Here is a 57,671-nt window from a genome sequence, read left to right on the forward strand (position 1 = left end):
CTTTGATTGGTGGTGTCGGCTGTGAAAGCAAAGTGCCAAAAGGAATGTCAGTTAATGATGTTATAAGTGTACCGCCATTACCGTCGAAGTCAACACTATATGTATTAATCGTCCATTTTGCATAAAGCGTAGTATCTGCAGTTACTTGATCAGCGGCAAAATCCCAAGACCTTGTTAGCTGTTTATCTATGTACCAACCGTTAAATGTATATCCTTCTTTGATTGGTGGTGTCGGCTGTGAAAGCAAAGTGCCAAAAGGAATGTCAGTTAACGATGTTATAAGTGTACCGCCATTGCTGTCAAAGTCAACACTATATGTATTAATTGTCCATTTTGCATAAAGCGTAGTATCTGCAGTTACTTGGTCAGCTGCAAAATCCCAAGGCTTAGTTAATTGCTCATCAATAAACCATCCACCAAACGTATATCCTTCTTTTAGTGGATCAGTGGGTTTACTTGCAAGATGATTATGAGTAATATGTTGGTTATCAATACTACTTCCGCCATTTGTTTCAAACTTTAAGGTGTGCTTTAGAATCGATAATTGTAGTATATTTGAATCTGCTCTGCCATCAAAGTCACCATCAATATAAGTGAATGGCTGTAGATGAATGTTTGATCCGTCATAATCATCCTTAACTTTTACTTTTAATCGCACTGTTACAAAATCTCCGGTATCTAATGGGAGCCAAGTATTGGAAGTTGTGAATAATGCATTGCGTATTGCAATATCTTGACGCCAAGGGGTTCCAGGATTAAAATCTGCTGATGTTGTAGCATCCTGAATATCAGCTAATTCTACGGCATCGTCTAAATCATGCACGCCAAAGTAAATGATATTATTTAAATAAGAACTGTTATTTTCAATAGTGAATAAAATTTCTAATTCATCTCCCGGCAAAATATCCTGTTTTTTAGCTGTATCTATTTGAATATTTGTCGTGTTGAAGCGAGCATATCCCTGAAATTTGTAATTGGTGATGCTCGGATCATAGTAGTTGTTTCCCCCAGGATCCATTGAGAGAATTGTACGTGTATAGGAATCTGTTGGGCGCATTAGTGACTTATCTGCCACTACTTTTGTTTTATACATAATATCGCTTACATCCAGTGCGCCCATCGTTTCGCCACCATCATTAATAGAATAGTTGATCGCTATATTGGAGATATTTTCAATTGTGTATCCATTATTTTCGGCGAATTGTTGCATTTCATTTTTACTGATTGTGATATTTTGATCTGTCTGTTCTGTGAATTGAGTACGCAAATAGACAATATCGATTGGTTTATCAAAGCTAACCCCTGGGTTAGGAATAAAACTAATCGTAATTTTTACATCTGTATCTCTAACATTTCCGCTAGCATCCTTTGCTAATGAGCGAGGAATAATGATGGTTTCAAATTCTTGTGATAAAGAGATCCATTCACGGTTGAAATATCCTGCTTGTCCATAGATATTTACTGTCAGCCATGACAGCTTTTCATACTGGTTTACTGAGGTAACTTTATCGAAAGATAATCCGGAAAAGGTATTAGTTAATATATCTCCTATCTTAACACTCTTTTTATCGATAGTTACGGTTGGATCAGCATAAATAAGATTGAACGTATCTGGTGAATTGTTACGTGCATTTACTGTTTTTAAATGAGGTAAAGCACTAAAAAGCAACATTCCCCAAATAACCACATACAAAACCGTTAATTTAATTTGCTTTTTCATTTGTATTCTCCCTTCTAAATAATTAAAGCTGTTGTGTAAATCTATTTTCTTTTTCAAGAGTATATAGCCAAAATATACAAGGTCTTCCTATAAATGCATAAAGAACTGTTTAGCTTCTTCTTCATCTTTGAATTGATAAGAGATTCTGCTGATATAACGAATCAATTCCTGCCATTCTTTTAAAGGATAGGCATAGCTGTCATAGCCAGCTGCGAGTCTTTGCAGGGATTCTAACAATTTCGGAGTGTGTAAATCAGAAACATATTCACACCCTAAATCATCAGCAATCACTTCAATTAAATGTTTTTTGATAGTCATTGTTTATATTCCCTCCCTAAATCAATATGTATATATAAGTCGTAATGTACACTTTATGAACGACATATTTTTTAGTGTGAGAATCCGTTTTTTCTATGAGAAATACAGTGCTTTATAGCGGTTAATAATCATTTGACTTTTCTTGTCGAATATGATTATATAATAATAGTGTGATCAATCTTTTAAACGGTCAGGTAGTGTACTACCTGATTTTCTTTTTTTGAAATTATTTATAATTGTTTATAAAAATAGATATTATGAATAAAACTAAAAAATGCTTCAGGATATAACTAAACAGAAAAAACAAATAGAGCTAAGGTCTCTATTTGTTTGATAGAAGAATCAAGGATTAATTTTTGGTTCGTTTTTTTATAAGGTATCGGATTTTTTTAACAAGCCTTTGATAATCTAAAATCCATACACCGGGATGAATTTTATTCATTGCGATCGATTGGTCAGACTTAGAATCATTAATTTTTTTGACTATATCCGGTGGTTTTTCTTCTAAGATCAAAAACCCATAGCATAAATTCCATGTCTTCTTTTTGTCTTTAGTAACATGTTGATTCATAATGAATCACTCCTTTCATCTATTATTCTAATGAAACGATGAGTGATACTATAAAAAGTCCGAGAATTCAGACCAATCTTTTATATTTAAGTTATAATAGATATAATGATATAAAGAGGTGGGTTATGGAAAAATATGGATGTACTGTAAGAAAAATACGGCTCAGCAAAGGCTTTAGTCAAAAAGAAATTTATACCGGCATTATAAGCAAATCCTATGCTATTGATTTTGAAAAGGGGCGCTATGATATAAAATTTTCACTAATGCTTCAAATCTTGCGGCGTTTAATGATATCCGTCGATGAACTGCTGCTGATGCATCGTGACTTTCAGGAAGCGACTAGCCACAAAGCATTAGGAGACATTGATGCGCAGAAGTTTCAATCGAATCAAAAATATGCCAAGGGTAGAGTGATGTTTCTGCAAAAATCATGGCAAGAAAAAAAGACATTGATGAGTAAAATCGAGTATGCTCAAATCATTACATTAAATGAATTGTATTTTAATACTGAATATGAACATTCGAAAGATTTTCAATGGGCAAAGCAGGTAATCCAACGTTATCTTTTTGATATTGAAACATGGACTTTTGAAGAATTTCGCCTTTTTTCGAATATGAGTTTTCTTTTTGGAAATTCTAAGATCCGAACAGATCTTTTCTTGCGGGCATGGAAATCTTTGGAAAAATATAAGCATCATCCTGATTTTTCTGTGTATCTCGCGCATTTATTAGCCAATAATCTGTTTCATCTTATCTATACTTCTCAGTTTACTTATGCGAAAAAAGCTCTGGATCGCTTGTCTGAACTAAGTCGGGAAGAAGAGATGCTGACATGGAGTGTTATAATACTGTTTTTAAATGGTTTCTATCTCTATGCGACAGGTAAGATACAGCAGGGAATAAAGGAAATAGAGAAAGCAAAACAGATTTATTCTCTTACTGACCGCATTTTGATGATTCAGCAGATCGATCAAGGGTTGTCGCTGCTGCAAAAAAAGCAGGATCATCCTGCTTCTTGATAAGCTGATTTAATTCTTAGTTCGTTTTCGTACAGGACGAATATACTTAAAGCATTGATTGGGATCATAATATAAATAAGTAATTCTGCCAATAGAAAGATCAAGACAATAGTCTGTACGATCATAATCAAAAGCTGTCATAGCTTTTTCGATCTGTTCTTCTATGCTGTGATTTTCCTGTTCATAATCGAAGGGTCCATGTTCAAAGACAATGTATTTAGCTTCGGGGATATCCACCATCAGCATTTGTGACGGTACTTCTCCTTGATAATCGATCGGTAGGCGTACACCGTAGCATTCTGTGCGTAAGAATCCCCAATCACAGAGTCTGCCTTCGGGATCATTCATATATGCCATGACCTGACCGCCGCCGCTGTTTGTCTCATTTCCACCTTCATCATCTAATTTTCCATTAATACTGTCAAGCAGTCCGCAAATTGTTTCCCTGTCCTGTCCGAGAATTTGATTTTGCTTTTCCCAAAAATCCCAATAACCATTGCTTTCATAGTTTTTAATGTGTAAAAACTTATGTGCTGAAATTGTGATAAAATAAATTTTAATATCCTCTTCAGATTTTACCATGCCAATCTCTCCTAGTCCTAAAAAGTAGAGGTCGAATGAAGTGATTTTCGTACGAAGAACGACGGGGCGGGGATTTTTTTGATAATCGCTTGGGGTCATGCCGTAAGCTTTTTTAAACGCTCTAGTAAAAGCTTCATGTGATGAAAAGTCATAGTTCAAAGCAATTTCTAAAAGTTTTTTTTCTTGATCTCGTACCTCTTTTAAGGCGAAAGCGAGTTTTCTAAGCCGCAGATATTCTCTAAATGGCATACCTGTTATTTCTTTAAATTTCCTTGTGGTGTAGAATTCAGAATAGCCTAATTTTTTAGAGAGTACATGGAGCGTCAGCGCTTCATTGTTATTTTTTTGAATACATATATCTATTTCATCAATAATCCACTGAATTTGTTTTTGCCATTCGTACATATTTTCACCTCGTTTCAACCACCCTACATTTATTATAATCAAGTAGGATCAGCGACACTTGATTTGACTTGCGTTTTATTTTTGTTAGTCAATATGATTTTATCCGAATAAAAATGCAATTGAAAGTCGGATCTATTCAATCGTGATGATACGTTAAGTTTTTCTTGGCTTTAACTTGAGACCCCTTTTGGATTCTCCAAGCTTTTTATATTCGGGTCCTTTTCTTGAATTAATCGTAGTCTTTTGGCGCGAAAATTGAAACCATCATGAGTGTCTGATAAGAAGAACTTTGTTTTATGGTGGACTCTATGGTGGGGGGCTATCATCGACTGCCGGATGTTTATCGATGATCCTTTGCAAAACTGAAAAATTAATCTCTCCGAGTTTTTATTAGTAAGTAAATTTTTAGATACGACAAATATCAAAGACTGTTTTTCTGCCACACTGGAACCGACTTCTAAAATAATGTTTAATCCCTCTTCTTCTATAGCTTTTGGCAGAAATTCACGTATTGTTCTTCTCTCTTTAATGACTGTTAATATTTCATTTTCTAACGTAAAATCATGCTCTTTCGATATTCTAACAGATTTTTCAAGCTTAAACAAAGGCAATTTTTGTAGTTTGCCCAGTATGTAAAGCTGGATATGCAGGGGATATGGTATATAATAAAAGAAAGCAAAAAGGAGGCTTAACACCATGGAGATACGTGAATTAAAATATTTTATTGCGATTGCCAGAGAGGGAAATATAACGAAAGCGGCAGAAGCTTTGTATATTACTCAGCCGACCTTGAGCCGTCAGTTAGGTATTCTTGAAAATGAGTTAGGTGTCCAGCTTTTTGAACGTGGTCATCGAAAGATGATCTTGACAGATAAAGGAAAGCTATTGTATCACTATGCTTTAGAAATCATGGAACTGCATCAAAAAGCGGAACGAGAACTGAAAGAGAAAGAACATATTGCCGGGGAGATCGTGATCGGCTGTGCGATTGCTTCTTCAATTGATTTATTTGCTCAGGTATTGCGTGATTTTAACCTATTGTACCCAGATGTTAAAATTAATCTTATCACAGGATCACGAGATCAGATCATAGAAAAAATGGAAATGGGAACGATCGATTTAGGGTTAGTGATCGGTTATGTAGGTAATGAACGCTATAAAAGTCTGAAACTAAGGGCGGTGGACCGCTTCGGATTGTTAATGAAGAAAGATTCTCCATTAGCGGCTCAATTATTTATTAAACCAAAGGATATTAAAGGAATCCCTTTAACCCTCCCCTTGTCAACGAACCATTTCAGCTTAGTCGATTGGTATGGTGGCGGAGTGGATTCGCTGAACTTGTATGGAACTCACGATATGCTGAATAATGCTGCCAGCTTGGTTAAAGTAGGAATCTGTTATGCATTGACGTTGGAAGCAGCAGCGAAGCAATATCATAATCCACACCTTTGTTTCAGACCTCTCGAACCTGAACTGCGCTGTGAATCTTTTGTCATTTGGAATGATGTACGAAGTTATTCACTGACTGTTTCTACGTTTATCGATTACTTAAATAAAAAGCTTCATGAATAGTGCTTTATGCACTGTTTTTTATTAAGTGGATACTTCTTGTGAGGACATTCTTTTACTTAGTGCTGTAAACAACGAACTCCGGGGATTATAAATCATTCTATTCATCCCTTCTTTACTATAGAGAATTTCTATATAAATATATCTAATATAGGTATTAGACATTTATTAATGAAAGACCTAGAATAGAGTTGTAAAGAGAAATGGAGGATATAAAAATGATGTTTACAAACAAGTCGTTAAAGAAATTGATTTGGCCTTTAATCATTGAACAAGTATTAATCATGGCGGTCGGTGTTGCAGATACAATGATGATCTCTTATGCCGGAGAGGCGGCTATTTCCGGTGTCGGGTTAGTCGATATGGTAAACAATTTAATTATCACGATATTGGCTGCAGTTGCTGCCGGTGGTGCCATTATTGTTTCACAGTATATTGGAAGTAAAGATAATAAAAATGCCAACTATGCTTCTAGTCAGCTATTAACCCTTACTTTTATTATTTCATTGGTTATCATGATCTTATGTTTAATCTTTCATCGGTCTCTGCTTAATATATTCTTTGGTTCAATAGATTCAGAGGTAATGAAAGCGAGTGTCATATATTTCTTAATTTCGGCGTTGTCATTTCCGTTCTTAGGAATCTATAATTCATCTTCCGCCTTATTTAGATCGATTGAAAAGACCAAAGTGACTATGTATGTCTCTTTGTTAATGAATTTAATTAATGTTGCAGGTAACTATATCGGCGTCTTTGTTTTAAATGCTGGTGTAGCGGGGGTTGCAGTTCCTACCTTAATTTCCAGAATCATAGCTGCTGTCATTATGTTTTATTTATCTTTTGATCATAAAAATCAAGTTTACGTTAAAGTGAAAGAAATCTTCGCTTGGAACAGTCAAATGATTAAAAGAATCTTACACATTGCGATTCCTAACGGTATCGAAAATGGGTTATTTACTCTAGGCAGAGTATTAGTGACGAGTATCGTAGCACTTTTTGGAACGAGTCAGATTGCAGCAAACAGTGTGGCAGGCAGTGTCGATCAGATTGCTGTGGTGGTCGTGAATGCCATTAATTTAGGGATCGTGACTGTCGTCGGTCAATGTATCGGTGCCGGGGATTACAAGCAGGCTTCTTATTATATAAAGAAGCTGATGAAGATTTCTTATATCGTCACCGGTATTATCGGTGGATTAGTTATTATTGGCTTGCCATGTATATTAAATCTTTATACTTTATCAAATGAAGCAAGAAATTTAACCTATATCTTGATTATCATGCATAATGTTATGGCTTTTGCCTTACATCCAACCGCATTTGTCTTGCCGAATGGTCTAAGGGCATCCGGGGATGTGAAATATTCCATGTATGTAGGAATTGGTTCGATGATTGTCTTTCGTTTAGGAGCCGCTTATCTATTTGGGATTGTGTTCAATCTTGGAATTATCGGAGTTTGGATTGCCATGGGTACAGATTGGCTGTGTCGATCAGTATTCTTTGTCATACGCTTGATTAACGGAAAATGGAAACAGTTTAAGATTATTTAGTGTAATGAAGTAATAGTTCTTGAAATATCATAAATAAACCTCAAAAACATTTTCTAAATCTCAATATTTAATACAAAAAAGCTCAAAGTATGTTACATTTTAAAGAGAGATTAAAAAAGGAGGGGTGAATCATGCTTTATAAAACAGAATATTCATCTTTAGTCGGAGAAATTCTGCTGGTGGCAGAGGATGAGAATCTAATAGGACTTTGGATTGTCGGTCAGAAATATTTTATGGGAGCCTTGAAAGAGGAACCCATCGAAAAGCCTGATTTTCCCATTTTTATAAAAACAAAACAATGGCTGGATGATTATTTTGCTGGAAAACAACCTGATATGGCATTGCTTTCTTTGAAGCCTAAAGGGTCAGATTTCAGACAGCTAGTATGGAATGTTTTATGTCATATCCCTTATGGTCAGGTAGTCACTTATGGGGATATCGCCAAAGAGGCAGCGCTGCGTCTGAATAAACCGACCATGTCTGCTCAGGCAGTTGGGAATGCCGTTGGACATAACCCTATTTCGATTATCATTCCGTGTCATCGTGTGGTAGGAACAAACGGCAGTCTGACAGGATATGCTGGTGGGATTGATAAGAAAATAAAACTGCTGGAACTTGAAGGAGTGGATACACGAGCTTATTTTGTTCCCAAAACAGGTTCAGCACTATAATAAAAAGAAGACAGCATTCTAATAGAATTTTCTTGTCTTCCTTTTTTTTATAAATACTCGAGTGCTTCTTCAAATGAGCATACTGAAGCATAGCGTTTATCCCATATTTTGGTTTCAAAATAATCAATCAAATCATGAGCCGATAAATAGTCATTATCAAAGGTAGAGGTCATCTGGCGAGGAATATGGATCGAATAGCCAAGTTCAAAAGCTGCTTTGATCGTAGCGTCAATGCAATACTCGGTTTGCAGTCCGACAATAATCAGATCGGTGATGGCTCTGCTTTGCAGATAAACTTGCAAAGAGGTATCTTTAAAAGCGCTGTTGTAATTTTTATCGATGATCTGTTCATCAACTGCGGGTGCAATTTCAGAATATATTTGCCAGCCAAGAGTACCTTTTTCCAGCTTGCTGCCTTTTCCATCATCATGGCGAACATAAATAATGTCTGTAGAATGGCTGCGACCAACCTTTAATAACTGTTGTATTTTATATATCAATTCATCTTTTTGAAAAGGCTGGGCAAGAATTAGATTAGCTTGTACATCGACAATGAGCAAGGCAAAGTTCTTTTTCATTATAGATCGTGGAAGATTGGCTTCATCTTATCGAATGTACAAATGTGTTTAAAGCCGATCTTTTTCAATTCTTCTTGTATTTCTTCAATATGGGCACCTACTTGATCTTCCTTATGTGAATCTGAACCAATCGTTAAAATAGTTCCACCTAGCTCGTGGTACAATTTCAATATATTTTTAGAAGGCATTAAATCTTTTAGTCCATAATAGAAGCTTGAAGTATTGATCTCAATGCCTTTTTTGTCTGCAATCACAATTTTGAGAATCTCAGTAATGATGTCTTTTGTTTTTTCAAAAGGATATTCTCCTACCAAGTCATAGCGCTTTAATAAATCTAAATGACCTAAGACACTGTAATCTTTGTATACCTTAATGACATTTAAGATTTCTTCATAATAGCGTTCATTATAGACTTGTTGGGATCTTCCTTTTTGAAAATCCTGAGTCCAGAACTCTTTATCTTCTACCTGATGGCAAGATAAGATAATAAAATCAAAGTCATAGCGATCAAATAATGTTTGAAAGGCAGGAATTGTATGGGTTTGAATCCCAAATTCCATTCCTTGCTTAATGGTGATCCGATCTTTATATTTAACTTGTAGCTGGCGTATTTCTTCAAAGTAACGAGCATAGTCGACATTAGCCACCCTGTTTTTTCTTTCTTCTTCGTTTAAACGCATGTAATCTTCATGTTCCAACTTTATTCCATAATCGACATGATCGGTAAAGCAAATCTCATTTAAACCAAGGTCAATGGCTTTTTTTACAGCTGCTTCCATCTCATATTGGGAATCATCACTGTAATAAGTATGCATATGGTAATCTGCTATCATCATCTTTTCCTCCTGTTATGAAGATATTATAACTTAAATGAAAGGAAATAGAAGTTATTTTCGATACTGGTAAATAAAATTATGACAAATTGTTTATTTACTAAGCTAATTTCAATGTCTGAAAATTTTCTGAACGAGAAAATGAAAGCGGTATAATGATAATTAGAGGTTAGGTACTAGTGAGCATTTTTATAGAAAAAAGAGTGAAGTTATTTAACCTGATAAAAATGAAAAGCGAGGAGAAAGTAAAATGACTGATGTTGCATTTGAAACATTTAGTGAAGAAGATATTCCGGAAATGACAGAAATCATGACACGTTCTTTCAATTGTGACAGTATGATGCACCTTGGAAAAAATGGCGGACCTACCGGATATGATAACGGTGAGTTTCTAAGAACTTGGGGATTGGATCCTCGTTCTACTCAATATAAAATAGTAAGGAACAATCAAACGATTGGCGGCATTATCTTATGGATCAATGACAAGACGAATATCAATACTTTAGGATTGATATTCTTAGATCCGAATCTGCAAGATGGCGGACTGGGATTAGAGGTGTGGAACAAGGTAGAAAGCATGTATCCTAATACCGTGAAGTGGTGTACGGAAACACCGATTTATTCTCGTCGTAATCATCATTTTTATATTAATAAATGTGGATTTCATCTGATTAAGATAAAAGATCCCAAAGACTATGAAAATGGCAGTTATATATTTGAAAAGGAAATGAATAAATAAAAGGAGGAATTTAAAATGGGATTTCCAAAAGGATTTTTATGGGGTGGCGCTACTGCAGCCAACCAATTTGAAGGTGGGTATCAAGAAGGTGGAAAAGGACTGACAACAGATGATGTGGTAACAAGCGGAACACATACAAGCCCTCGATTAATCACCTATACGCTACCTGACGGAACAAAAAAAGCGACACCGATGTTTGGGATGGGAGAAGTGCCTGAAGGGGCAAAATTTGAATGCCATGATGGATATTTATATCCTAATCATGATGGAATTGATTTCTATCATCACTATAAAGAAGATATCGCATTATTTGCGGAAATGGGCTTTAAATGTTTCAGAATGTCAATTGCTTGGGCAAGAATTTTCCCTAATGGAGACGACATGGAACCAAATGAAGCCGGATTAAAATTCTATGATGATGTTTTTGATGAATGTTTAAAATATGGAATTGAACCGGTTGTGACGATTTCACATTATGAAACACCTTTAGCTTTATCAAATAAATGGAATGCTTGGGCGGACCGCAGAACAGTGGCATGCTTTGAACGTTATTGTGAAACTATCTTTAACCGCTATAAAAATAAAGTAAAATACTGGATGACATTTAATGAAATTAACTGTCTTGGATTTGGTGGATGGATGGCTGCCGGAGTAGCTTCTAACGATCCGCAAATCATAGCTCAAGCAGCTCATCATCAATTAGTAGCCAGCGCTAAAGCTGTGATCATGGGACATGAGATCAATCCTGACTTTATGATCGGATGTATGCTGGGATATGGACCGACTTATCCTTATACTTGTAATCCTGATGATGTTTTAGAAACATGGAAAAAATTCAACGGCGTTTATTTCTATGGGGATGTTCAATGTCGTGGATACTATCCTTCATATAAACTAAAAGAATATGAACGTTTAGGAGTTCAGTTAAAGATGGAGCCGGAAGATGAGGAACTATTGAAAAAGGGAACCGTGGATTATATTGCTTTCTCTTATTATATGTCAAGTGTAGCTTCAGCTGATCCAAAGATGAAAGAAGAAGCAGAAGGAAACATGATTACCGGAATTAAAAATCCTTACTTACAGGCAAGTGACTGGGGATGGCAGATTGATCCGGTAGGACTTCGTTTGGCTTTGGACTACTTATATGATCGTTATCAATTACCATTGATGATCGTAGAAAACGGCTTAGGGGCACATGATAAGAAAGAAGAAGATGGCACTATCATTGATGATTATCGTATCCAGTATTTAGCTGACCATATTGCAGAAATGAAGAAAGCTATTGATGAGGATGGTGTAGATTTAATTGGCTACACACCATGGGGATGTATCGATTTAGTTTCTGCTTCAACAGGTGAAATGGCAAAACGTTACGGATTTATTTATGTCAATAAATTTGATGATGGTACCGGGGATTATTCAAGAGAAAAGAAAAAATCATTTGACTGGTATAAAAAGGTCATTGCAACAAACGGCGAAGATTTAAGCAATAATTAATAGATTGAACCATTGATTATCAATGGTTCTTTTTGTTTAAATCCCTTATATTCTCCATAGCGTTCACTTTATCTAAATGTTACAATAAAGAAAAGGAGGGAGAAGTTTGGATAAAAAGAAATTAACAATGATTGGCGGCGGTGTTGCTGTTGTCATTCTTTTGGCTGCCGGATATTTTCTGTTTTTTAATAAGCCGGATCCTAAAAAGATTGTCTTATCTTATGTAGAAGCTTTAAATAATGGAGAATATGAAAAAATGTATTCGATGATTACGAAGGAATCTAAGGAAGCCATCGATGAAGAAGCATTTATTAAGCGTAATCAGAATATTTATGAAGGTATTGGTGCGACGAATATTGTTATTACGATTGATGAGATCGCAAAAGGGGAAAAAGGAAAAACGGTCACTTATCAAACAACGATGCAAAGTGATGCCGGAGAGATTCAGTTTAATAATACGATGGATCTAATATCAGAGGGCGGTACTTATAAAATCGATTGGTGGTCAAAATTAATTTTTCCGGATCTAACTGTTAATGATAAGATCAATGTTGAAAATACAGAAGCAAGGCGTGGAAGTATTTATGATCGCAATCATAATGCTTTGGCTACTCAGGGAGAAGCAGATGAGATTGGCTTGGTACCGGGGAAATTAAAAGATAAGGAAGAATCAATTAAAAAGCTGTCTGAATTGCTGAATATCAGTGAAGAAACGATTAATACCGCATTGAATGCTTCATGGGTACAGGATGATTACTTTGTACCAATCAAAACTATGGTGATGGATGAAGCGTTAGAAAGTCAAGTGTTAGAGATCAGTGGTGTGCAGATCAATACCACAACGATTCGTACATATCCATATAAAAATGCGGCGGGGATTTTGACCGGTTATGTTCAAAGCATTACGGCAGAAGAGTTAAAAGAGAATAAAGGAAAAGGCTATACAGCCAACAGTGTCATCGGCAAGACCGGATTAGAGTATATTTATGAAGATGAACTGCGTGGAAGCAATGGCTGTGTTATTTCCATTATTGATCAAGATGGAAATACAAAATCAACAATTAAATCAAAAAAAGTAGAAGACGGAAAAGATGTGACACTAACGATCGATGCCGAACTCCAAAATACGATTTATCAGCAGTTTGACAAAGATTCGGGGACAGCTAGTGCTATTCATCCGTATACCGGAGAGGTTATGGCATTAGTCAGTGCGCCTTCTTATGATCCTAACGATTTCATTGCCGGGCTTACCAATACACAATGGGATGCATTGAACAATGACAGTCAAAAGCCATTGATCAATCGTTTTACCAGTACGTATGTTCCGGGGTCAACGTTTAAATCAGTGACCGCTTTATTAGGCTTAGAAAAGAAAACGATGACTGAAAGTGAGAACTTAGGAAGAGAAGATGGCTTAAAATGGCAGAAAGACAGCAGCTGGGGAGATTATTTTGTCACTACTGTTACGGATTACGGAGATGAAGTAAACTTAAAGAATGCCCTGATCTATTCAGATAACACTTATTTTGCTAAAGTGGCATGCCGATTAGGAACAGGGGCATATACCGGTGGATTAGATTCTTTAGGATTTAATGAAACCTTTAATGCCGGATTTAATTTTACGGCATCAACTTATGGAAGCAATATGAAAGATGAAATCACGTTGGCTAACAGTGGTTATGGACAGGGCGATGTCTTAATTTCACCGCTCCATCTTGCAAGTATTTATTCTGCTTTTCTAAATGGCGGAAATATGATGAAACCTTATTTAGAAAGCAATTCAACTCAAAGTGTATGGAAAGAGAATGTGGTTTCTAAAGAAAATGCTGAAATAATTAAGGAGGACTTGATTGCTTCTGTTGAAACTAAGGGAGTATCTGGCAGTGATGCTTATATCGAAGGTTTGAAGATTGGCGGAAAAACCGGGACAGCAGAAGTGGGAGACAATGAATTAGGCTGGTTTATTGGCTTTAATGACAATGGAGATCAATCACTTGTGATTGCTTTAATGTGCGAAAACGCAAAAGAACAAGGCGGTAGTTTGTTAGCAGTGCATAAAGTAAAAGCAATATTTGAAACAATAAAATAAAAACATCGGGAAAATTCCCGATGTTTTTTGGTAAAGGTCTATGCTTCTGCGGCAGAATCATTACGATACTTGTCACTGTGATCGACCAAGTCATCCTTATAATCTTTAAATGAAGATTGTTCATTTTGAGTTTGAGGCTGACTTTGTTGGTTCTTCTTGTGTTTTTTACTCATATCCATTCTCCTTTACTCTTTTAATATGAGTGAAAGTGACAGAGTTATACGTTATAACTGATTGAAAATTTTTGTTCCGGCTGTTTTTAAATAGAAGTAAGAAGCAAGGACTAACACCATCATTACTCCTAAAAATCCGTACAATACCATCATGTTTCCGGTGCGAATAAATAAATAGCCGGGAATAATGATCGTTGCCAGTCCGGCAAAGATGGAAATGAAGCTGGAAACACTCTGTTTAACGATCTGCACTTCATTTACCCAGTCGAATACAGGGAAATTAAGATTGATAATCAACCCGAACATTGAGAAGAATAGTATGCAGATAATCGCTAAAACTGCAGTGAAAAGAATTTGGAATATAGGTAATCGGAAGAAGAGACCTAAAACACCAACATTAACTAAGCATAAAGGAATTGTCACGATCATGTTGACACCCATTTTTGCTTTAAAGATTGTCATTGCATCAATGGGTAATGATTTGATAATCCATAACTGATCCCCTTCAATTGAGATACTGGCGGCAGTAGTTGATCCAAGACCAATCGTTGCACAGATAAATAGTGGCAGAATGCCGCTGAGCATTTCATTGATTCCGGGGATTGATAGCATTTGTTCAAGACCGTCAACCCCTTTAATTGCCAAGAATACAACACCTACCGTCTGCAAGACGATTCCCATAGCTGTATTTGTTACATAGATGGTAGAAGAAAAGTAACGTTTAACTTCTTTTTTAAACAATGTCATAAAGACTGAAGATGATTTTGTTTTTTCTAACTGGTAATGAGATACGGTGTTATGTTTTTTTACTAAACTGTTCAATGTCTGATATTGTGCAGAGACGAACCAGATAAAGACTGTAAATACCACAACATTAATAGCAATAAATAAAGCTGTCATTGCCCAGTTATTGTGTGCCAGTGCCTGAATAAACATACCGGTCAGAGGATAAATATGATTCAGCATATTGGTAATCATGGTTCCAATATCAATTAATTGTTCTTCTGTTTGCACAGAAAATGAGAAATACATAATTCCTAAAACTAAGACAAAAGTTAGGAAAATAGAAATTAAGTTTTTACTTCTGAAAAAACTGGATACATATTGAATGACGATCCCGATAATGCAGCCGATCACTAATGGGATTAGTGGAATCAGGAATGCAAATAGGAAATAAAGAATATAAAAAGTAAATGGAACAGAGATAAACTGAATATAAACAACTAAAGCCGGAATCATAACGAGTAAAGTCACAATAAGGTTTGTTGCATAAAGCATGGTCCACTTGCTGATCATAATGGTTTTATTTGAAATGGGCAAAGCACTCAAAAGATCGTAGTCTTTACAGTTGATGATCATTCCGACAACTTTATAGATCGAAGTAAACGTGATGATTAAAGAAGCGATTGCCATCATCGCCCCTAGCAGTAAATCCAGTGTGCCGGTCTGAAAAAGAATCGGTGCCATCGCATAGAAATACATATAGGCATATATACAAATGACAGCTGCGGCAATGAAAAGAGTAAAAGCAAAGCCCAATAATTTAAGTTTATTCTTTGTGTTTTTTACATGTAGCAAAGCATTTAAGTTAAAGAGATGAAGGAGATTGACTTTAAGCAATAATCCTAAGCTATTCATGATCCGTCAGCTCCATAAACACATTTTCCAAACTGCTGTTCCCTTTGACTTCTTCCATATCTCCGCAGGCAAGCAGTTCACCACCTTTAATGATTGCTACTTTGTTACATAATTTTTCAGCGACTTCCAATACATGAGTAGAGAAGAAAATCGCAGTTCCTTCTAAACACAGTTCATGCATAATATTTTTAAGGGTTAAGCTTGCTTTAGGATCCAGTCCGACGAATGGCTCATCAAGAATCAATAATTTGGGCTGATGCACTAAAGCAGAGATGATCGCTAATTTCTGTTTCATCCCATGAGAATAAGAAGAGATTAAATCTCCGAGATTCTGCTTGATTTCAAACTGAGTAGAATATTTATCAATCAATTGAAATCTTTTTTCACTGTTCACCTGATAGATATCAGCAATGAAATTTAAATATTGGATACCTGTTAAATGCTCGTACAGATCTGGGTTATCCGGAATATAAGCCATCATTTTCTTGCATTCAATTGGCTGAGACTGGATGGATTTTCCGTTAATCAGGATTTCTCCTTCATCAAAATTGTTGATTCCGGTAACTGCCTTGATCGTAGTGGTTTTACCGGCTCCGTTGTGACCGATAAAACCATAAATATCTCCGCTTTCTACAGTAAGATTTAGATGGTTAACCGCAACCTTGTTTCCGTACTTCTTTGTTAAGTTTTTAATTTGTAACATAAATGTACCCCCTTTAGATATTTAGATGATTGTCTAAATGTCTAAATACATAGTAGAATATTAAAATTAATATGTCAAGATATTTGGATTAGAATTGTGAACATGATATACTAATATAAGAAAGAAGGATGGAAATGAAATTATCTCGCAATGACGCATGCTGGTGCGGCAGCAATAAAAAATATAAGAAATGTCATTTAGAATTTGACACTAAGCTAGAACAATTAAGAAAGCAGGGATATAAGATTCCTACTAAGAAAATGATAAAAAATGAAGAACAAATCGAAGGAATCCGTCAAGCGGCAATCGTGAATAATGGATTGCTGGATCATATTGAAGCGCATATTAAAGCAGGGATGACAACAGAAGATATCGATCAGATGACAAATGCGTATCTTGCAAAGCATCATGCCCGTTCAGCGGACTTAAACTATCAAGGATATCCTAAAAGTATCTGCACTTCCGTTAATGATGAGGTGTGTCATGGTATTCCATCAAAAGATGTGGTTTTAAAAGACGGAGATATTATCAATGTCGATGCGACAACGGATTTAAATGGATATTTTGCTGATGCCTCAAGAATGTTCATGATTGGCGATGTCAGCAAAGAAGCGAGGAAACTTGTGGAAATCACACGCCTATGCCTATATAAAGGAATAGAAAGTGTAAAGCCATGGGAAAGCTGTGTAGGTGATATTGGTGTGGCAATTCAGGAGTTTGCGGAAGCTAACGGATATAGTGTCGTGCGTGAATTCTGTGGTCATGGGGTTGGACTGTCAATGCATGAAGATCCTTATGTATTCCACTTTAAACCGAATGAACCGACAGAAGTATTAGTGCCGGGAATGGTCTTTACCATTGAACCGATGATTAATGCGGGGAAAAAAGACATTCATTTAAAAGAAGGCAATGACTGGACAGCTTATACAGATGATGGCTCTTTGTCTGCACAATGGGAACATACACTGCTGGTTACAGATGAGGGTGTAGAAATTATTTCAAAGTAAAAAAATCGGGCTAACCCGATCTTTTTTTATATAAGGATACCGTTGCAGTGATCCATCTCATGTTGGATAATCTGAGCAGTATAATCCCTAAACGTCTTAATTTTCTTTTTAAAGTCGTAATCTAAATAAGCCACTTTAATTTTAGGATAGCGCAAGGCTTCTTTGGTTCCTTGATGAGAAAGACAGCCTTCTTGTACAGTATATGGCGTTCCCGTTGTTTTTATGATCTGCGGATTATACATGATAATAGGAGAACCTTGATCAGTAATAACAATAATATTTTTAAGTTCACCGATCATATTGGCAGCCATGCCGACACAATGCTCATGGTGAGCATTCAAAGTATCTAAGAGATCCTGAGCAATGTTTTTATCCTCATAGGCAGCATCAATAGATTTTTGGCTTAGCAGTATTTGATCTTTTACTATTTCTCGAATCATACATCTACCTTCTTTCCAAGTTTTTAATCTGCCAGTCGATCGGTTCAATCTGATGCTGAACTAAAAAAGTATTGGCTTTAGAAAAAGGCTTGGAACCAAAGAAACCGTAATCTGCTGAATAAGGAGAAGGGTGTGAGCTTTTAATGATTAAATGCTTAGAGGTATCAATATACTGAATCTTTTCCTGAGCATTCTTTCCCCATAAGATAAAGACTAACGGTTTTTCACGCTGATTTAAATAGCGAATAATATTCAGAGTCAATTGTTCCCAACCTAAACCACGGTGAGAATTGGCTTGATGGGCACGTACGGTTAAGACATTATTCAAAAGCAGAACCCCCTGTTTTGCCCATGATGTCAAATCACCATGATTAGGGATATAACAGCCCAGATCATCGTGACATTCCTTATAGATATTAACTAAACTAGGCGGAACGGTAATATTGGGATGAACCGAAAAAGCCAATCCGTTTGCCTGTCCCGGTTCATGATAAGGATCCTGACCGACAATGACCACTTTAACATTATCAAATGAAGTGAGATTCAGACTTCTAAAAATATCTTGCTTAGGAGGATAAACCGTTTGCGTTGCATATTCCTGATCAATTTTCTTTTTGAGTTCCTGATAATAGTTTTTTTGTTTTTCATGTTCGATTATTTCTCTAAATGTCATGGTATTCCCCCTTATATTTCCTTTTTATTATAACATAATCCAAAGTTTCTTAAAATGTTTTGTGTTTGTTAGCGTTTACTTTTAAAATAATCTTATTTTTTATTAAAAGACGATTGACGAATCATATTTTTAGGTTTATTCTAATAAATGTTCATATATAATATGAGGGGAGAGAAAAATATGAATGGTTTGATCATACTTGCGATCGCCATCATCGTTCTAGGGGGAGCCTATCTGTTGTATGGGAGATACTTGGAAAAAACTTGGGGGATCGATGCAGAGGCACAGACACCTGCCTTTAAAAAAGAAGATGGAGAAGATTATGTACCTACACCTAAATTAGTGGTATTTGCACATCAGTTTTCTTCTATCGCCGGTGCAGGACCAGTTACCGGACCGGTCATTGCTTTAATGTTCGGCTGGCTGCCGGCATTGTTATGGATATTAGTTGGGGGAATTTTTTTTGGTGCTGTCCATGATTTTGGCGCTTTGTATGCGTCAGTCAAAAATGAGGGGAAATCAATGGGGCTGATTATTGAAAAATACATTGGCAAAACGGGAAAGAAAATGTTCCTGGTATTTTGCTGGTTATTTACCTTGATCGTTATCGCTGCTTTTACCGATATCGTAGCCGGAACATTTGACGGTATCGATGCAACGGGGGTAATCAATACGGTCAATGGGACTACTGCTTCAATTTCGATGTTATTTATTGTTGTCGCTATCGTGTTTGGATTATTTATTAAATATAAAAAACCTTCACAGATTACGGAATTTATTATTGGCGTTATCTTATTAATCGCTATGATTGCTTTGGGGATTTTATTTCCAATGTGTGTAGATCGCAGCTTCTGGATCTTTATTATCATCGGTTATTTATTCCTAGCTTCTATTTTACCAATGTGGCTGTTGATGCAGCCACGTGACTATCTGACAACCTTCTTATTAGTGGGAATGATCTTAGGTGCTGTCATTGGTGTTTTTGCGGCAAATCCATCGATGGACTTACCGGCTTTTACCGGATTTGTTGTTGATGGGAAATTCTTATTTCCAACATTGTTCGTTACAATTGCCTGCGGAGCTGTTTCGGGATTCCATTCATTGGTATCCAGCGGTACTTCTTCTAAGCAGATCAGTAATGAAAAAGATATGAAGATGGTTGGCTTTGGAGCGATGCTTTTAGAAGCCTTGTTGGCGGTTTTAGCGCTAGTAGTGGTATCTTCTTTGGCAAGCGGGGGAGCTTTGCCAAAAGGAACACCATTTCAATTATTCTCTACAGGAGTTTCCGGCTTCTTAGGGAAGCTGGGAGTACCTAGTCATATTGCTACCTGCCTGATGGCGATGTCGGTATCGGCTTTAGCCTTAACTTCTTTGGATTCTGTGGCACGTATCGGGCGTATGTCTTTACAGGATCTGTGTGATAACGGCGGTAATGAAAAAGGCTTAGCAAAGATTTTTAAGAATAAATATGCAGCCACAATCATTACATTAGTGATTGGATACTTACTGGCTTTAGGTGGTTATAATAATATTTGGCCATTGTTTGGTGCCAGCAATCAGCTGTTATCTGCATTGGTCTTAATTTCATTGTCCGTATTCTTAAAAACAACTGGACGAAAAGGCTTTATGCTGTGGATTCCAATGTGTTTGATGTTGGTGGTAACCTTTACTTCCTTAGGACAGTCTATTTATGGCATTGTGATGGCATGGCTGACTACTGGGAGCATCGATTTGATGACACAGGGCTTACAGCTGGTCTTTGCCGTATTGCTTGTGATATTGGGGGCAATCGTTGCCTTTTCTAATTTCATAAAGCTAAAAGAGGCTTAATTGGAACTTTATTTTAAGTTCCTTTTTTATCTTAAATAATCGTGTGGGAAGTAGAATATCGCTAATTTTTACATTGATTGGCATACTAAAAGAAAGGGAAATAAAATCATCTGAAAATCAACCCTTTTTCATTATTATAAAATTATGTAGAAAAATGAAGATGAGAGTGATATAATCGCTTTTTGTGTGATAAGGAGGAATATGAGATGAGTTCAAAAAATGATTTGGCAACGGGAAAGATCGGGAAACTGCTTTTTAGTTTAGCCGTTCCTTCCATCATTGCTCAATTAGTGAATGTTTTATATAATATCGTCGATCGTATTTTCATTGGAAAAATGGCGGACAGTACGATTGCGATGGCAGGATTAAGCACAGCTTTGCCATTAGTGACATTAATCATGGCGTTTACACAGCTAGTCGGAGTCGGTGGAGCACCGTTATGTGCCATTAAACTTGGAGAAAAGAATCAAGATGGTGCCGAAGAGATTATGACAAACAGCTTTTCGGCATTGATTATTTCCGGAGTATTGATTACGATTACTATTTTATTGTTTCAGACACCGCTGCTGACGATGTTTGGAGCCAGTGTACAAACACTGAAGCCGGCATCAGAATATATTACAATATATGCCTTAGGAACAGTATTTGTTCAAATCGCCTTTGGAATGAATGCCTATATCAATACACAGGGATTCGCAAAAATCGGAATGTCTACAGTATTGATCGGGGCTATTATTAATATTATCTTGGATCCTGTTTTTATCTTTGGTTTTGGCATGGGGGTTAAAGGGGCAGCTTTAGCGACGATTATCTCCCAAGGCGTATCCGCTTTATGGGTGCTTCAATTCCTATTTTCAAAAAACAGTACAATCAAGATTCGTAAACAGTATATTATACCTAAGCTGAAGGTTTTAATACCGATTGTGTCTTTAGGTGTTTCACCTTTCGTTATGGCATCAACAGAAAGTTTGCTGCAGATTTCTTTTATTAATCAGCTATCCGTTTACGGAGGGACTTTGGCGGTAGCCAGTATGGCAATCCTGAATAGTATTTGGCAGTTTATTTCAATGCCAATGATGGGCTTATGTCAAGGGGCACAGCCGATCATGAGCTATAACTATGGTGCTAAAAATTATGAACGTGTCCGTCAGACCTTCAAACTTACTTTTAAATGCTGTCTAGGACTGTCTTTTACATTTGGTGGATTATTTATTATTTTTGCGGCACCGTTAGTCTCTGTCTTTACTAGTGATCCGACAACGATCCGTTTTGCCAGCTGGGCACTGCGCATCTATGTCTGCGGCGGAATGGTGATGGGAGCACAGAATGCCTGCCAGCAATCCTTTATGGCATTAGGACAGGCTAAAATATCATTACTGATGGCATTGACCAGAAAAGTCTTTTTGTTGATTCCATTGATCTATGTACTGCCGATCATCATGGGAAACAGTACTATTGCGTTGAATTTAGCACACCCTGTCGCAGACTTAGTACAGCATGCCGGAAAGGTATTTGCCATCTATTTTGCAGAACCGGTATCCGATACATTAGCTTCACTTATTACGACACTGATGTTTGTTCGTTTCTATCGCAAACATTTATCTGTTAAAGCTTTGGAACATGAAACTGAACAATAACGTTCAGTTTTTTTATTTTTATGGTAGACTAATAAAGAGGTGGAACGTATGAAAAAAATATTAATCGTAGAAGATGATGACAAATTAGCAAACGAACTGAAAATATTTTTAGATCGGCAGGGTTATCAGGCGGAATATCTGAATGATTTGAGTGATCCTTTGCAAAGTATATTGAACAGTCACAGTGATTTGGTGCTGCTGGATATCAACCTGCCTCATCATGACGGGCAGTTTCTTTGCAAGGAGGTTCGCAAGACATCGGATCTGCCTATTATCATTATTACCAGTAAAAATAATGAGCTGGATGAATTAATCAGCATGAATTACGGAGCTGATGATTTTGTGACGAAACCTTTTAATACGCAGATCCTGTTAGCACGTATTCAAGCGGTCTTAAAACGCAGTCAGCCTGCGGTGAATCAGCTGAATTACCGGGATTTCACATTAGATTTGAGCCGTTATACGATAGAAAGAGAGCATCAGGAACTTGAGCTTACCAAGAATGAATTTAAAATTTTATACTGCTTGCTGAACAATCAGGGAACAATCGTATCTCGAGAAGAGATCATGTCTTATCTTTGGGACAGTGAGCTGTTTGTAGATGACAATACATTGACTGTGAATATTAATCGACTACGCCGTAAATTAGAGGATATCGGCTTAAAGGACATCATCACGACAAGACGTGGATATGGGTATATTTTAGAATGAAATGGCGCACCTATCTTTACGAACACAGTCTCCATTTAATCATCATGGTCTTTATCATCTTTACCATTGAAATCTTTTTAATGATAGCCAATGTCCGTTTATTTCTCCATCTTTATTTAGGTATTTCTTTGATGGGAGGCTATCTAATCTGTCTGTATTTAGATTATAAGAAACAGGAACGCTATTTTCATCTCCTGTTTAAACATCTTGAACAGCTCGATCAAAAATATCTGCTGCCCGAAGTGCTGGAAAAAGGAACGGATCAGCTTCAGCGCTTGTATAAAGATGTGCTGTATACGATGGAAAGTTCGATGATTGCGAAAGTGAACCGCTATCAAAATATAAGCAAGGAGTATAAAGAATATATTGAATTATGGATTCATGAAGTTAAAACTCCTATTGCGACAAGTAAGATGATTATTGAAAATAATCCATCGCCGGTTACCCGCAATATTAATGAAGAATTGCATAAAGTCGAAAACTATGTGGAACAGGCTTTGTTTTATGCCCGTAGTTCGGATGTTGAAAAGGATTTTACGATCAAGGAAATGAATCTTAAAAATGCAGTGAACAATGTCATTAAACGAAACAAAATAGATTTTATTAACCGCAATATCAAGATTGAATTAAAACATTTAGATCAAGTTGTCTACAGTGATCCTAAATGGGTGGAATTTATCATGCATCAGATTATCGGAAATGCGATTAAATATGCAGATAAACCAGAGGCAACAGTATCGATTGATACGGTGATGTATGCCAATCAAATACGCTTGATGATTAAAGATAATGGATGCGGAATATTGCCGCAGGATTTAAACCGTGTCTTTGAAAAAGGATTCACCGGCAGCAATCAGCGAGATAATAAAAAAGCGACCGGTCTGGGGCTGTATCTTTCTAAGAAGCTCTGTCTTCGTATTGGGCTCGATCTGCAGATCGAATCGATTAAAGATAAATATACGATGCTGACGATTATATTCCCGGTCGGCAATATGACAAAAATGTAAGATAACTGTAAGCCTAATCGATGGCTCCTATACAGTAAGATGGGTAGAATATAGGTGTAAAAGGAAGGAGCAATCATTATGGAACAAGTTTTACAAGTAAATAAAATAGAAAAATATTATGGGAATAAAGGAAATCTGACCAAAGCGATCAACCAGATCAGTTTCTCAATTTCAAAAGGGGAATTTGTTGGAATCATGGGAGCTTCGGGATCAGGGAAAACAACGTTACTGAATTGTATCTCTACAATTGATCGTGTTTCGGCTGGAAGCATTATGATTAACGGTAAAGATATTACTAAAATGAAAAAATCACAGCTAATTAAATTTCGTCGTGAAGAATTAGGATTCATCTTTCAGGATTTCAATTTACTCGATACCTTAACAGCTTTTGAAAATATTGCTTTGGCACTGACAATTCAAAAAGTAAATGCCGCTCAAATCCAAACCCGCGTAAAAGAAGTGGCACAGCGATTAGGTATCGAAGAGATTTTAAATAAATATCCTTATCAGTTATCGGGAGGACAAAAGCAAAGAGTGGCAAGTGCCCGTGCGATCATCTCAAATCCGAAACTGATCTTAGCGGATGAACCGACGGGAGCTTTAGATTCAAAATCAGCACGTATGCTTTTAGAAAGCTTTGAAGAATTGAACCGCAGTTTAGAAGCAACAATTTTAATGGTCACTCATGATGCTTTTAGTGCCAGCTATGCGCATCGTATCATCTTTATTAAAGATGGGGAAATCTTTAATGAACTCGTCAGAGGAAATGACTCACGTAAGGAATTCTTTGATAAGATCATTGAAGTAGTAACCCTATTAGGTGGTGAATTGAACGATGTTATTTAAACTATCTATTCGCAATATGCGAAAAAGCATTAAGGATTACATGATTTACTTCATGACCTTGGTACTAGGTGTCGCAGTCTTTTATGTCTTTAACTCACTGGAATCTCAGCAGGCAATGCTTAGCCTCAGCAGTGATACTCGTGAAATCGTAACTCTGATTACAGAATTGATTAATTATGTTTCGGTCTTTGTCTCAATTATCTTAGGCTTCTTAATTGTTTATGCCAATAACTTCTTAATCAGGCGACGTAAAAAAGAGTTTGGTGTCTATATGACATTAGGAATGGGAAAGAAGAATATTTCGGTTATTCTTTTAATTGAAACGATTTTAATCGGATTGTTATCATTGGTGATCGGTTTAGTAATCGGAATCTTTGCTTCACAATTAACCTCGATTGTTGTGGCAAAATTATTTAGTGCCGATATGACACAGTATCAGTTTGTTTATTCAAGTTCAGCGACAGTTAAATCAATTCTTTATTTTGGCATCATCTATTTAATTGTTATGGTATTTAATATGATTTCGATCGGTCGCTATCAACTGATTGATTTGCTTCAGGCTCATCGTAAAAACGAAAGTATTAAAACTAAAAATCTGGGAGTCTGTGTTCTATTATTCTTAGTTTCTGTAGGAATGCTGGCTTTTGCTTATTATCAAGTAACTCAGGTGTTTAACGGATCGCAGGTCGATCTGTTAGGGCAGATGATCCTAGTCGGGTGTGTAGGAACCTTCTTACTGTTTTATTCATTATCAGGATTTATTTTACGTATCGTTCAAATGAATAAAGGACATTACTTAAAAGGATTAAATTGCTTTGTCTTGCGTCAGATGAATGCTACGATCAATACAACCGTTGTTTCGATCAGTATTATTTGTTTGCTGCAGTTCTTTACAATCTGTATCTTATCGACTGCTTTTGCTATCAATGAAACTCTGAAGAAAGATTTGAGAGATTTGAATCCGGTAGATGTTTCGATTACGTCTTATGTATCCATGGATGCAGGCATTCAAGGCAATGAATCCGATGTTTTTGAAGTGTTAAATCAAGTTGGCATTACGCCGACAGATTTTTCTGAATATACGTTTGCCAATGTATACAGTGCTGATATTTATATGAAGGATTCATTAGCTCCGATCGTTGATGAGATTCACAAAAGCTTCCCTTATCTGCAGTTAGATGAAGCACAAGAATCATTTATGAGTGTCAGTGACTATAATAAGATCGCAAAGCAGTTTGGCAATGAACAAATTGAGCTTGCGGATAATCAGTATGTCGCTATCGTAGATTACGATAATATGAAAAATTTACGTGATCAGTCAATGGCTATGGGGACACCGATTACCATCGATGGTCAGTCTTTAGTACCGAAGTTTAATCACTGCGTTTATGGATTCGTCGTCAATTCAGCCTCACATATGAACATGGGAATTATTGTCGTTCCAGATCATTATGTGAAGAATATGGAGCTTAGAGCGATGCATTTCAATGCCGATTATGCCGGTGATAAAGAACATACAAAAGTAATGGAAGAAAGATTTAAAACACTGGAAGAAAACGGTGATCTAGCGGGAATTATCTATTCACGCATTGCCATGCAGGAAAATGCAACAGGCTTAACCGTATTATTTATCTTCATTGGACTTTATTTAGGTATTATCTTCCTAATTTCGGGAGCGGCGATCCTAGCTTTAAAACAGTTATCTGAAAGTTCAGACAACGTCGAACGCTATAAGGTATTAAGAAAGATCGGTACAAGTGAACGAATGATCAATCACTCTTTATTTGTACAAATTGGAATCTTCTTTGCGATGCCGCTAAGCTTAGCCTGTATCCATTCTGTTTTTGGGATTCAGGTAGCTAATAAGCTCTTAGCTTTATTTAATCAAAATGATATGCTGGCACCGATTGCCATCACAGCATTATTTATTATCATGATCTATGGCAGCTACTTTATCATTACCTATTTAGGCAGCCGTTCCATCATTAAAGAAGACAGCATGGTGTAAAAGTCATAGAAATATGACTTTTCATTTTGTCTAAGTCAATTTTGTTTGGCGAACACTCAATAATTTGCTATAATGGGTTTAGACAAAAGACAACACACATAAAGAGGTGGCAAAAAGTGGAACAGGCTAAAAATGATCATATCAAATTATTTGGGTTATTAATGCGAAAGCATGAATATCTGTTACATAAGATATGTCATAAATATGGAATTTACCGTGGACAGCACCATATTTTAATGGCATTGGAGGAAACACCCGGCTTAACTCAAAATGAGCTGGCAGCAAAGATTAATGTCGCCAAAGCCTCGATCACAACCTCGCTGAACCGGATGGAAAGAAACGGCTTTGTGATCAGAAAAAAGTCAACAGAAGATGGTCGCTGCAATCTGATCTATATTACTGAAAAGGGAATAGCGGCAAGCCATGGCTGTGATGAAGAAATTAATCAATTAAAAGAAGCATTGTTTTCCAAGATCGACCAGCAGGAATTATCACAGGTTAATGAGATCTTGTCTAAATTGCTAGCTGGTTTGGAGACGTTGGAAGAGTAGAGCGTTCATAGCGAGGGCAATCTCGCTTTTTTATTTGATGGGACTAAAGGAGATAGATTATGAATGAAATAGAACGTTATATCGATCACTTACTGCGACCGTATCAAAATATTATTGATGTCAGTGAAAAGAAAAAGCAGCTGATGGACGGACTGGATCGCCAAACAGAGATGTTTCGTGAGCAGGGCTATGACCATGATGAAATCGACGGCTTGATCAAGCATTCACTGCATCGTCTTTGGCACCAGATCGAAAAAGAAATTGCCGTGGATAAAGTGAGCTTTGTGAAAAAGTCACGTCTGCATTTTATTACTTACTTGATTGCGGCACTGATCTTAATGATTCCCGGTCTTTTAGCCGGTGGTAAGCTATGGATTCCCTTAATCGTATTAGGACTGATTTTTATTAGTTTTCTCAGTTATCTGATGGCTGATCGCAACAGTGGTTTGATCCATATTAATATCTATTTATTGAATCATCGAAAAAGAGAACTCTTAGCGGTTTGGATCGTGTTTCTCTTTATCAACAGTGTGGTCTGTATCACTGAATATCAAGAAGGCACCCTTAGTCTTATCCAATACATGATTGACTTGTATTTTCCATTAGTTACCTTGCTGATTCCGTTAAGTCTGTATAAACTTGATTGTGTCATTAAAAAATGTATCAAATATTAGATTCTTCACGAACCTAATATTTTTTTATTAACCGAATGAATACGGTCGGTAATGTAAGCTCAATATAAACTTTAGTATCCTAAATAAAACGCATATAAAAATAGTATTTAAATGGGGGCTATCAAGAAAGCACCGACTTGTGAACTCTATGTAAATATTGACTTTTTCAGAAAGTTTAGCTGCCAAAAAAAGGAATGACTTTCAATATTTTGGTGCCTGAAATTCTTATAGTGAAATAAAACAATACAGACAGATATAAGGGGATACCATTCATACAAATAGAGTAAGGATAGAAAAATCTATATGAGAGTGCTATAATCTAAGCTAACAAATTAGAATTTTACGGAGGGGTTACTTTGAATTGTATCATTAGAAAAGTAAAAAATGGAGATGAGTCTATTCTTGCTTATGTTCAAACAGAAAGTTGGAAAGCAGGATTTAAGGGGATATTGACTGATGAAGAATTAGTCAGATGTACTGATTTAACAAAAACAACCCATATGTATAAAAAGATTTTAGATCATCATATTGGAAACGGATATATCTTGGAAGTGGATGGTATTGCACATTGCATTGCCTATTGGGATAAGGCAAGAGGGGTCGATGAACCCGATTGTGCTGAATTAATTTGTATTCACAGTCTTCCAAATAATTGGAGGAAAGGGTTTGGAACAAAAATGATGGAACAAGTACTCGAAGATGTAAAAAATGCAGGATATAAAAAAATTATGCTGTGGGTTTTTAAAGATAACATGCGAGCAAGAGGCTTCTATGAAACAAGCGGCTTTATTACAACAGAAAAAGAAAAGCCAAATATGATTCCTATTGAAATTATGTATGAAAAAGAATTATAAGTTCAATTTATGCAGTGGTTTGGGAGATTACCAAAAGCAAAAATCTCTCATGTGGTCACAGACAAAATGAATAATTTTTACGAATAGGATCATCCTTTCTATGCTTGCTGAGGAATTTTTTCTTGAAACGGAAAGGTTAAACAGACCTCAGCTTGCTTTGAAATATTACACAACTATCGAGTATTTTCATGGGAAAAGTAAACACTTTGCATTATTGGTTTTAGTGTCTGTAATGACGTTGCATGCAAGGTTTATTAAGCCTCTGATATGTAACATAATAGTGTAAACAATAAATTGCCTTTGTGGCGTGATCATATTACCTTTGATTTTAAGCTGTTTTATCAGGGTATCATGAATTTTTATGGGGGATTACAAGAAGACTGTCATATACAAAATCAAAAAATAAGTAAATAGGCAAAGATTTTAAGTTTATTATTATTTTTATTTGAAAATCCTTGACTTCGAGTGGACTCGAAGGCGTAAAATAAAACTGTAAATTATATCAGGGAGGTATAGAGATGGAATATCGTAAAATTGAGAAATTAGGGGTTGCCCCATCATTGTTAGGATTTGGATGTATGCGTTTCCCCATTAAAGAAGATGGGAAAATCGATGAAGCAGAAGCTGAAAGAATGATCGATCACGCCATAAGCAACGGCGTAACGTATATTGATACAGCTTATCCTTATCATAGTGGCGACAGTGAACCCTTTGTTGGCAGAGTATTAAAGAAATATGATCGCAAGAGTTTTTATTTAGCGACCAAATTGCCAATTTGGAATATTGAAACATTAGAAGACGCTAAACGTATCTTTGAAGAACAAATGACTCGTTTAGATGTAGAGTATGTGGATTTTTATTTACTGCATGCTTTAGATAAAGGAAGATGGGATAAAATCTTAGATTTAGGGATTTTAGACTATTGTGAAGAATTAAAGAGACAAGGGAAAATTAAATATTTAGGATTCTCATTTCATGATGATTATCCTGTATTTGAAGAAATCTTAACCTATCGTGACTGGGATTTCTGTCAGATTCAATTGAACTATATTGATACCGATGTGCAGGCAGGGATTAAAGGCTATGAACTAGCAGCCAGCCGTAATATCCCATTGGTAATCATGGAACCAATCAAAGGCGGATCACTGGCAACGCTGCCGGAAGATATCGCTTCTATCTTCAAGAATTATGACGAATCAAAAAGTCTTTCTTCATGGGCATTGCGCTGGATCGCCAGTCTGCCAAATGTAAAAGTGGTATTAAGCGGAATGTCGACTTATCAGCAGGTAGAAGATAACTTAGCAACATTTAATCACTTTAAGCCGCTAACGACTGAAGAGAGTGATCTTGTAAATAAAGTAGCAGAAACGATTAAATCACGTACAAAGAACGGATGTACAGGCTGTGCATATTGTATGCCATGTCCATTTGGAGTAGATATTCCTAAGAACTTCCGTTTATGGAACGATTATGCGATGTATGGGAATGAAGATGCCGCTAGAAAACGTTATCATGATATGGATGAAAAACAAAGAGCCGATCAATGTAAGCAATGCGGAGCTTGTGAAAAAATGTGTCCGCAGGCTATTAAGATCAGAGAAGATTTAAAACGTGTTGCTGCAGAGATGCCAAAATAAGGAGAAATTATGGAAGTAGTTGTTATTGACGGACAAGGCGGAGGGATTGGCAGAAGTGTTATTGAAGCAATACGCCAAAGCCTTCCCGATGTCTTTATTATAGCAGTAGGAACCAATGCGGTGGCTACAAGCAATATGTTGAAAGCCGGTGCTCAAGTAGGCGCAACCGGTGAGAATGCAGTGATTTATAATGCTCAGAATGCTGAAGTTGTCATTGGACCGATCGGAATCGCATTTGCGAATTCCATGTATGGAGAAATCAGTCCGAAAATGGCACAGGCGATCGGTACCTCAGCGGCTCATAAATTACTGATCCCGGTATCAAAATGTCCGGTTACCATTGTGGGAATAGAGAATAAAAATATTAATGAATATGTCCATCAATGCATTGAGCAATTGAGTGAATGGAGCAAATAAGATCGATATAATCAATGAATTTTCTTTCGAAGCTTTTTGTCATGACAACGCTTACGGTATTCATTGACAAACGCCATCTTTCCATGTAAAATTAGACATGTAATTAAAGAACTTTAACAGATAGAAAGGAAGTATTTAACCATGGATGAAATGGAAACAGTAATCATTAACTTAATCGTAAGCAGCGGTAGCGCTCGTTCTTCAGCAATGGAAGCAATCCAATTTGCTAAAGCAGGAGAAATGGATAAAGCTCGCGAATCATTAGATCAAGCTAAAGAATCAGTAAACGAAGGACATCATTCACAAACTGAATTGATCCAAGCTGAAATCAGAGGGGAAAAAGCACCTTTATCATTATTAATGGTACATGCTCAAGACCACTTAATGACTTCATTATTATGTATCGATTTAGCAGCTGAAATGATCGACCTATACGAAAAAGTAAACGGATAATAGAGCTGTCAAAACAATAAAACAATAGGGAAATGGCGAATGCTGTTTCCTGTTTTTTTATTCTTTTCATACTTTTCTTTCACATTCTAAAAATTATCTTTGACGAAGTTAGAAATATGTTACTCTAAAAGGGGTGACAAATATGAAGATAGGAATTATTGGCACCGGAATGATTGCAAAAGCATTCATAGATGGCGCAAGAAAAAATGATTTAGAAATCCATGCCGTTTGTTCGAGAACGATGGAAAAGGCAAAAGCATTTGCAAAAGAGTGTCAGATTGAAAAAACATATGATGATTATCATCAGATGATAGCCGATCCAAAACTGGATTTTATTTATGTGGCGACACCAAATGGTTTACATTTTAAGTACTGCAAGCTGGCTTTGGAAGCGGATAAGCATGTCATGTGTGAAAAGCCGTTTTGTTCGAATGCCGAAGAACTAAAAGAATTGATCAGGATCGCAAAAGAAAGAAAACGTTTTTTATTTGAAGCAATTATTAATATACATTTGCCTAACTTTAAGATTTTAAAAGAAAAAATAAATGAGATTGGACGCATCAGAATGGTGCAAACTAATTTTAGTCAGTATTCTTCTAAGTATAATGCATTGTTATCAGGAGAGACACCGAATGTATTTAATTTGGAGTATGCCGGCGGCGCGTTGCTGGATCTTAATATTTATAATATTCATTTAGCGGTTTCATTGTTTGGAGAACCTATAGAAGTGGATTATATTGCGAATCTTCATCAAAATGGAGTTGATATTTCTGGTGTGCTGATCTTGAAATATGAAGATTTTATTTTCAGCAGTGTCGGAGCAAAAGATTGTTCAGGACATCGCTTTGTTTCTATTCAGGGAGAACAGGGCTGTCTGTATAGTCCCAGCTCACCAAGCGGACTGACACAAATTGATTTAGTGAAGAAAGATACGCAAACCTTTAATGAGCAGACAGAACGCAACGGCATGTATTATGAATTGTTAGATTTTAAGGAGATTTATGAGCAAAAGGATTTAGAAGCCTGCTTTAAATTATTGGAGGAAAGCTTAAAAGTAATGGAAATAGCGGATAAAGCGCGAAAAAAAGCGAATATTATTTTTCCTGCTGATCTTTTATATTGAACTTAATAGTAAACTTGAGTATAATACACTTGTAAGTAGAGTTTAAAACCACATTATATAGTATTGGAAGGTAATTCATATGGTAAAAATAATTGCGGATACATCAACAATGTTTTCTCCAAAAGAAGGAGAAGCACTAGGAATCGATATCATTCCTTTAAGTGTCAGTATCAATCATGAATCTTATGCAGAGCTTGTTGAGATGGATAGTGAGACTTTTCTAAAAAAAATAAAAGAAGGGGGCGTGCCCTCATCTTCACAGCCACCGATTGGAAAATTAGTGGAAGCATTTGAAAAATATCCTAATGATGAAATCTTAGGCATCTTTATGTGCGATGGGTTGTCAGGAACATATCAAAGTGCAGTCAGTGCCAGTCAGATGGTTTCTAATCAGGAAAACATTTCAATTGTAGACAGCAAGACACTGTGCGGACCTCATCGTTATTTGGTATTAAAGGCAAAACGCTTAGCTGACGAAGGAAAGAGTAAAGCTGAAATTCTTGAAGCCCTGCAGGTATCTTTGGAAGAGAATCGTTCGTTCCTGCTTCCTCAGGATTTTGATTTCTTAAAGCGCGGTGGACGTCTAACCCCTATTGCGGCAACTTTGGGTGGTTTATTAAAGATTGTTCCGATCATGACGCAGACAGAAGACCGTAAGCGTTTGGAAAAACACGGAATAGGCAGAACCTTTACATCGGCTGTCAGTAAATTATTCGGAGATATGGAAAGAGATCAGGTTGATGGAAATACATATATTACGATCAGTCATGGTGGTGTTTTAAAACAAGCGGAAACGGCTGCAAGTAAGATAAAAGAAAAGTTTCCGACAGCAGAAGTGGAAATTTTTGAATTAACCCCTGCCTTTATTACTCAAGGCGGACCAGAATGTGTTGCGATCCAATGGATAAAAAAATAGTTCCTATCAATAAGATAGAAACTTTATAGCTGATAATGCTTCATTTTTATAATGAAGATTACCGGCTTTTTTTATTTTCTTTAGGCGTTATAGAATGATAAAATCTCTCAAAGAAATGACAATAAAGAATTACTGGATTTCATCCTCCTTGTTATTTTTCTGATGTTCAGCTTTTTTATGTTTATACATCAAAGTATCCGCTTGATTAAATGCAGATTGCAGTGTATCTTTATCTGTACAAATATACCACCCAATCGCAAGACCGATGTTGATTGACCAATCCGGCTTGCTTTCACTAAAAACAAGATGAATAGTTGTTTCTAATTTTTTCATCATCTTTTCATCAGCGTGAGGAACTAAAACCGCAAACTCATCTCCACCAATACGATATACAGTTCCATTTCGTTCAACCGCCTTTAATAATGCCTGTGCAGATACTTGAAGATAAGTATCACCGTGATCATGGCCCAGTTCATCGTTTACAGTTTTAAGATTATTAAGATCCGCGACTAGAATTCCTATATCCGAAACCGTATGTAGAGCCGCTAAATTTTGTGTATCCACAAGATAGGCATTGCGATTTTTAAGCTGTGTCAGATGATCGGTATTCGCCATATCACGATAAAGCGGGTTGGAAATACGACGGAAGAAAATAACGGCAAAAACAATCGATAATAAGCAGGTTCCTAAAATAATAATGGGAGTAAATAGGCGGAGATTTTTATATGTATTATAATGTTTGGCAGCATCAAATTCGATGCCAACGACACCTACCACATCGTTATTTTGTTCTGAATGGATAGGAAGATAGGCGATAAATATTTTTCCCCATTCGGTTTCTTTGATATTGCTTGGCATGATTGTTTCTCCATTCATGGCTCGCTGCAGTTCCGGGATAATTTCTTTTTCAATTAAATCCCCGGGATGACGAAAATCTTCAGCTTCTAAAGGCAGTCCGTCAATAAGATAAATGAAGTCCCCGTTTTCTATTTGGGTTGCGGTATAAAGATAACGCACATCTGTTGCCTGCTTAACATTCGCAAAGATCTGACGGCTGTCTTGATATAATGGAGTATTCATATCCTCTATTGAGCGAAGCTGTGAAAACGCCTCTCGATCAAGTGAATCTTCCAAATAATCATAGATTGCCAACACACGATCATTTAATGAACGAATCATATCGTGATAGGTGCTGAAATAATGTACGGCAAACACACATAAACATGAGACAGTGACAACAGCCGCAGTAAAAATAGATACCTGAACATCCATACGCCGTATTGGTCTGCTCATCGAGTTTCTTTTAAACAACATGATTCCTCCTCATTAGACAATTTTCACTTTTATTTTTTGAAAAAAATATTATAATTACTAACATCATTGGTTCTTATAATCTTTTCTAACAGTAAGCCTTCATTAAGCTAAATAATAATTTTCATTGCCAATCAAATTTAGATCTTCTATCTTATATTATACTATAATTATAAATCGAAACAAACATAAATATTAACATAAGGACAAAGAGGGATTAAAGCATAATGGTTTATTTTGATAATTAATCATGAAAGTAATAAAAAAACGATGACTAAGCATCGTTAATTCGTTTCAGCAGGGATAACTGAACCATTGCTGTAGGTATTTTCTATAAATTGTTTGATTTCATCAGACTGCAATACTTCTACCAAAGCTAAAATACGGTCATCATTTTGTAAAGTCTTAGTTGTTGCCACAATATTGACATATGGATTATCCTGTGAGGCACTCTCTAAGATCAATGCATCCTGGCTTGGATTTAATCCGCCTTGAATAGCGTAATTTCCGTTGATAGCCACTAAATCCCCTTCATTGCTGTTGAAAGTGGTGACTAACAGTTCCGGTTTGATTTCATTAAATTTCAATGCTTTAGGATTATAGTCTTTATTATTTTGGATTTCACTGATCGTTAAATCGAAAATGTTTTTACCTTCGGGAATCTTAATCAGACCGGCATCCGCTAAAATAGCTAGAATACGTCCGTTATCGGCAACAGAATTTGAGATGATTACCGCAGCTCCATTCGGGATATCCTCTAATTTGCTGTATTTTTTAGAATAAATACCAAAGGGTTCGATATGGATTCCCCCGGCATTTACTAAATCATATTGATGTGTCGCTAATTCTTCTTCAAAGAAGGGTAAATGCTGGAAATAGTTAGCATCCACTTCGCCGTTATCTAGGGCTTTGTTGAAAATGTAGTAATCATCTAAAACCTTAATCTTTAAATCAATATCGTATTTTTCCTTTAAAATAGGCTTAGCTGCTTCCAAAATTCTTGAATGAGGATCTGAGGTAGCAGAAACGATTAAAGTATTCGCAGAACCGCTGTTTTTATTAGCGCAGCCTACTAAAGTGATAAATAATAAAGCAGTAAATAATAATGTAGTTAGTTTTTTCATGTTGTTTTCTCCTATCTTTTATCTGTAGTTTTCACAATGCGATCGCCAATCATTTGGACAATGAAGACAATGACTAATATTAAGAAAGTTGCAATGTAGGTCATGGTCGGATTATTTCTGGCGATGCCATATAAATACGCTAAATGTCCCAGACCACCGGCACCGATGGCACCCGCCATGGCTGTATAGCCAATGAGGGTAACTCCCATGATGGTCATGTTGGAAAATAAAGCCGGTTTTGCTTCCGGCAACAGGATTTTTGTCATAATTTGCCAGTTAGAGGCTCCCATTGCCTTGCTTGCTTCAATGGTTCCTTTATCTACTTCATTGAAGGCAACCATGCACATGCGGGCATAAAAGGGCGCACTTGAAATGATCAGAGCCGGTAAAGCTGCCTTCGCTCCTAAAATTGATCCAACTAATACCTTTGTCAGAGGAAGAAGGATAAATAAGAGGATAATGAAGGGGATAGATCTTAGGATATTTACTAGAAAATTAAGGGTTCGGCTGATGAATCGGTTAGGATAAAGACCGTCATCTTGTGTAATATATAGGAGGATGCCTAAAAGCAGTCCCAGCACGATCGCTGCAATTAATGAGGTAAAACTCATAAATAAAGTATCCCTAAGTGCAATCATAATACTTTCCCAATCAATTTGATTTCCCATTTAAATCACCTCCACTAAAACATTTTTTTCTTTTAAAAACTGGATAAAGCACTGATGCTTTTGATCATCACATTTTGAAGCATGGATATACATCATTCCAAAAGACATTTCCTGTGTATTTGTCAGCTTTGCCTGAACGATGCTGATATCCAAATCACTGTGGCGAATCGCCTGCGACAAGATCGGCTGGCGAGAATTTTCCTGAGTGAATGTCAGTTTGTATAACACGCCGTCTGAATAGATTGTTTTTAAATCAGTTTCCTGATTATAGCTTTTTTCTTCACCGACAAAACGTTTAGTGACCGCATGTTTTGGTTTTAGGAAAATATCTTTCATTGAGCCTTCTTCAACAACCTTTCCTTCGACCATCACAGCAACACGGTGACAGATCTTCTGAACCACTTCCATTTGATGGGTAATCAAAACGATGGTTAAATGCAGCTCCTGATTGATCTTTACCAGCAAATCTAAAATAGATTCGGTTGTATCGGGATCAAGAGCAGAAGTGGCTTCATCGCAGAGCAAAACGGTAGGACGGTTGGCTAAAGCTCTGGCAATGCCGACACGCTGTTTTTGTCCACCTGACAATTCACTTGGATAACTGTTTTCTTTTCCGGTCAAACCAACCAGTTCAATCAGTTCCTTTGCTCGGATTCTGCAATCTGTTGAAGAAAGCCCGGCAATTTCTAAGGGCAGTTCAATATTTTCAATCACAGTCCTGCTCCAAAGTAAATTAAAATGCTGAAAGATCATGCCAATCTTCATTCTTGCTTGGTTCAATGCTTTCTTGTTTAGCTCTGAAATATTCTGCTGATCGATCCACACTGTTCCCATTGTCGGCTTTTCCAATGAATTGATCATTCGCAGCAGTGTTGATTTACCAGCGCCGCTGTAACCGATAATGCCATAGATTTCACCATCCTGAATCGTCAAACTGACATCGTCAACAGCTTTGATTGTCTGCTTTTTGTTTTGATAAATCTTGCTGACATTTTTGACTTCAATCATAAAATTCCTCCTTAAAATATAAAAGCTCGTCCTAATAAAAGGACGAGCATGCTCGTGTTACCACCTTAATTCATTATGACCTCACAATCATAACCTCATCGAGTACTATCATACTCTAGTGCGGTAACGGGCACTCACGTCATAGGCTAAATATCACCCATGCAACTCCATGACCATCTTCGCTTACCGCTCCCTGTTCTTTTCCACCAGCCAAGAACTCTCTATGAGGTAAAAGTAAGTTACTCTTCATTTCATCGTCGTTGTAGTTATCTTAAAGCAATTTTTTAAAGATGTCAAGAAAATTAATTCATAGTTATATAGTGTAAATTAAAAAACATTCTGTTTATCAATAGAATTAAATAAAAATTATATATGAATCTGAAAATTACCAAAATCAAAGAGACCGTTTCCGCTTCTTTAGTAAATGCTGATCCTCTAAACTTTTAAAGGCTTGATAGATATCTGTGATGATAGAAGGGGCAATCTGTAAGTCGTGATGAGAAGGCGGGATTTGTTTTATGTTTAATTGTTTTACTTTTGCTTGGTAAAATTGTTGTTATGGACGTATTAAGATAAAATCTTTTAAATAGGCAAAGAATTCACGAATATAAAAATTAATGATGGTTGGCAAATGGCTTGGTGCACTGTATCCGTAAGCATCAATGCCTAGACGGCTGGCAATCAGCTTTGCCCTGCTCATATGAAAGTCATTGGATATAATCATGACCTTATCATTGGCTTGGATATACTGCATAGAGAACTTAAAGTTTTCGTAGGTATTGGTTGACTGATCTTCCTGAATGATCTTCTCTTTAGGAATGCCGTGCTTTACTAAATATTGATACATCGCCGAGGCTTCACTGATTGTTTCTCCTTCTCCTTGACCGCCGCTTACAATCAGAGTTGTTTCGGGAAACTTTTGATAATATTCAATCGCTGTATCCAAACGATAAAGTAATGAAGTGGTGATCTGATCGCCTTTTAATCCGGCACCTAAAACGACTACTTTATCGGCTTGCAGCTCATCAATATGTACAGCACCATAAATAATAACGCTTTCTACGATTATAAATAATATTAAACCGGCTGTAAATAAACCATATAAAATATATTTTAACCAGATCGGCAAGACGGCTAACAGCTGATCGTGCTGTCTGATCTGGAATATGCCGTAAAGTATACCAAGAATACAAGCAAATCCAAGAATTTTGGAAAAGGCTATATTTCCATAAACAATATTAATAACGATTACGTAGAGTAAAAGTAAGATAGATAAAATTAAAACGCCACGATTAAAATACTTCATTGGCATCACTCCTTTTAATCAGTGTAACAGTAATTTTGTCGTTCTTCAACAAAATATTGTTTACGATTGTACTTTTCAAAAATTCAGGTATAATTGAAAATATATGATAATAGGGGGATAAAAATGAATAAAGGAGCAGCAAGATTAAACGAAGTAAAAGCTTCAAAAATTCGTGCAGTCAGTGATAAAGCGAATGCTTTGGAAGCTCTTGGTCGTTCAATTATTCGCTTTAGTACAGGGGAACCGGACTTTGCGACAGTGAGCTCGATCAAGCAGGCGACAATCCAAGCCATAGAAGACAATTACAGTCATTATGCTTCAAATCGGGGGGATTTGAAACTGAGAAAAGAAGTCTCTGAACTTGTGAAATGTCACCATGGAATCCACTATGATCCTAGTGAAGAAATACTGATTACCAGTGGAGGTTCGGAAGCCATTAATCATGTCATGCTGGGGCTGATTAATCCAGAGGATGAAGTCATCGTCTGTACACCGGCTTTTTTAAGCTATGAAAATATGATTCATATGGCAGGGGGCATATTTGTCGATGTCCCGTTAAAAAAAGAGAATGGTTTTCAGCTGGACATAGAAGATATAAAAGAAGCCATTACACCAAGAACGAAAATGATCGTTATTAATAATCCGTGCAATCCAACAGGAGCAGTTTACGACTCGGTGTCTATTCAGGCTTTATGTGATATATGTATCCAACATGATCTGCTGGTATTTTCTGATGAAATCTACGATCAGTTAGTGTATGATGATCGAAAATGCAGATCGTTTGCTGCATATCCGTCAATGAAACAAAGAACGATTATGATGAACGGCTTTTCTAAAGCCTATGCGATGACCGGATGGCGTTTGGCATATCTGTGTGCGGACAAAGAACTGATAGAACCCTTATTAAAAGTTCATCAGTACGCTACCACCTGTGCACCCACCTTTATACAGGTTGGTGTCGCTAAAGTGATGAATAACGAAACAACACGAAAAGAAGTACAAGAAATGGTCCGACGTTTTGATCAGCGTCGGCAGAAAGTGATGCGAATGCTAAAGGAAATACCGGAGCTTGATTTTGTGATACCGCAAGGGGCATTCTATGTTTTTATCGATGTCTCTAAGACCGGATTAGACGGTCAGCAATTTGCTGATGCCTTGCTGGAGGAAAAAGGTGTAGCGGTCGTTCCCGGCAATGCCCTGGGCAGTCAATGTAATGATTTTATTCGCTTATCCTATGCAACAAGTGATGAAAATGTTATGATGGGAATGCAGTTAATCAAGGAATTTATTAAGGAATTATAGAGAGGATGATAGGGTGAACTACTTATTTTATCGACTGGTTTTATTTGTTAATTCTTCATCAAAAGATGATTTAAATTATACAATTGCTGATTTTATATTAAAGAATATTTCTGAAATTGCCGAGATGAACATTGTAGTATTCGCAAATACCTGCCATGTTTCACCTGCTTCGATCAGTCGCTTTTGTCGTAAATTAGGATATGACGACTATATCCATTTAAAGATGGAGTGTGCCAAATATACAAGTTTAAAAAGCACCGATTATTATGAACCTGTCATGCTTCAAGATCCTAAAAAAGCCAGTGCGGTTTATTTGAAAAAAGCGGGTATGCGTTTAGAAGAACAGATTGATTTGCTTGACTGGGAAGTGTTGGAAGAATTTGTAGATGATATTCATGACAGCAGCAATGTTGCTTTTTATGGATCCCATTTTTCTCACAGCATTGCTCAGCTGATTCAGGCAGCATTGCTGTCATGTAATAAATATTCAATCGCCAAAAATGATTCTGATCAGCAGATCAAGATTGCTGAAAGTCTGAACGCTGACAGTATTGCCATTACGATATCTGTTCGAGGCAACTACCTTCGCGGAACGCCGCGTTTAAAGCGTGCGATTGAAAAATCGGGAGCAAAGTCAGTTTTAATTACAGCGAATCATGATCCTAAATTAGTGAGTGAATTTGATCGTGTCATTTATATTTCTTCAGATGATGATCTTTATATGGGACGTTTCATGCTGCTGTCATTTGCAGAGTTAATCTCTCAGCTTTATGTCACGCGTTTTGGAGATCATCGCCAAGGATAATCGTCATGATTATCTTTTTATTTTGGATTTAATGTCACTGTCTTTACAAATACCCATCGGTAAAATAAAATGACGGGAACTATAGGGACATGGTATACTTAAAAGGAATACAATTATTAGGGGGCGATAAAGATGGAAAAGAAAGAAATCATAAGGTATTTTTATGAGGAGGTCGTATCAAAGAACCTGCTTGATGAGCTTGGGCAATATGTTGCTGAAGAATGTGAGATAAGAGTAGGGGATCAGAACTTTCCGTTGGGCATTGAAGGAATGAAAACACATCTTATAGAGGTGAAAAAAACATATCCGGATTATACAATGACACTTACTCGCCAATATGTGGATAAAGATTATGTCGTCTCAGAATTTATTATGGAAGGAACACATAAAGGGGAATGGATCGGGATTAAGCCCACCCATAAAAGACTAAAGTTTACAGGTGTAGATATTGATAAAGTCGTAGATGGAAAAATTGTTGAGCATGGAGGTGCAGTCAATACATTTGATACCTTATTCGAGCATCATTTAATCCAACCGACACCAAAGGAGGAACTATCATGATCACTATCAGAAATGAAGAAGAAAAGGATTATTCAATCGTAGAAGAAATGACACGCAAGGCATTCTATAATTTATATATTCCGGGATGTACTGAACATTATTTGGTTCATATCATGCGAAAACATAACGATTTTATTCCGGAATTGGATTTTGTATTGGAGTTAGATGGGAAGATTATTGGAAATATCATGTATACGAAAGCAAAGTTAGTGGATGAAAACGGACAGGAAAAAGAAATTTTGACATTTGGACCTTTGTGTATTCATCCTGATTATCAACGCAAAGGCTACGGTAAAAGGCTGTTGGAGTATTCTTTTAATGAAGCCATATCTTTAGGCTATGATGTCATTGTCATCTTTGGAAGCCCGAGCAATTATGTTGCACGTGGATTTAAAAGCTGTAAAAAATATAATATCTCTATAGAAGGCGGTGTCTTTCCTTCGGCAATGATGGTAAAAGAGCTAAAAGATAATGTTTTAGACGGAAGAAAGTGGACTTATTATGACAGTCCTATCATGCAGATCGATGAAAAGGAAGCTCAGAAATTTGACGATAGCTTAGAAAAGCTGGAGAAAAAAACACTTCCTAGTCAAGAAGAGTTTTACATTCTCAGTCATTCATCACTCAATTAAAAAGAGCGCTGATTTCAGCGTTCTTTTAGATAGCATTCGATTTCTTTAGCGGTAAGCTTTCTTACTTTAGTATGGGGATATTCCTGATAGGAATCCATTTGAAACACAGGCACCATTTTTTCACAGTGCTTGTTTTTATTTTTAGATAAATATTCTTGCAAATCAGAAAAGTGCGCAAATATTTTATAGGAAATTCTGCCTTGATCGTTTTTAATCTCATAGATCCCGCAGGCAGTCTTCATTGTATAATCAGCAGTTCGTAAATAAAGTTTTGCGACAGCTAAGGACTTGAATGGAAAGTTCCATCGTTGCAGACCTCGTTTTGGATCACGTTCAATGCAGATGCAGCGACCGCAGGTTCCGCAAATATATTGAGTATGCTGATTTAAACAATCAAGCGGGTGAAGCAGGGGGGTAATCCTAGGCTCATCACAGTAGCATTCTTTACACATCATATCCCTCTTTTCTTTCTTTCATTATAGCATTCAGTTTTTTGAGTTTCAATAAAACAGAAATTGGGTTTTAAAAAGCACCCTTAGTAGGATGCTCTCTTTTCAAGTTGTTTTAAGTGACGCTGATAGATCAGATATAATCCTTTAAATGTCAGATCACTGTCATATTCATCGATAAGATCGGTTTCCGCTGAAATAACGCGTCCTAAACCACCGGTCGCAATCACTTTCATCGGGGTGCCGATTTCCTTTTTTACTTGCTTGATAATATTTTCAGTCAGTCCGATATAGCCGTAAATAACTCCAGCCTGCATGCTTTTCACAGTATTTTTAGCGAGGATCGTATCCGGTTTAACAATTTGGATTTCCGGTAATTGCGCAGCTTGTGAAGAAAGTGCCTGTGCGCAGATTTCTAAGCCGGGAGCTGTGATCCCATAAAGGAACTCTCCTTTTTCATTAACATAATCAAAAGTAGAAGCGGTGCCAAAATCGATCACTAATACAGGACCGCCGTAAGTATAGTATGCGCCGGCGGCATCGACGATGCGATCCGCCCCAACTGAACTGGGATTATCCGATTTGATGGCAATCCCGCTTTTGATGCCCGGTCCGATGAGGATTGGCTCATGATGCAGGTATTTGATGATAGCACTGGTAAATGAGTGCATGATTTTGGGAACGACACTGCTGATAATGACATCTTCCACATCTTCGATTGAGGTGTCAGAGGCATTGAAGAAGCTCAGCAGCATAAAGCCGTATTCATCACTTGTTCTTTGCATTTTAGTGGTCAGACGGTAATTGCCGATAATCTTTTTACCATCAAATAAAGCAATCGTAATATTTGTATTTCCAATATCAACAGCGACTAGCATAATGATTTCTCCTTTTCGATTTCAATCATTGTTTCTAAGATGATCTTAGCTAATTCTTTTTTACTCATCAGTTCATATTCTTTTTGATACTGCGGAGTAATAATAGTAGCGACATTCGTATCTGTCTGGAATCCGGCTCCATCTGTAAGCAGATGATTGGCTACCAGCAGGTCACAGTTCTTTTTTGATAATTTAGCAGCAGCATTCTCAACTAAGTTTTGTGTTTCCATCGCAAAGCCGCAGATTACTTGATGAGGCAGGCGATGCTGACCGATATACATTAAAACATCAGGGGTTGAAGTAAAGGTCAGTGTCAGCTGCTTATCTTGTTTTTTAATTTTATGGGGCTGAACATCCTCACAGCGATAATCACCTACGGCTGCAGCTTTGATAATATAGTCATAATGCGGCAGGATTTCTTTAACTAATTCAAATAGTTCCTGTGCGGTTGTAAAATAAAGCATTTTAATGCCAATCGGTTCTTTAAGAGTCACAGGTCCGCTTAATAGAGTTACTTCTGCACCTAGCAGCCGTGCCATTTTGGCGATCTCATAACCCATTTTACCGCTGGAATGATTGGTGATAAAACGCACCGGATCAATATTCTCTTGTGTGGGACCGGCAGTTACCAATACCTTTTTACCGGTTAACGGCTTATTTGTGATTAAAGCAAACTCAATAGCGTCAAGCAGAATTTCAGTTGAAGGCAGCTTTCCTTTTCCACTGTCCCCACAGGCTAAACGTCCGCTGCTAGGCTCCACTAGAGTCATGCCAAAATGTCGGCAGCGTTCCAGATTATCTTGTGTCATCGGATTTTCATACATATGGGTATTCATAGCCGGGGCAAGTATTTTTGGGCAGGTTGCCGCTAAAAAAGTAGAGGTCAGCATATCATCAGCAATCCCATGAGCAATCTTCGCTATGATGTTTGCAGTTGCGGGAACGATCATGAAAACATCTGCTTTTTTTGCGAGTTCGATATGCTTGACTTCGCCGTCTGTCGTTCTCTCAAAAGTATCTAAATACACTTTTTTCTTTGTCAGAGATTCAAAGGTCAAAGGGGCGATAAATTCTGTGGCGTTTTTGGTCATGATAATATCCACATCATAGCCAAGCTTGATTAGCTGACTGGTAAGATCGGCAGCCTTATAAGCCGCTATTCCACCGGTAATTCCTAATAAAATATTTTTTTTCATAGTGTCCTCCATAAAAAAATGGCGTAAACATCCCTTTACGCCTGAGTTAATGAACCACTATCGCTCGTAAAAGATGCCATGTGTTTTGCCATTTATTCATTTTTAACTATCTCTATTATATACAAAATCTTCCTAAAGAACATCTTTTTCTTTCATTTTATAAGAAATTTAGCTATGATTTATCTATAGAGGAGGTTTAAAAATGGATGATGATAAAAGAAACGATCAGGATCCTATCGATAATGATAATTTAAATGAGGATTCAAAAGAAGAAACAGAAATAATAGAAAAAGAGGAAACGGAAGAAGAACCCGCTACAGAAGAAAAAAATGAGATTGAGGTTCATTCGGAAGAAGAGGAACCTAAAAAACCAGTCAGTGAGATCTTGTATGAAACCGGGAAACAAGTGGGACATGTTTCTTTAAATTATTTTAAACATATTGCCAGTTTTATGAAAGATCATGTCGGAGCCATCCAGCATATTTTTGGTTATTCTTTTAAGACACATATTCTAATAAGTGTCATTAATGGCTTTATATTATCATTGATTCCATTTGTACTGGCAATTAAAATGCAGTTATTCGTACATAATATTGGCTATGGAAAATATTTTCAGATCTGGGGACCTTTCTTAGAAATGATGCTTGCAGTTTTTATATTAAGTCTGCTTTTCCAATGGCTGATTGCTTTTGTTTTAACCGCAGTAGAGGGAGTCGTTGAACATCATAAGGTTTCACTGTTTCGCTCACTAAAGGCAACTAATATCTTTGGGATTGTGTTGGATCCATTTATTGTCGTTGGGTGCTTATTGCTGTTATTGCCGCTTAATAGTTTCATTGGTTATTTGATTCTTTTTATATTTATCAGCGGATTGATCTTTGCCAGTGTTATGTTTATTAAGACACTTGTTTTATCAAGGATTGTCAGCGGCGATCACTTAATCAGTATTTTAGTACTGTCTTGTGTCATTGCCTTTATACTGATGTGCTTTATTTATATTATGGGAGCAATCAGTTATAAACTGATCTTTAAATTGTACGGGGTTTATCTCATGGGAATGATTACCGGGTTTGGTATTTAGGAAACGATATGTTTCCTTTTTATTTGTAAAGAATCTTTGATATGTTTATAATAGAAGTATTGAAAAGAAGGTGAGAAAATGGATGAAACTTTTTTATTTAGGACAAAGAAAGAGTATGAGCAAACGCTACAGCGTTATCTGAAAGAAAAACAATATCAGGAAGCTCTTTTATATTTAGAGACGATTGCTCATCAGGTTGTGGATTCCATTTGGCTCAACTTTACAAGAGGACAGCTTTACAACGCTTTAGAACAATATCATTTAGCTCTGCCTTATTTTTTAAAAGCCAGTCAGCAGGTCACTGAAAGCATTACTTTATACAGTGAGATTGGTTGGACCTACAATCGTTTGGAACAGTTTGACGAAGCTTTATTCTACTTAGAAAAATGTGTGTACTTAGGAAGAGAAGATCAATGGCTTTTCAGTGAACTCGCTTATACGTATTTAAAAATGGGGATGCAGGAAGAAGGCATTATTTATTTACTGGAAGGACTGGAACTACATCCGGATGACCGCTGGACTTTAGAGCAGCTTGCCAACGCTTACAGTGATTTAGGCGATTATACTAAAGCTAATAGGATGAATAAGCGCTTATTGGAATTAGGCAGAGATGAAATGCTTTTAGAAGATATCATTATCTTAAATGAGATGAATGAAACAATGGAAGATCAGCATACTTACTTGGAAATGCTGGTTCAATATCCTGAACACCATGATTTTGTCTGTTATCATTTTGGAGTCTACTATAATTTGATTGAAAATTATCAGGAGGCAGTAGATAAGCTGGAAGAAATAGTTGAGGATAACCGTGACGGGGAAACTTGGATTGAATTAGGTTATGCGTATCATCAGCTTTATAGAATCGAAGATGCGATCTATGCTTATGAAAAGGGATATTCGATCAGTCCGGATCATTTGTTTTTATTAAGTGAGCTGGCTTATTTATACGGTGTATTGGAGGATCACGAGCAGAAATTATTTTATTTAGATAAAGCTTTTGCACAAGGCAGACGGGATCTGTGGATCTATTTGAATTATATTCGAGTATATCTTTATGGTAAAAAGGATTTAGAAAAAGCCTATTATTATTTATCTGAAGCCGATACGATTGCCTCAGCGGATGAAGAATTACAGCTGTTGTGGAGCGAATATGACTGGATTATGATGAATAAAGAGATGGCTCAAAATCGCTTGTTAAGCATTTTAGCGAGACGTCTCAACCAAGCTTTGCCGCTTTCTTTTTATAATGTCAGCTGGGAAACAGAACACAGTCGCTTATTAGATATCCCAAATTTAGAAAGAGTGTACCAGTTTAGTGAAGGACTAGCCTATGTGGAAACAGATCAGCATGGCGGATTTATCGATCAGAATGGTCATTTTGTGATTGATCTTCACTTGTCTATAGATGAAACTAAAAGACAGGATACCTACATGTTTCATCATGGTTATGCGATAATCAATCAAGAAGGTGAGCATCTTTATGGTTTGATTGACTGTCAGGGAAATATTGTTTTAGACCTCATTTATGATGATATTAGGATTCATCATGATCATCAGCGTTTGGTTTTAGGACCTATTACCATTTTTAAATTTGACGATCAGCATTATGTTTTTGAAGAAGAAGTAGGAGATTATGCTGAAGGGGTTGTGCCGATGAAAATGAACGGACACTGGTACTATTGTCATTTAGATAAAGAGATCACATTGTCACAAGGGTTTGATGAAGCTCAAGCCTTTCATGAACATATGGCGATTGTGAAAAAAGGAAATTATTATGGAGTCATTGATTTAGAGGGAAATATTCTGCTTCCGTTTGATTATGAGACTTTGATTTGGGCAGACCATGATCTGATTGCAAGGAAAGAGGATTACTATGGAGTAATCAGTCCGCAGGGAGAAATCAAGATTGATTTTATTTATGATCAGTTGAAAGACGGCTATCAGGACTATTATCGTGTACTCAATGAAAACGGCTGGGGACTTATCCATGTAAGCGGAAAGCTGATTATCCCATGCCTTTATGATGATTTGCTGCCGGTATTTGAGGATAGGGTACGTGTAGAAAAAGAGGGGTATTACGGTATGTATTCGGTATCTGGAGAGCTTGTTATTCCGATCATCTATGATACGTTAACGATCTGTAAGGGACAGCATATTATTGCCGGAGTAGGTTATCGTTATGGCTATATGAACGCATTAGGTGAACTGTTGACACCGTTCATGTTTCAGACTGCCACATTGCCTGTGGAACATCTTTTATGTGTCTCGTTTCAAAACCGGTTTTATTTAGTGGATGACAGGAGGAAAAAGGAATGAAAGCTTTCATAGAAAAATATTGTCAGGAAAAAGATATTCAAGCAGTTAGTGTTTGTATTCATGACCATAATCAGCCTGTTTTTTCTTATAGCTTTGGAAACAGACAATGCGGTTTTTCGGATCAGGTAAATGGGCATACACGTTTTACGATAGGATCTATTTCTAAATTGTTTGTCACTGTCGCTGTTTTACAACTGGTCGATCAAAATAAGGTAGACCTCGATCGTCCGGTCTGTGATTATGTGTCAGATTTTATTATGAAAGATCGCCGCTATCGCCAAATTACTGTTCGCATGCTGCTAAATCACAGCAGCGGACTGCCTTCTACCTCTTTCCGTGGTAAATATACGAATCATTATTATCCGCAGTATATTTTTGATATGCTGGAGATGTACCGTCAGCTTCCTTTAAAGAGTGAACCGGGCAAGTACAGTGTTTACTGCAATGATGGCTTTGTATTAGCACAATATCTGGTAGAAACTGTAAGTCAGATGTCTTTTCGAGATTATTGTCTTACTTATATTGTTAATCCTATAGGAATGAAGGATACAGAATTTCCGGGAGCGGTTTTAAATGAGGACACTTATGCTCATGCTACCAACGATTATGAACGTGATTTTAATCAGGAATATGTAAATGGTATTGGCTCTGGTGGAGTATACAGCACAGCTGAGGATCTTTGCTTATTTTTGGATGCCTTAAACGACTATCGGCTGATCAGTCAAGAAAGCTGGAATGAAATGAGCAGCATGCAGTATGTAAACCCTATTCAGACTCTATCGCTTAATGCCAATGGTTATGGCTTAGGCTTTGACCATATTGCACTTCCGTATTTTGAAGCAATGGGCTTTAAAGCAGTCGCCAAAGGCGGTGCAACATTTGGTTATATGAGTTATGCTTATTTGTTGCCAAAAAGAAAACTCAGTGTTGCTGTCCTTAGCACTTCTAAGGAATCAGGAGTAGCGGCTCTTGCAAAAGAACTGGGAAAGATGTATCTCCAAGAATATCAGGAAGAAACAACGCTGATGATACCCAAACAGGCTATACAGATTGAAGGAAGCTATGGAGCCGATAACCGTGTCTATCAGATTCAATATAAAAAAGAACAGCTTAGTTTAGCTTACTATCAAATGGGCAAACTGACGACACCGGTTTTATTAAATAAAATGGAAACAGAATATGTTTATCCGGGACAACTATTGGGCTTTGATCATCCTCGTTTTGGTTTTATAGATGAAAATGGTGAAACCTATATGTATGTGACTTATTTAGATGGAAATGTTGAAATAAGAAGTGTCATTGGTCAGAAAATAAAACGGGGAGAAGGAAAGAAAATGTCAATTCCCGGGAAATATTATCTAAAAATGAATGAATACATAGACCAACGAACATTCTATACACAAGATTTGCAGGTCATTGCGCCAATCATGATGGAGACATTGGATGTGGTTTTATTTCCTTTTCCGCTTCGTATCATAGATGAGCATCACGCTGTGCCATTTATCGAACTGCCGGGGAATTATTCTCGTGAAATGTGCGATCTTATTATTTTAGATCAAAATCTGCTGCAGTTAGGTCCATATCGCTATATCAATAGTGATCAAATCAAAGCATTGCCTGAATCTTTCACATTAATGAATACAGATACACACTGGTTCCGTTATGAAAATCAAGAGGTGATTCAGCAGCCGGAGCATGTCCGTGTAATTGGGGTCAAAGTCATGGAAAATGAAGCTAAAGTAAGCTATGACAGTTTGTATTGTGACCACATCTTAGATATTGATTATATTGGTTTTATGGGAAAGGTGGGCGATGTTATTGAGTGGAAATAAGAAAAAGATCTATCTTCGCTTTGGACTGGTCGTTCTCTGGATGATCGTAATCTTCATGTTTTCAATGCAGAACGGCGATCAGTCAAGCGGCACCAGTGGTCAGCTTTTGGCTAGAATCGGAGAGTGGATCGGGATAGATCTGATTCATCTGCCGATCATGGATACGCTTCAATTTATCGTTCGCAAAAGTGCCCATATGTTTTCCTATTTTGTTTTAGGGATTTTGTCTTATCGGGCAGTCATTTTGCTTCAGCCTCTAAAGCCTTATCGTTATGCAGCCTTGATTACCGTCATCTACGCCTGCAGTGATGAAGTGCATCAGTTATTTGTTCCCGGGCGCAGTGGACAGATTCAGGATGTTTTCATCGATTCCTTAGGAATGTTGGTTGGCTTTGTACTGATTTATTTTATCAAGCGTATAAAGAATAAAAGAATGAACCATAATTAAACTATGAAAATAGTGAAAATCATGGTTCTTTTTTTATTGGAAATATTAATCTTATGCGATATCACAAATGATGTGAATAAATTATGGATTACTCTTTTTTTAATTTCCCTTTCCCTTGCTTATAAAAATAAAAAGCAGTCTTTTTTATTGGTTCTGACTTTTGCTGGTGATTATTTCTTAGCCTATCAGCAGGATCCCATTTTAGGCATTTATTTCTTTATTTTAATGCAATGGCTTTATTTCGGGATTAATAGCTATTATATTATCGGGATTGGATTACTGCTGCCATTGCCGATTGTCATTAAACTGGCAGCCATTTATATTGTGATGCTGTTAGGGAATATCAAAAAGCATTCAACTTTAAAAATCGGCTTTCTCATTCTTTTAATAAGTGATCTTTGTGTAGGGTTATACAATATTTTTGGAAATATCCTATATGTTTATCTGACTTGGATTCTGTATGTTCCCGCACTTTTGCTTTTACATCAGAATTTATGGTGGGATTCAACGGCTTTTTATAAAAAAAGGGGATACCTTGATGAAGGAAAGGGAATAATACAGAGTGAAAAGATTTATGAAACATAATTCTTGACAATTGCATAAATTAGATTAGAATAAAAGTATAAAAACAAGGATTTAGGATATGTCTATAGATAGATTTCTTTAGAGAGAAGACGGTAGGTGAAAGTCTTTGAATATATGTATAGGTACTCCCTAATAGTTGCCCTCGAAAGAGATGGCCGTTGATCACGTTACGATATTGAGGCATAGCAATATGCAAATAAAGGTGGTACCACGAGATTTCGTCCTTTGACGAAGTCTCTTTTTTATTAAAAAGGAGGGGGTTAAATGTCGGAAGCAGTATTAGAATTTCCAAGTATGAAGCATAAAGATATGATTAAAGCATATCAGGAAGAAACATTTGCGGCGGGGGAATTCTATATCAATGGAGATGGCGGATGTCATCAAAACGAAGATTATCAGGACTGGTTAGAAAAAGCAAAGAACTATCATTTAGGGGTTCAGCTGCCAGACGGGTATGTTCCCGCCACCACCTACTTTTTAGTAGGTGAAAATAAAATATTAGGAACGATCAATATTCGTCATCGTTTAAACGAAGGCTTATTAAAAAGCGGAGGGCACATTGGCTATAGTGTGGCTCCCAGTGAAAGAAAAAAAGGCTATGCCACAACCATGCTTAAAATGGGGCTGATGATCTGTCATGATTTAGGCATTGATCGTGTCTTAGTGACATGTAATAAGGAGAATATCGCTTCTCGCAAAACAATCGAGAAATGTGGCGGTCAGTTAGAAAATGAATATTATGATGAAGATGAATTACAGACTTATTTACGCTTTTGGATAGGAGAAGATAAAAATGATTAAAATAACTTTTTTAGACGGAAACGTCAAAGAATTTGAAAAAGGCATCAGTGCCGGAGAAATCGCACAAAGCATTTCTTCAGGACTGCGTAAAAAAAGTGTTGCCGCAAAGGTAAACGGTGAAATGTATGATTTAAGCAGACCGATTGAAGAAGACGCTAAATTGGAATTGATTACAAATGATATGATCGATGCTTTTGATATCTTAAATCATTCGACTGCTCACTTAATGGCACAGGCAATTAAGAGTTTATGGCCTGACGCTAAATTCGGTGTCGGTCCCAATATTGAAAATGGTTTTTACTATGATGTCGATGTAGAACCGGCAATCGTTGAAAGTGATCTGCCAAAGATTGAAAAGGAAATGAAACGTTTAGCTTCTAAAGCTGAAGTGATTACACGTAAAGTGGTCAGCAAGGAAGAGGCTTTGGAAATGTTTAAAGAGGATCCTTATAAAGTAGAACTTATCAAGGATTTAGAAGGAACAATCACTGTTTATTCACAAGGAGACTTTACAGATTTATGCCGTGGCGTTCATTTGCCTAAGACAAGTGATATCAAGCATTTTAAATTAATGTCATTAGCCGGAGCTTACTGGCGTGGAGATTCAAATAATAAACAATTGCAGCGTGTTTATGGAACAAGCCATTTTACTGCAGAGGGCTTAAATAATTATTTGAAATTCTTAGAAGAGGCAGAAAAACGTGATCATCGCAGATTGGGAAAAGAATTAGAATTATTCTTCCTGTCTGAATTTGGTCCGGGGTTCCCTTTCTTCTTACCAAAAGGAATGGCTGTTAGAAACGAGTTGGAAAATCTATGGCATGAAGAACATGCTAAAGCAGGATATCAAGAAATCAAAACACCGATCATGCTGAATAAAGAACTATGGGAGATTTCCGGACATTGGTTCAACTATCGTGAAAATATGTATACTTCAGAAATCGATGACGTGGAATATGCGATTAAACCGATGAACTGTCCCGGATCTATTCTGGTGTATAAAAATGATTTGCATTCTTATCGTGACTTCCCAATTCGCATGGGAGAATTAGGGATTGTTCATCGCCATGAATTCTCAGGAGCATTGCATGGGTTATTTAGAGTACGTAACTTTACTCAAGATGACGCCCATATCTTTTTAACTCCGGATCAGATCGAAAGTGAAATCATTGGTGTTATTGAATTAATTGATAAATTTTACAGCGATATCTTTGGTTTTGAATATCACATCGAACTTTCAACTCGTCCTGAAAAAGCGATTGGTTCTGTGGAAATCTGGGATATGGCAGAAAAAGCATTGGCAAATGCTTTGCAACACAAGGGCATTGAATATAAATTAAATCCGGGAGATGGAGCTTTCTATGGACCTAAACTGGATTTCAAGATTAAAGATGCGATTGGCAGAACTTGGCAATGTGGAACAATTCAGTTAGACTTTAACTTACCTGAACGTTTTGACTTAACTTATATTGGTGAAGACGGTCAAAAACATCGTCCGGTAATGATTCATCGTGTTGTTTATGGTTCAATGGAACGTTTCATGGGAATTTTAATTGAACATTATGCCGGAGCTTTCCCAACTTGGCTTTCACCGGTTCAAGTAAAAGTGATTGCAGTCAGCAATGAACATCATGGAGACTACGCTAAAGAAGTAGCAAATGTTTTAAAAGAAGCCCATATTCGTGTGGAAAATGATATTCGTGATGAGAAATTAGGCTATAAGATTCGTGATGCTCAAGTGCATAAGATTCCTTATCAATTAGTATTAGGGGATAATGAGGCAAAAGAAAAGACAGTAACTTACCGTGCTTATGGTAAACAGGAGCAGATTACTGTCAGCTTAGAAGATTTTGTAAGCATGATTCAAGAAGAAATTCAATCAAAGAAGCATAAAGATTAATTATAAAAATCTCACTTTATCATTATGAGTGAGGTTTTTTTCTGTTTCTGAAAAAGAATTCTGAAAATGAAACCTGTACCAAAAAGCGAAATATTTGAGTGTAATCCCTTACAAGCTGATATTATAGTACCATAACAATAAGGGAGGAAATTGAAGAATGAAGTTTTTAGAAGAAAAGTTCGTCCCTCTTGCAGCTAGAGTCGGTTCACAAAGACACTTAGTTGCAATCAGAGACGCCTTCGTTGTTATCATGCCAGTTACAATCGTTGGTGCGGTTGCGGTATTGATCAACAACATCCAAGGGATCTTCTCTAAGAATGGGTTAAATGTTGTAGCCATTCAAGAGGGATATACAAACTTTATCACGTCTACAGGTATTAAAGATGTCATGACAGCAGTTAACAAAGGATCTATCAACATGATGGCAATCTTGTTAGTCGTAACATTAGGATACCAAATGGCAAAAGGACTAAACGGAGATGGGATTGCCACTTCAGTAGTAGCCTTAACTTGCTATTTAGGATTAGCACCAGCAGTGCAGACATTAACAAACAACTACTCATGGGCTGACAAAGCAACAAATGTAGATGTGTTAACAGCAGATGTAGCTACTGGCGGACTAGCAGCGAACAAACTGGATTCAAACGGGATGTTCGTTGGGATGATTTTAACAATTATCGTAGCAGAAATCTTTGTAAGATTATCAAGAAACGATAAATTAAAAATCACATTGCCTGATGGAGTACCACCAGCAGTAGCAGGATCATTTACAGTATTGATCCCAGCAATCATCACAGTTATCTTAGTTGTAGCAGTTGGTATTTATATCGAAAAATTCTCAGGAATGAACTTATGGGTAATTATTCAGAAATTCGTATCAGCACCATTAAACAGTGTAGCCGATTCATTAGGAACAGCAATTTTAATTGAATTCTTAATCGCATTCTTATGGGTATTCGGGTTGCATGGGGCAAATATCGTTAACTCTGTAACTACTCCAATCTTAACACCAATGTTACTGGAAAATACAGCTGCATTCGAAGCAGGAAAAACAGGAAAAGAAATTCCTAACGTTATTGCCGGTATGAACTGTTTCACTCGTGTTGGTGGATCAGGATCAACTTTCGGATTAATCATCGCTGTATTGATCTTCAGTAAAGTACAAGCAGAACGTACAGTTATCGGAATCTCAGTAGCACCAGGATTATTCGAAATCAACGAGCCTATCACATTCGGTGTACCTATCGTAATGAACCCGGTATATATGTTACCATTCATCATTGGTCCAACTGTATTAGGTGCCGTTTCATACATATTAATGGATTTAGGTATTATTGAAAGAGTTGTACTGTCAGCACCTTGGGTAACACCGCCGATCTTGTTCCCATTCTTGGCAACAGGCGGAGGTATCAAAGCCGCTGTTTGGGCAGCGATTGAAATCGTCTTATTAGTGTTATTATGGACTCCGTTCGTAATGATCTCAAATAAACAAAACGCTCGCGAAGCTTAGTCATTGTCAGCGTCCCGTAAAATTTTGCTCAGAGTCTGTTATATTAAACATTCTCAGATTAGAAGCCAGAGTTTTTCTTAACGAAAGACACTGGCTTTTTAGTATGCTGTTCTATTTCTATTATTACGTATACAAATACGTTATAATTAACTTGACTTTCCGGTGCAGGGGATAGTTTATAATGTTTATTGAAAGAGGATTCTATGTATAAAATAAGTCAGTTTTCTAAAATTACAGGATTAACTGTTAAAGCCCTTCGTTATTATGATGAAGAGAACTTATTAAAGCCCAGCTATCGAAATGAGGAAAATCAGTATCGCTATTACTGTGATAGTGATTTGCAAAAGGGGCTGCTCATTAAGTATTTAAGATTCCTGGATTTTTCCATCATGGAAATTAAAGAATGTATAGAAATGGTTGAAAGTGAGGAAGATTTAGCTTATATCCTGCAAGAAAAAATAAACATTATTGAAAAGAATATCTCAAAAGAAAAAGAATTGATTCTAAAAATGGGCTTAGGCATCCCATTATTAGATAAAGTGTTAAAGGATAATCCTTATCAGGTAGAGAGGGTTGAGATTGATTCGGTTTTTGCTGGCGCACTTCGATTCACCGGAAAATACAGTGATCTTGCTCATTATGTACCAAAGCTTTATAAAGCGGTGAAAAATAATAAGAATGGACGACATTTTAATTGCTATTATGATGAAGCATGTACCGAAGAAGCAGACATTGAACTATGTATACCAATTAAAAAACAAATAAAAGACTCTAATATAAAATGCAAATGGATCCCTAAAATAAAGGCAATTCGGACTATTCATTATGGAAGCTATGAAACAATGCATTTAGCTTATAAGGCACTGTTTGAATATGTGAATGCTCATGATTTAACAGTATTGACACCTTCAAGAGAAATCTATATCAAAAGTCCAGGGATGATCTTTCATGGGAATCCAGCTAATTATATTACAGAAATTCTTTTGCCTTATGAGATAGATGGAAAGGCGTTATAATGAAAAAAGTGATTGAAAATTTTATCCCGTTAGGTGGGAAGCATTGTATCACCAACTCTTTGAAACAGATTTTTTCGTATTATGGGTATCCTCTGTCAGAGGAAATGATTTTCGGAATAGCCTCTGGATTATCTTTTCTGTATATCAATCAATCTCACTCACCGATGGTGAGTGGAAGAACTAAAGTATTTGAATTTGAAAAGAAACTTGCCAAACGCTTGAATATCACAATTCAATGTAAGCATTCAAAGGATTATACCAAGGTATTAGAGATAACAAAACAGATGATTGATAACAATGATCCAGTTTTAATCTATGCAGATATGCCTTATTTAAAATATCTTGGCATGGAACCGGACAGTCATTTTGGCGGACATGCAGTAGTGTTATTCGGTTATGATGAATCGATAAAAAAATTTTGGCTGAGTGACCGAGATAATGATGATTATCTTATTCAGATTCCAGAAGGGCAAATACATCAGGATTATCATTTAGTAGATTATACTGAAATTGAGAAAGCCCGCAGCAGCTCACACAGACCTTTTCCTGCCAACAACAAATTTCTAACATTTGACTTCACAGGATATAGAGCTATTGATTCCACAGTTATAAAGGAAGCAATCAATGAAACTTGTGAAACGATGCTGAATCCTCCAGCACAGCACTTAGGGATAAATGGCATAAAGAAATTCTCTAAGGAAGTATTAAAATGGCAGCAGTTTAATACCGAGAAACTTAAAACTTCCGGTGTAGCCAACTATTTTCAAATAAATAAAGATGGTGGAACAGGTGGCGGAATTTTTCGTAAAATGTATGGAGAATTTTTAATAGAAGCAGTTCCTTTTGTCAACAAGGATGCTTTGCTTACTATAGGACAAAAATTCATCGAGCTTTCTAAGAAGTGGGATGTGATCGCCAATGATATGTGGGAATTATCTCAAACTGCTGATATTTCCCTTTTGAAAAAGATGTCTAAGTCAATTTCAGAAATCTATGAAGAAGAAAAGGAATTATATTTATCTTTAAAAGAAGTAGTACAGTGAGTAATACTATTTGAATAAATAAAAGGGAGCGCAGGATTACTTTCATGAGTAAACTGCGTTTTAATTTCATTCTCTGCAATAAGATTATAAGACGATTATGAGGTGGTGGCATTTACTGAAAGATGATATAATAAAAATATGATTATGTTTTGAATGGAGAATAAGGGATGAAGAAAAAAGTATACATTTGGTTAGGGGTATTTGTATTTGCTATGATCTGTTCGTCAAAGCTGAATACCGTAGTGAAAGCGGAAGAAAATCTTTACAGTGAGATGACAGTATTAGACATTAGCAAAGGGAAAATATCTATTGATGTGGATCATATCAGCGGCTATGGTGAGGATGGTTCTGTCATTACTGAGGTCAATCCTAAAGGATATCATATTATTTCAAGTAGCAATAGTACGTCAAATAAAATAACTGTACAAATGGGAGTACGCACAACAATCGTTGCAGATCATTT

Annotated in this window: 56 protein-coding genes and 1 other annotated feature (1 of these 57 cut by a window edge); of the genes, 37 read left to right on the top strand and 19 right to left on the bottom strand. The window is 36.7% G+C overall.

Annotated elements, in window-relative coordinates; all coding sequences use genetic code 11:
- The 3 genes from ACLRVU_RS06835 to ACLRVU_RS06845 all read right to left on the bottom strand — a co-directional run.
- The coding region (locus ACLRVU_RS06835) for an InlB B-repeat-containing protein (protein WP_412891282.1) at positions 1-1,720 on the bottom strand (1,720 nt) is incomplete at its 3' end.
- Between the two features lie 87 nt (positions 1,721-1,807).
- Positions 1,808-2,038: a hypothetical protein gene (locus ACLRVU_RS06840; protein ID WP_412891283.1), complete on the bottom strand. Its 231-nt coding sequence runs from the start codon at positions 2,036-2,038 to the stop codon at positions 1,808-1,810.
- A 349-nt stretch (positions 2,039-2,387) separates the two neighbouring features.
- Positions 2,388-2,609, bottom strand: a complete 222-nt coding sequence (locus ACLRVU_RS06845) for a hypothetical protein (RefSeq protein ID WP_412891284.1) — start codon at positions 2,607-2,609, stop codon at positions 2,388-2,390.
- 125 nt (positions 2,610-2,734) lie between these two features.
- Between ACLRVU_RS06845 and ACLRVU_RS06850 the strand changes: the two genes are divergently transcribed.
- Complete coding sequence (locus tag ACLRVU_RS06850; RefSeq protein WP_412891285.1) at positions 2,735-3,628, top strand: transcriptional regulator; 894 nt, start codon at positions 2,735-2,737, stop codon at positions 3,626-3,628.
- A 9-nt stretch (positions 3,629-3,637) separates the two neighbouring features.
- Here ACLRVU_RS06850 and ACLRVU_RS06855 read toward each other — a convergent pair whose 3' ends face one another.
- On the bottom strand, positions 3,638-4,615 hold the full coding sequence (locus tag ACLRVU_RS06855; RefSeq protein ID WP_412891286.1) for a helix-turn-helix domain-containing protein: 978 nt from the start codon (positions 4,613-4,615) through the stop codon (positions 3,638-3,640).
- A 696-nt stretch (positions 4,616-5,311) separates the two neighbouring features.
- Here ACLRVU_RS06855 and ACLRVU_RS06860 point away from each other — a divergent pair.
- The 3 genes from ACLRVU_RS06860 (at position 5,312) to ACLRVU_RS06870 (ending at position 8,402) form a co-directional block, all read left to right on the top strand.
- Complete coding sequence (locus tag ACLRVU_RS06860; RefSeq protein WP_412891287.1) at positions 5,312-6,187, top strand: LysR family transcriptional regulator; 876 nt, start codon at positions 5,312-5,314, stop codon at positions 6,185-6,187.
- Between the two features lie 215 nt (positions 6,188-6,402).
- The gene (locus tag ACLRVU_RS06865) at positions 6,403-7,731 is read left to right on the top strand and encodes an MATE family efflux transporter (protein ID WP_412891288.1); all 1,329 of its coding nucleotides are present in this window, start codon (positions 6,403-6,405) and stop codon (positions 7,729-7,731) included.
- A 131-nt stretch (positions 7,732-7,862) separates the two neighbouring features.
- On the top strand, positions 7,863-8,402 hold the full coding sequence (locus ACLRVU_RS06870) for a methylated-DNA--[protein]-cysteine S-methyltransferase (RefSeq protein WP_412891289.1): 540 nt from the start codon (positions 7,863-7,865) through the stop codon (positions 8,400-8,402).
- A 47-nt stretch (positions 8,403-8,449) separates the two neighbouring features.
- Here ACLRVU_RS06870 and ACLRVU_RS06875 read toward each other — a convergent pair whose 3' ends face one another.
- Positions 8,450-8,980 (bottom strand): cysteine hydrolase family protein, encoded by a 531-nt coding sequence (locus ACLRVU_RS06875; protein ID WP_412891290.1) that lies wholly within the window; start codon positions 8,978-8,980, stop codon positions 8,450-8,452.
- Positions 8,980-9,813: a histidinol-phosphatase HisJ family protein gene (locus ACLRVU_RS06880; protein ID WP_412891500.1), complete on the bottom strand. Its 834-nt coding sequence runs from the start codon at positions 9,811-9,813 to the stop codon at positions 8,980-8,982. The genes ACLRVU_RS06875 and ACLRVU_RS06880 overlap by 1 nt, the downstream gene beginning before the upstream one ends.
- Before the next feature lie 250 nt (positions 9,814-10,063).
- Between ACLRVU_RS06880 and ACLRVU_RS06885 the strand changes: the two genes are divergently transcribed.
- The 3 genes from ACLRVU_RS06885 (at position 10,064) to ACLRVU_RS06895 (ending at position 14,138) form a co-directional block, all read left to right on the top strand.
- Positions 10,064-10,552, top strand: coding sequence for a GNAT family N-acetyltransferase (locus ACLRVU_RS06885; protein WP_412891291.1), 489 nt, complete (start codon positions 10,064-10,066; stop codon positions 10,550-10,552).
- A 15-nt stretch (positions 10,553-10,567) separates the two neighbouring features.
- Positions 10,568-12,049: a 6-phospho-beta-glucosidase gene (locus ACLRVU_RS06890; RefSeq protein ID WP_412891292.1), complete on the top strand. Its 1,482-nt coding sequence runs from the start codon at positions 10,568-10,570 to the stop codon at positions 12,047-12,049.
- A 106-nt stretch (positions 12,050-12,155) separates the two neighbouring features.
- Positions 12,156-14,138: a penicillin-binding transpeptidase domain-containing protein gene (locus ACLRVU_RS06895; protein ID WP_412891293.1), complete on the top strand. Its 1,983-nt coding sequence runs from the start codon at positions 12,156-12,158 to the stop codon at positions 14,136-14,138.
- A 38-nt stretch (positions 14,139-14,176) separates the two neighbouring features.
- Here ACLRVU_RS06895 and ACLRVU_RS06900 read toward each other — a convergent pair whose 3' ends face one another.
- Genes ACLRVU_RS06900 through ACLRVU_RS06910 form a run of 3 tightly spaced genes read right to left on the bottom strand, consistent with a single transcriptional unit; the run spans position 14,177 to position 16,652 of the window.
- Complete coding sequence (locus ACLRVU_RS06900; protein WP_412891294.1) at positions 14,177-14,311, bottom strand: hypothetical protein; 135 nt, start codon at positions 14,309-14,311, stop codon at positions 14,177-14,179.
- 51 nt (positions 14,312-14,362) lie between these two features.
- Positions 14,363-15,949 (bottom strand): hypothetical protein, encoded by a 1,587-nt coding sequence (locus tag ACLRVU_RS06905; protein ID WP_412891295.1) that lies wholly within the window; start codon positions 15,947-15,949, stop codon positions 14,363-14,365.
- The gene (locus ACLRVU_RS06910; protein ID WP_412891296.1) at positions 15,942-16,652 is read right to left on the bottom strand and encodes an ABC transporter ATP-binding protein; all 711 of its coding nucleotides are present in this window, start codon (positions 16,650-16,652) and stop codon (positions 15,942-15,944) included. Before ACLRVU_RS06910 ends, ACLRVU_RS06905 begins: the two co-directional genes overlap by 8 nt.
- Positions 16,653-16,786: 134 nt before the next feature.
- Here ACLRVU_RS06910 and ACLRVU_RS06915 point away from each other — a divergent pair, with 134 nt between their 5' ends.
- A complete protein-coding gene (locus tag ACLRVU_RS06915; RefSeq protein ID WP_412891297.1) occupies positions 16,787-17,659 on the top strand; it encodes a methionyl aminopeptidase in 873 nt (290 codons plus the stop codon).
- Between the two features lie 26 nt (positions 17,660-17,685).
- Here the strand turns inward: ACLRVU_RS06915 and ACLRVU_RS06920 are convergent, their stop codons facing one another.
- Positions 17,686-18,099, bottom strand: a complete 414-nt coding sequence (locus ACLRVU_RS06920; protein WP_412891298.1) for a peptide deformylase — start codon at positions 18,097-18,099, stop codon at positions 17,686-17,688.
- A gap of 4 nt (positions 18,100-18,103) precedes the next feature.
- Positions 18,104-18,772 (bottom strand): uracil-DNA glycosylase, encoded by a 669-nt coding sequence (locus ACLRVU_RS06925; RefSeq protein WP_412891299.1) that lies wholly within the window; start codon positions 18,770-18,772, stop codon positions 18,104-18,106.
- Positions 18,773-18,952: 180 nt separating this feature from the next.
- On the opposite strand from ACLRVU_RS06925, the gene ACLRVU_RS06930 reads away from it, so the two are divergent.
- The 14 genes from ACLRVU_RS06930 (at position 18,953) to ACLRVU_RS06995 (ending at position 33,436) form a co-directional block, all read left to right on the top strand.
- On the top strand, positions 18,953-20,602 hold the full coding sequence (locus tag ACLRVU_RS06930) for a carbon starvation protein A (protein WP_412891300.1): 1,650 nt from the start codon (positions 18,953-18,955) through the stop codon (positions 20,600-20,602).
- Between the two features lie 206 nt (positions 20,603-20,808).
- A complete protein-coding gene (locus ACLRVU_RS06935) occupies positions 20,809-22,239 on the top strand; it encodes an MATE family efflux transporter (RefSeq protein WP_412891301.1) in 1,431 nt (476 codons plus the stop codon).
- A 48-nt stretch (positions 22,240-22,287) separates the two neighbouring features.
- Positions 22,288-22,950: a response regulator transcription factor gene (locus ACLRVU_RS06940; RefSeq protein WP_412891302.1), complete on the top strand. Its 663-nt coding sequence runs from the start codon at positions 22,288-22,290 to the stop codon at positions 22,948-22,950.
- Positions 22,947-23,957: a sensor histidine kinase gene (locus ACLRVU_RS06945; RefSeq protein WP_412891303.1), complete on the top strand. Its 1,011-nt coding sequence runs from the start codon at positions 22,947-22,949 to the stop codon at positions 23,955-23,957. The genes ACLRVU_RS06940 and ACLRVU_RS06945 overlap by 4 nt, the downstream gene beginning before the upstream one ends.
- A gap of 78 nt (positions 23,958-24,035) precedes the next feature.
- Positions 24,036-24,803 carry an ABC transporter ATP-binding protein gene (locus tag ACLRVU_RS06950; RefSeq protein WP_412891304.1) on the top strand — a complete coding sequence of 256 codons (768 nt, stop codon included), beginning with the start codon at positions 24,036-24,038 and terminating at the stop codon, positions 24,801-24,803.
- On the top strand, positions 24,793-26,811 hold the full coding sequence (locus ACLRVU_RS06955; RefSeq protein WP_412891305.1) for an FtsX-like permease family protein: 2,019 nt from the start codon (positions 24,793-24,795) through the stop codon (positions 26,809-26,811). Before ACLRVU_RS06950 ends, ACLRVU_RS06955 begins: the two co-directional genes overlap by 11 nt.
- Before the next feature lie 116 nt (positions 26,812-26,927).
- Complete coding sequence (locus ACLRVU_RS06960) at positions 26,928-27,362, top strand: MarR family winged helix-turn-helix transcriptional regulator (protein ID WP_412891306.1); 435 nt, start codon at positions 26,928-26,930, stop codon at positions 27,360-27,362.
- Positions 27,363-27,421: 59 nt separating this feature from the next.
- Positions 27,422-28,036: a hypothetical protein gene (locus ACLRVU_RS06965; protein WP_412891307.1), complete on the top strand. Its 615-nt coding sequence runs from the start codon at positions 27,422-27,424 to the stop codon at positions 28,034-28,036.
- 356 nt (positions 28,037-28,392) lie between these two features.
- Complete coding sequence (locus tag ACLRVU_RS06970; RefSeq protein WP_412891308.1) at positions 28,393-28,890, top strand: GNAT family N-acetyltransferase; 498 nt, start codon at positions 28,393-28,395, stop codon at positions 28,888-28,890.
- A gap of 518 nt (positions 28,891-29,408) precedes the next feature.
- Positions 29,409-30,527, top strand: coding sequence for an aldo/keto reductase (locus ACLRVU_RS06975; protein ID WP_412891309.1), 1,119 nt, complete (start codon positions 29,409-29,411; stop codon positions 30,525-30,527).
- Positions 30,528-30,536: 9 nt separating this feature from the next.
- On the top strand, positions 30,537-30,944 hold the full coding sequence (locus ACLRVU_RS06980) for a DUF3842 family protein (RefSeq protein WP_412891310.1): 408 nt from the start codon (positions 30,537-30,539) through the stop codon (positions 30,942-30,944).
- A gap of 141 nt (positions 30,945-31,085) precedes the next feature.
- Positions 31,086-31,397, top strand: coding sequence for a PTS lactose/cellobiose transporter subunit IIA (locus tag ACLRVU_RS06985; protein ID WP_147550447.1), 312 nt, complete (start codon positions 31,086-31,088; stop codon positions 31,395-31,397).
- Between the two features lie 142 nt (positions 31,398-31,539).
- Entirely contained in the window at positions 31,540-32,520 is a 981-nt protein-coding gene (locus ACLRVU_RS06990; RefSeq protein WP_412891311.1) for a Gfo/Idh/MocA family protein, read from the top strand.
- A 79-nt stretch (positions 32,521-32,599) separates the two neighbouring features.
- Positions 32,600-33,436: a DegV family protein gene (locus ACLRVU_RS06995; protein ID WP_412891312.1), complete on the top strand. Its 837-nt coding sequence runs from the start codon at positions 32,600-32,602 to the stop codon at positions 33,434-33,436.
- A gap of 129 nt (positions 33,437-33,565) precedes the next feature.
- On the opposite strand, the gene ACLRVU_RS07000 is transcribed toward ACLRVU_RS06995, so the two are convergent.
- The 5 genes from ACLRVU_RS07000 to ACLRVU_RS07020 form a co-directional block, all read right to left on the bottom strand.
- Positions 33,566-34,750, bottom strand: coding sequence for a GGDEF domain-containing protein (locus tag ACLRVU_RS07000; RefSeq protein WP_412891313.1), 1,185 nt, complete (start codon positions 34,748-34,750; stop codon positions 33,566-33,568).
- Positions 34,751-35,031: 281 nt separating this feature from the next.
- Positions 35,032-35,871, bottom strand: a complete 840-nt coding sequence (locus ACLRVU_RS07005; RefSeq protein ID WP_412891314.1) for a MetQ/NlpA family ABC transporter substrate-binding protein — start codon at positions 35,869-35,871, stop codon at positions 35,032-35,034.
- Positions 35,872-35,882: 11 nt separating this feature from the next.
- The gene (locus ACLRVU_RS07010) at positions 35,883-36,539 is read right to left on the bottom strand and encodes a methionine ABC transporter permease (RefSeq protein WP_412891315.1); all 657 of its coding nucleotides are present in this window, start codon (positions 36,537-36,539) and stop codon (positions 35,883-35,885) included.
- Entirely contained in the window at positions 36,540-37,547 is a 1,008-nt protein-coding gene (locus ACLRVU_RS07015; protein ID WP_412891316.1) for a methionine ABC transporter ATP-binding protein, read from the bottom strand.
- A gap of 35 nt (positions 37,548-37,582) precedes the next feature.
- Positions 37,583-37,811: a binding site (T-box leader), on the bottom strand.
- A 292-nt stretch (positions 37,812-38,103) separates the two neighbouring features.
- Positions 38,104-38,853, bottom strand: a complete 750-nt coding sequence (locus ACLRVU_RS07020) for a YdcF family protein (protein WP_412891317.1) — start codon at positions 38,851-38,853, stop codon at positions 38,104-38,106.
- 123 nt (positions 38,854-38,976) lie between these two features.
- Between ACLRVU_RS07020 and ACLRVU_RS07025 the strand changes: the two genes are divergently transcribed.
- The 4 genes from ACLRVU_RS07025 (at position 38,977) to ACLRVU_RS07040 (ending at position 42,153) form a co-directional block, all read left to right on the top strand.
- Positions 38,977-40,155, top strand: coding sequence for a pyridoxal phosphate-dependent aminotransferase (locus tag ACLRVU_RS07025; RefSeq protein WP_412891318.1), 1,179 nt, complete (start codon positions 38,977-38,979; stop codon positions 40,153-40,155).
- 13 nt (positions 40,156-40,168) lie between these two features.
- Entirely contained in the window at positions 40,169-40,960 is a 792-nt protein-coding gene (locus ACLRVU_RS07030) for a MurR/RpiR family transcriptional regulator (RefSeq protein WP_412891319.1), read from the top strand.
- A 132-nt stretch (positions 40,961-41,092) separates the two neighbouring features.
- Positions 41,093-41,521: an ester cyclase gene (locus ACLRVU_RS07035; RefSeq protein WP_412891320.1), complete on the top strand. Its 429-nt coding sequence runs from the start codon at positions 41,093-41,095 to the stop codon at positions 41,519-41,521.
- Positions 41,518-42,153, top strand: coding sequence for a GNAT family N-acetyltransferase (locus ACLRVU_RS07040; protein WP_412891321.1), 636 nt, complete (start codon positions 41,518-41,520; stop codon positions 42,151-42,153). The genes ACLRVU_RS07035 and ACLRVU_RS07040 overlap by 4 nt, the downstream gene beginning before the upstream one ends.
- Positions 42,154-42,167: 14 nt before the next feature.
- On the opposite strand, the gene ACLRVU_RS07045 is transcribed toward ACLRVU_RS07040, so the two are convergent.
- The 3 genes from ACLRVU_RS07045 to coaBC form a co-directional block, all read right to left on the bottom strand.
- Entirely contained in the window at positions 42,168-42,605 is a 438-nt protein-coding gene (locus tag ACLRVU_RS07045; RefSeq protein ID WP_412891322.1) for a hypothetical protein, read from the bottom strand.
- Positions 42,606-42,688: 83 nt separating this feature from the next.
- Positions 42,689-43,480 carry a type III pantothenate kinase gene (locus ACLRVU_RS07050; protein WP_412891323.1) on the bottom strand — a complete coding sequence of 264 codons (792 nt, stop codon included), beginning with the start codon at positions 43,478-43,480 and terminating at the stop codon, positions 42,689-42,691.
- Positions 43,474-44,676 carry a bifunctional phosphopantothenoylcysteine decarboxylase/phosphopantothenate--cysteine ligase CoaBC gene (coaBC, locus tag ACLRVU_RS07055; protein WP_412891324.1) on the bottom strand — a complete coding sequence of 401 codons (1,203 nt, stop codon included), beginning with the start codon at positions 44,674-44,676 and terminating at the stop codon, positions 43,474-43,476. The genes ACLRVU_RS07050 and coaBC overlap by 7 nt, the downstream gene beginning before the upstream one ends.
- Before the next feature lie 202 nt (positions 44,677-44,878).
- Between coaBC and ACLRVU_RS07060 the strand changes: the two genes are divergently transcribed.
- The 11 genes from ACLRVU_RS07060 to ACLRVU_RS07110 form a co-directional block, all read left to right on the top strand.
- Positions 44,879-45,757 (top strand): hypothetical protein, encoded by an 879-nt coding sequence (locus tag ACLRVU_RS07060; RefSeq protein WP_412891325.1) that lies wholly within the window; start codon positions 44,879-44,881, stop codon positions 45,755-45,757.
- 78 nt (positions 45,758-45,835) lie between these two features.
- Complete coding sequence (locus ACLRVU_RS07065) at positions 45,836-48,073, top strand: WG repeat-containing protein (protein ID WP_412891326.1); 2,238 nt, start codon at positions 45,836-45,838, stop codon at positions 48,071-48,073.
- Positions 48,070-49,905, top strand: coding sequence for a serine hydrolase domain-containing protein (locus ACLRVU_RS07070; protein WP_412891327.1), 1,836 nt, complete (start codon positions 48,070-48,072; stop codon positions 49,903-49,905). The genes ACLRVU_RS07065 and ACLRVU_RS07070 overlap by 4 nt, the downstream gene beginning before the upstream one ends.
- The gene (locus ACLRVU_RS07075) at positions 49,892-50,353 is read left to right on the top strand and encodes a VanZ family protein (RefSeq protein ID WP_412891328.1); all 462 of its coding nucleotides are present in this window, start codon (positions 49,892-49,894) and stop codon (positions 50,351-50,353) included. Before ACLRVU_RS07070 ends, ACLRVU_RS07075 begins: the two co-directional genes overlap by 14 nt.
- 3 nt (positions 50,354-50,356) lie before the next feature.
- The gene (locus ACLRVU_RS07080; RefSeq protein ID WP_412891329.1) at positions 50,357-50,938 is read left to right on the top strand and encodes a hypothetical protein; all 582 of its coding nucleotides are present in this window, start codon (positions 50,357-50,359) and stop codon (positions 50,936-50,938) included.
- Positions 50,939-51,202: 264 nt separating this feature from the next.
- Positions 51,203-51,739 (top strand): GNAT family N-acetyltransferase, encoded by a 537-nt coding sequence (locus ACLRVU_RS07085; protein ID WP_412891330.1) that lies wholly within the window; start codon positions 51,203-51,205, stop codon positions 51,737-51,739.
- Positions 51,732-53,639 carry a threonine--tRNA ligase gene (thrS, locus tag ACLRVU_RS07090; protein WP_412891331.1) on the top strand — a complete coding sequence of 636 codons (1,908 nt, stop codon included), beginning with the start codon at positions 51,732-51,734 and terminating at the stop codon, positions 53,637-53,639. Before ACLRVU_RS07085 ends, thrS begins: the two co-directional genes overlap by 8 nt.
- A 157-nt stretch (positions 53,640-53,796) precedes the next feature.
- Positions 53,797-55,149, top strand: a complete 1,353-nt coding sequence (locus ACLRVU_RS07095; RefSeq protein ID WP_412891332.1) for a PTS sugar transporter subunit IIC — start codon at positions 53,797-53,799, stop codon at positions 55,147-55,149.
- Between the two features lie 203 nt (positions 55,150-55,352).
- The gene (locus ACLRVU_RS07100) at positions 55,353-56,165 is read left to right on the top strand and encodes a MerR family transcriptional regulator (protein WP_412891333.1); all 813 of its coding nucleotides are present in this window, start codon (positions 55,353-55,355) and stop codon (positions 56,163-56,165) included.
- On the top strand, positions 56,165-57,208 hold the full coding sequence (locus ACLRVU_RS07105; RefSeq protein WP_412891334.1) for a BtrH N-terminal domain-containing protein: 1,044 nt from the start codon (positions 56,165-56,167) through the stop codon (positions 57,206-57,208). The genes ACLRVU_RS07100 and ACLRVU_RS07105 overlap by 1 nt, the downstream gene beginning before the upstream one ends.
- Positions 57,209-57,375: 167 nt before the next feature.
- Positions 57,376-57,671: the beginning of a hypothetical protein gene (locus ACLRVU_RS07110; protein ID WP_412891335.1), read on the top strand. It continues 2,566 nt past the right edge of the window; the window shows 296 of its 2,862 coding nt (coding positions 1-296); it begins with the start codon at positions 57,376-57,378; its stop codon lies beyond the right edge, outside the window.

The sequence above is a fragment of the Beduini sp. genome, assembly GCF_047239305.1.
Lineage (GTDB): Bacteria > Bacillota_I > Bacilli_A > Erysipelotrichales > Coprobacillaceae > Beduini.

Coding starts and splice junctions, on each gene's coding strand:
- ACLRVU_RS07020 (WP_412891317.1), bottom strand. CDS start 38,853: ATGAAGTATTTTAATCGTGGCGTTTTAATTTTATCTATCTTACTTTTA.
- ACLRVU_RS07015 (WP_412891316.1), bottom strand. CDS start 37,547: ATGATTGAAGTCAAAAATGTCAGCAAGATTTATCAAAACAAAAAGCAG.
- ACLRVU_RS06845 (WP_412891284.1), bottom strand. CDS start 2,609: ATGAATCAACATGTTACTAAAGACAAAAAGAAGACATGGAATTTATGC.
- ACLRVU_RS06995 (WP_412891312.1), top strand. CDS start 32,600: ATGGTAAAAATAATTGCGGATACATCAACAATGTTTTCTCCAAAAGAA.
- ACLRVU_RS06980 (WP_412891310.1), top strand. CDS start 30,537: ATGGAAGTAGTTGTTATTGACGGACAAGGCGGAGGGATTGGCAGAAGT.
- ACLRVU_RS06990 (WP_412891311.1), top strand. CDS start 31,540: ATGAAGATAGGAATTATTGGCACCGGAATGATTGCAAAAGCATTCATA.
- ACLRVU_RS06860 (WP_412891287.1), top strand. CDS start 5,312: ATGGAGATACGTGAATTAAAATATTTTATTGCGATTGCCAGAGAGGGA.
- ACLRVU_RS07000 (WP_412891313.1), bottom strand. CDS start 34,750: ATGTTGTTTAAAAGAAACTCGATGAGCAGACCAATACGGCGTATGGAT.
- ACLRVU_RS07065 (WP_412891326.1), top strand. CDS start 45,836: ATGGATGAAACTTTTTTATTTAGGACAAAGAAAGAGTATGAGCAAACG.
- ACLRVU_RS06965 (WP_412891307.1), top strand. CDS start 27,422: ATGAATGAAATAGAACGTTATATCGATCACTTACTGCGACCGTATCAA.
- ACLRVU_RS06940 (WP_412891302.1), top strand. CDS start 22,288: ATGAAAAAAATATTAATCGTAGAAGATGATGACAAATTAGCAAACGAA.
- thrS (WP_412891331.1), top strand. CDS start 51,732: ATGATTAAAATAACTTTTTTAGACGGAAACGTCAAAGAATTTGAAAAA.
- coaBC (WP_412891324.1), bottom strand. CDS start 44,676: ATGAAAAAAAATATTTTATTAGGAATTACCGGTGGAATAGCGGCTTAT.
- ACLRVU_RS07085 (WP_412891330.1), top strand. CDS start 51,203: ATGTCGGAAGCAGTATTAGAATTTCCAAGTATGAAGCATAAAGATATG.
- ACLRVU_RS07080 (WP_412891329.1), top strand. CDS start 50,357: ATGAAAATAGTGAAAATCATGGTTCTTTTTTTATTGGAAATATTAATC.
- ACLRVU_RS06890 (WP_412891292.1), top strand. CDS start 10,568: ATGGGATTTCCAAAAGGATTTTTATGGGGTGGCGCTACTGCAGCCAAC.
- ACLRVU_RS06880 (WP_412891500.1), bottom strand. CDS start 9,813: ATGATAGCAGATTACCATATGCATACTTATTACAGTGATGATTCCCAA.
- ACLRVU_RS07070 (WP_412891327.1), top strand. CDS start 48,070: ATGAAAGCTTTCATAGAAAAATATTGTCAGGAAAAAGATATTCAAGCA.
- ACLRVU_RS06945 (WP_412891303.1), top strand. CDS start 22,947: ATGAAATGGCGCACCTATCTTTACGAACACAGTCTCCATTTAATCATC.
- ACLRVU_RS06855 (WP_412891286.1), bottom strand. CDS start 4,615: ATGTACGAATGGCAAAAACAAATTCAGTGGATTATTGATGAAATAGAT.
- ACLRVU_RS07060 (WP_412891325.1), top strand. CDS start 44,879: ATGGATGATGATAAAAGAAACGATCAGGATCCTATCGATAATGATAAT.
- ACLRVU_RS06955 (WP_412891305.1), top strand. CDS start 24,793: ATGTTATTTAAACTATCTATTCGCAATATGCGAAAAAGCATTAAGGAT.
- ACLRVU_RS06915 (WP_412891297.1), top strand. CDS start 16,787: ATGAAATTATCTCGCAATGACGCATGCTGGTGCGGCAGCAATAAAAAA.
- ACLRVU_RS06985 (WP_147550447.1), top strand. CDS start 31,086: ATGGATGAAATGGAAACAGTAATCATTAACTTAATCGTAAGCAGCGGT.
- ACLRVU_RS07035 (WP_412891320.1), top strand. CDS start 41,093: ATGGAAAAGAAAGAAATCATAAGGTATTTTTATGAGGAGGTCGTATCA.
- ACLRVU_RS06975 (WP_412891309.1), top strand. CDS start 29,409: ATGGAATATCGTAAAATTGAGAAATTAGGGGTTGCCCCATCATTGTTA.
- ACLRVU_RS07025 (WP_412891318.1), top strand. CDS start 38,977: ATGAATAAAGGAGCAGCAAGATTAAACGAAGTAAAAGCTTCAAAAATT.
- ACLRVU_RS07100 (WP_412891333.1), top strand. CDS start 55,353: ATGTATAAAATAAGTCAGTTTTCTAAAATTACAGGATTAACTGTTAAA.
- ACLRVU_RS06875 (WP_412891290.1), bottom strand. CDS start 8,980: ATGAAAAAGAACTTTGCCTTGCTCATTGTCGATGTACAAGCTAATCTA.
- ACLRVU_RS07105 (WP_412891334.1), top strand. CDS start 56,165: ATGAAAAAAGTGATTGAAAATTTTATCCCGTTAGGTGGGAAGCATTGT.
- ACLRVU_RS06850 (WP_412891285.1), top strand. CDS start 2,735: ATGGAAAAATATGGATGTACTGTAAGAAAAATACGGCTCAGCAAAGGC.
- ACLRVU_RS06840 (WP_412891283.1), bottom strand. CDS start 2,038: ATGACTATCAAAAAACATTTAATTGAAGTGATTGCTGATGATTTAGGG.
- ACLRVU_RS07040 (WP_412891321.1), top strand. CDS start 41,518: ATGATCACTATCAGAAATGAAGAAGAAAAGGATTATTCAATCGTAGAA.
- ACLRVU_RS06870 (WP_412891289.1), top strand. CDS start 7,863: ATGCTTTATAAAACAGAATATTCATCTTTAGTCGGAGAAATTCTGCTG.
- ACLRVU_RS06905 (WP_412891295.1), bottom strand. CDS start 15,949: ATGAATAGCTTAGGATTATTGCTTAAAGTCAATCTCCTTCATCTCTTT.
- ACLRVU_RS06910 (WP_412891296.1), bottom strand. CDS start 16,652: ATGTTACAAATTAAAAACTTAACAAAGAAGTACGGAAACAAGGTTGCG.
- ACLRVU_RS06935 (WP_412891301.1), top strand. CDS start 20,809: ATGAGTTCAAAAAATGATTTGGCAACGGGAAAGATCGGGAAACTGCTT.
- ACLRVU_RS06950 (WP_412891304.1), top strand. CDS start 24,036: ATGGAACAAGTTTTACAAGTAAATAAAATAGAAAAATATTATGGGAAT.
- ACLRVU_RS07050 (WP_412891323.1), bottom strand. CDS start 43,480: ATGCTAGTCGCTGTTGATATTGGAAATACAAATATTACGATTGCTTTA.
- ACLRVU_RS07045 (WP_412891322.1), bottom strand. CDS start 42,605: ATGTGTAAAGAATGCTACTGTGATGAGCCTAGGATTACCCCCCTGCTT.
- ACLRVU_RS06900 (WP_412891294.1), bottom strand. CDS start 14,311: ATGAGTAAAAAACACAAGAAGAACCAACAAAGTCAGCCTCAAACTCAA.
- ACLRVU_RS06925 (WP_412891299.1), bottom strand. CDS start 18,772: ATGACATTTAGAGAAATAATCGAACATGAAAAACAAAAAAACTATTAT.
- ACLRVU_RS07095 (WP_412891332.1), top strand. CDS start 53,797: ATGAAGTTTTTAGAAGAAAAGTTCGTCCCTCTTGCAGCTAGAGTCGGT.
- ACLRVU_RS06865 (WP_412891288.1), top strand. CDS start 6,403: ATGATGTTTACAAACAAGTCGTTAAAGAAATTGATTTGGCCTTTAATC.
- ACLRVU_RS06930 (WP_412891300.1), top strand. CDS start 18,953: ATGAATGGTTTGATCATACTTGCGATCGCCATCATCGTTCTAGGGGGA.
- ACLRVU_RS07005 (WP_412891314.1), bottom strand. CDS start 35,871: ATGAAAAAACTAACTACATTATTATTTACTGCTTTATTATTTATCACT.
- ACLRVU_RS07010 (WP_412891315.1), bottom strand. CDS start 36,539: ATGGGAAATCAAATTGATTGGGAAAGTATTATGATTGCACTTAGGGAT.
- ACLRVU_RS06920 (WP_412891298.1), bottom strand. CDS start 18,099: ATGATTCGAGAAATAGTAAAAGATCAAATACTGCTAAGCCAAAAATCT.
- ACLRVU_RS06885 (WP_412891291.1), top strand. CDS start 10,064: ATGACTGATGTTGCATTTGAAACATTTAGTGAAGAAGATATTCCGGAA.